The organism is Rhodococcus sp. 14-2470-1a (assembly GCF_002259425.1).
GTDB classification, from domain to species: Bacteria; Actinomycetota; Actinomycetes; order Mycobacteriales; family Mycobacteriaceae; genus Rhodococcoides; species Rhodococcoides fascians_E.
On the sequence record NZ_NPFZ01000010.1, the window covers coordinates 57,672 to 114,621 of the forward strand.

Genomic DNA, 56,950 nt, shown 5'->3' on the forward strand with positions numbered 1-56,950 from the left:
AATCGACCAGGCCGTCGGACTCGAGAACGTGACGCAGGTTCTCAAACTGAACGTCTGGATCGCCAGCGGACCGGACTTCACGGACCAACCGGCCGCTGCCGAATCCGCGTCGGGACTTCTGATCGACGTGTTGGGCCCTGCGGGTCGTCACGCTCGAACGACGTTGCCGACGCATGTGCTGCCGAAGAATGCTCTGGTCGAGCTGGAAGCCGTCGTCGCTGTAAGGCAGTAGCGTTCAGCTACCGACCGAGGCCAGGATCGGCGACGGTACGGCCACGAACAGTTCGGCGGTGGCGATGCGGCGAACCGCCCTACGCAGCGTGACCGAGTGCAGCAGTCCGGCCGAGTCCAGGGCGATATCGACGTCGAGAACCCCCGCGGCGGTGCCGATTCGGATGGAACCCGGCCATCCGATACGGGCATTGGTGGCGACCACCCCACCGGAGACGGTGGCTGCGGCGGCAACGGCGACAGCGGACGTCAGACCGATGGCCGGATGGGGCGCCATCATCGACAGCATGCGGACGGAGATGTCGTAGTCGGCCGCGTCGACGTCGACACCGGCGGTTGTGCGGTAGTCCCGCGGCGGTCCGACGACCCCCACCTTGGGGATCGCGTGGGTGATCGGCTCGTCGGGTGCACTGAGTCCCATGCGAAGCGCTGCTTGTCTGCGCAGTGCTACGAGAACCGGCAGATGCAGGGCGAGAACGTCGTTGGGTTCGGACGCGCCGAGTCCCAGGTCCGAGGCGTCGAAGAGAGCCGCCGGGGCGCCCGCTCGAACGAGGGTGCCCCGGTACTCCTTCCCGTCCAGTTCGATCCTGTCGACGGCTTCACCCGTCGGCAGAAGCGAGACTCGATCGGCAGCAAGATCGGTGAAGGTCAGCCCGACGGGGACGCCGAGTGCGGTGGTGCCGGGCACTGCGGCGTCGCCCTCGGTGGGGACTCGGCCGCCGGGTGTCGCGATGTCCGCGGCGAGAATGGCACCGGTGTTCTCGTTGCGCATCCGGACGACGGTGACCGTGTTGCCTACGGGAACCAGTCCCGCCTGCACCGCGTAGAGACCGATCGCGGTGGCGCAGTTGCCGCAGTTGCTTCCCCATTCGACGGTTCGATTCTCGACGGCGACCTGCGCGAACAGGTAGTCGACGTCGATGCCGGGGGTGGCCGAGCGTCGCACGATCGCTGCTTTGGACGTCGTCGAGCTTCCCCCGCCCACGCCGTCGAGTTGGCGGGGATCTCCCGACCCGAAGGCTGCGGTCAGGATCGCGTCCAGTCCCCCGGCGTCGGCGATGTAGGGGTCGATGTCCACGGCATTGAACAGCCAGCACTTGCTGGTGCCGCCGCGCATCCAGGTTCCTCGAAGAGTGAACATCCGGTGTGCCTTTCGATCATGTTCTGAAGCTTGATCCCAGCGTGCGTTCTCAGCGCGTCAAGGACAATTACGAAATATGTTCGTGAGGTTCAGGAGAACTTAACGCGATCAGAGCATCTCCGGCACGACGACGAGGATCAGCCAGCACAGCGCAGGTGCGATGGCGACGACGATGCCTGCATTGAGGAGAAGCTGGCGGTAGAAACGCGGTCTCTCGATGTTCTGAGCGTTGGCCAGCACCAGTGCGCCGTTGGTGGAGAACGGGGAGACGTCGACGACGGTCGCCGAGATCGCGAGGGCAGCCACCACTCCGACGACGGGCAGCGCTCCGGTCCCGAGCAGCGGCATCGCGAGCGGGATGATCGCGGCCAGCAGCGCCGTCGACGACGCGAATGCCGAGGTGACGCCGATGACGTAACAGAGAACGATCGCGACGACGATCGGTGCGCCGATCGTGATTGCCATCTCGGCCAGGTGATCGATGGTGCCGACCTCTTCGAGGATCGAGATGTAGGTGACCATGCCTGCGACCAGCAGGACCGTCGACCAGCTTATGTCCGCGATCGCCTCGCTCTGCTTCTTCAAGTCGGTGAAGGCCAGGACGGCGCCCGCGCCGATCGCGATGAAGCTGATCGGCAGATGCAGGACCAGGACGAGAACGAGAAGCGCGCCGATGAGGAACAACGTCAGCTTCTGCACTGCCGTGACGGGCTCGGGCGCGCCGAGCACTGCGGTGCCGCCTGGCCTGGCGAGAACCTGCGTGGCCTGACGACCACCGCCGGCCGGAACTCCCGCACCCCCGTCGCCGCCGGTCCGGGGAGTCATACGAGGTGAGCCGTCACGCGACCCGCTGGTGGGCTCGGGTTCGCTGGTGCCGGTGGCGGTGTACTCGAGACCGCGGACACGCGCCAACGTGGCGTAGCCGACGACGGTCAGGACCGAGAGCAGCAGGTTGATGCCGTAGCTGGCGAAGAAGAGGGTCCACGGGTTGATGGACAGCCCGTTGGATTCGACGATGTCGCGGACCAGCACACCCGACACGGAGATCGGTGAGAAGGCGCCTGCGTGAGCGCCGTTGATGGCCATGATGCCCATGACCAGAGGGCTCATCCTGGTGCGAGCGGCGAATCCCATCGCGGCGGGCGTGATCAACGCGACGGCCGCCGGGCTGAACGTCCCCAACGCGGTGAGTACCGATGCGGCGAAGAAGAACACCCACGGCACCACCGTCACTCGGCCGTGAACGGCCCGGATACAGCTGTTCACCAGTAGGTCGATAGTGCCGTTCTTCTTCGCCATTCCGAAGAAGTAGGTGACGCCGACGATGGTCAGGACGATCGAACTCGGGAAGGCCGTGAGGATCTCTTTGTCGTCGTATCCGAGCGCGAAGTACCCGACGGCGAACGCGCCGATGAAGCCGATGATTCCGATGTTGATCGGGAAGAAGGTTGCAATCACGAACATCGCGACCAGGGCGACGAGTGGCAGTAACTCGATGGAGGTCATGGGAGGTCTTTCGGTGGCTGGGTCGATCCTTGGTTACATTCAGCGCTTGAACGTTGTCCACGTCACATTATTGACCTGTGCCGTTCAGAACAATATCGTTCTGCTACCAACTCGTTTAGCTCAACTGAAAGCAGACCGGCTGTGCAGCACTCCTTCGACGTGGTGACCTTGTTCCTCCTGCTCGACATTGCCGAGGCGGGTTCGCTGACCGCAGGCGCCGAACGCGCGAACATGACCCCGTCCGCTGCGTCCCAACGCATCGCCAAGCTCGAACACAGCATCAAGCAGCCGGTCCTGACGCGGCTCCCCCGCGGCGTGCAGTTGACGGAAGCAGGAGAGATCCTCACGAGCAGGGCCAGACTGTTCCGCCGTGAGATGCGGGCGGCAAGCGGCGATCTCGAAGCAATCCGCGGATTGACGCGTGGATCGGTGAGACTCGGCTCGTTCCCCACCGTCAGCGCATCACTGCTCTCGGACGCACTGAAGGACTACCACGCACGATGGCCGGGGGTCGACGTCCGCGTCAGGTCGGCGGTACGCCCTCAGCTGCTGGACATGCTTCACTCCAGCGAAGTGGATCTGGCCCTGCTGTGGAGCTACGCATGGACGGAGGAAGCCGAGAGGTCGCTGTCGCTCGAATCGTTGATGGAGGACGAGACCCTCCTGCTCCGCCCGATCACCGACACTCACGCAGACAGGGAAGTTGCCCTGTCCGACCTCGAGAAGTCGAGGTGGATCATCCGAAGCAGCGACCACCCGGCCGCCGAAGTGTTGTTCCGCAGTTGCCGCGCAGCAGGATTCGAGCCGGAAGTGGTGTACGAGGCCCACGATTATCAGGAGATCGAAGCCATGGTCGCCGCCGGAGTCGGCATTGCAATGGTTCCCAGACTTGCAGTGGTACACCATCGCCCGGATGTACAGACCGTTCGCTTCCGCGCACAGGACAACGTTCCGACACGCGTCATCTACATCGCGTCGCTTGCCCGCCGCCAGTACACACCCGCGATGTACGCGATCTCCAGCGCCCTGCGGGGTGCCGCGGACCGCATCGCAGGAGCCCCTGCAACGGCGTGAGCCGGGCCGATCACGCCTGAAGCGACGCGTCACCACCACACCGTGAGGTAGCGTCGGGCAATGGGTGTCTCGGAGTTCGGTGCGAAGAAACTGACCATTGCGGCCTGCGCTCTGGTGCTGATTCCCATCACCGCCTGCACCACGTCACAGGACGACGCCTCCGCGCCCGAGCCCTGCACGTTGCCCGCGTCGGACTCGGTGACGACGGTGGACGCGGCGCCGTCGGCCGGCGGTGACATCGGTACCAATCCGGAGATTGCCACCGGGTATCGCTCCGGGATGGAACCGGTCGACACCACGGACTTCGCTGTGTCGACGGCCAATCCGATCTCCACCGACGCTGCGTGCGAGGTGCTGGCGGACGGCGGAACCGCCGCCGACGCATTGATCGCCGCGCAGACCGTCCTCGGTCTGGTGGAACCACAATCGTCGGGAATCGGCGGAGGCGCGTTCCTCCTCTACTACGACGCGGCGTCGGGCGACATACAGGCGTACGACGGACGTGAGGTCGCACCCGCGGCAGCCACCGGTGACTACCTGCGGTACATCGACGACGTGAACCGGACGGTGCCCCAGCCCGACGCACGGTCCAGCGGCAGATCGATCGGCGTGCCGGGCGTCATGCGTATGCTCGAGCAAGCCCACGCCGACCACGGAAAGCAGGACTGGGCGGAGCTCTTCGATCCGGCAGTCGCGCTCGCGGACAACGGCTTCGAGATCAGCCCGCGAATGGCACAGTCCATTGCCGATTCCGCGCCGAAGCTCGCGCTCGACCCGTCGTCGAAAGAGTACTTCCTGAATCCGGACGCGTCCCCGAAGGCCGAGGGAACGGTACTGACCAATCCCGGGATGTCGAAGACGTTGTCCGCCATCGCATCAGGCGGCGCCGACGCCTTCTACACCGGTGACATCGCACAAGCCATCGTCGACGCCACCGCGGACACCTCCGCCGGCCGCACACCGGGCCTGCTGACCACGGGGGACCTAGCCGCCTACGAGCCGAAGACCAGAACCGCCGTCTGCACCGAATACCGAGACCACGACATCTGCGGAATGCCCGGTCCGTCGTCCGGCGGGATAGCCGTCGCGTCGACGATGGGGATTCTGTCCAACTTCGATCTCGGCCAGTACGCGCCCACCGACATGGATGCCGACGGCGGTGTCCCGACGGCCGAGGGCGTACATCTGATCTCCGAAGCAGAACGGCTCGCCTACGCAGACCGCGACTTCTACGTCGCCGACCCCGATTTCGTACCGCTGCCCGGTGGTTCACCCGACGCCCTCCTCGACCCCGAATACCTCTCGGGGCGTGCGGCTCTCATCGATCCTGCGCGCAGTATGGGCAAGGCCGAGCACGGCGACTTCGGCCCCGTGCAGTTCGCGTCGTCCACCGAGCAGGAACACGGAACCAGCCACATCTCCGTCGTCGACAGCTACGGAAACGCCGCGTCGATGACGACGACCGTCGAGTCCGCGTTCGGCTCGTTCCACATGGTCGACGGCTTCCTGCTGAACAATCAGCTGACGGACTTCTCCGCCGAGCCCGTGGCACCCGACGGCACTCCGTTGGCCAACCGAGTGGAACCGGGCAAGCGCCCACGCAGTTCCATGGCGCCGACCCTCGTCTTCGACAAGACCGACGACGGCAGCCGGGGCGACCTCGCCTTGGTCGCAGGTTCGCCCGGCGGATCCGTCATCATTCAGTTCGTCGTCAAGACACTTGTCGGCGTTCTCGATTGGGGAATGAACCCCCAGCAGGCCGTCTCGATGGTGGACTTCGGTGCGGCGAACTCCCCTGCCACCAACTACGGCGGTGAACACCCGAACGTCACCGGCCCCGACGACCCCGTCGTACGCCAACTCGAGCAATGGGGACACCAGGTCTCCACGGCGGACCAATCCAGCGGCCTCAGCGCCCTCCAGCGCACCGACAACGGTTGGACCGGCGGCGCCGACCCTCGTCGAGAAGGCATCGTGCTGGGGAACTGATCGAGACACGACCGTTTCGGCCCAGATCGACGTCGGTCAGATCTATTGGTCGGCGAGACCCGTTGCTGTTGACAGGTATTCACGTGCGTCCCGAAATGTTTGCGTCACGCCGCGTCCCGCGACGGCGCGGTACCGACTGATCTGATCGTCGTCGAGAAGATCGAGCACCGTGCTGGAATCGGTGTGCATCCATCCGCCGTCGCGGACCAGTTCGTGGGCACGTTTGCCCTGCAGGGCAGAAATGCCCTCGACCCGGATTCCATTCGGGTCGGTCGACGCCGCGATGTAATAGGCCTTCTTGCCGGGGTAACCGGCCTTGACCTTCGCACGCAACCGCAGGACAGCGTCGACCGCGTCGTCGATGGCAGACGACTGCTCGTCGGAACCCGAATCGGCAGCAGCGACTCGCGCAATCTCCGCATCCAGTCCAGCAAGCAACGTGGCCAGGTATTCGAGATCACTCATCCCCTCATGATGCCCTACGACGAACGGACTATGTCTTTACAAACTGATCTAGCACGTTCTAGTGTTGGCTGACCACCACACCAGGAGACTGACATGCAGATCGGACTGATCACGGATTCGCTGAGCCATCTTCCGTTCGAGGAAGCGCTCGACATCGCCGCCGAGGCCGGTCTGTCGTCAGTGGAGATCGCTACCGGCAACTGGTCGACTGCGCCGCACGCGAACCTGTCCGAACTCGTGGAATCCGAAGCGGCCCGCGCGAAACTGACCGACGCAGTCCAAGCGCGACATCTCACGATCAGCGCGCTCAACGCGAACGGCAATCAACTCCACCCCGTCACGGGACCTGCCCATGACGACGTCGTCCGCCGCACCATCGAGGCCGCCGCGTTGCTCGGGGTGCCCACCGTAGTACTGATGTCCGGACTACCCGGTGGGCCCGGCGACTCGTCGGCCAACTGGATCACCACCTCCTGGCCCCCCGAGAACCTCGAGATTCTCGAGTACCAATGGAACGAGATCGCGCTTCCCTACTGGGATTCATTGGCACGCTTCGCGAAAGACCACGGCGTACGGCTTGCAGTCGAAATGTGCGGCTCACAACTCGTCTACAACGTCTCGACGATGAAACGACTCGCCGACGCAACCGACCCGACCGTCGTCGGGGCGAACCTCGATCCGTCGCACCTGATGTGGATGGGCGCAGACATCCCGTCGGTCATTCGCAGCCTGGGCAGCCGCATCTTTCATGTGCACGCCAAGGATGTACGAATCAACCGACACAATGCAGCACACAACGGTGTGCTCGACACCGTCGACGTCACCGATCCGCATGCGCGCGCATGGAATTACGTCACACTCGGACTCGGGCACCCCGAAGGCGCGACGTTCTGGTCGGACTTCGTCTACACACTGCGTTCCGTGGGGTACGACGCCACACTGAACATCGAGCACGAGGACGCGTTGGTCAACGCTGCCGAAGGTGTTCGGAAGGCCACTCGCCTACTGCAGCAAGTGATTCTCGAACACGCACCCGACTGGCAACCCGCACAGATCTGAGCGGCGCTGACTTACCGGTGGAGCGCGCGAGTTACCGAGAACGGGTCGGAGTCACTGCCCCACGACGGTAGCGTTGCTGTCGAGACGACTGCTCCGGACCGTATCTCGGCGACCAGATCTCGCCCGGCGATGGTCCCGGCGGCGTGTACGCCACGGAGCATCGACCCGAGAAGCACAGATCGCCGCCGCAGCCGCGCACTCCACCCCACGCGAGGGCCTGGCTTCATTCATCGCGCAGTGTCAGAACGTGGTGTCCGGCAGCGAATTCACCGCAGGCTGCCCATCGGGCAGCCGCAGTCTCTCGCGCCACCACTCCCGCGGTCGCAACATCGCTGGTCGAGCACGGCATCGAGCAATCCACCGCAGAATCCCTCGCGAACACGATCTTGGCAGCAATCGAAGGCGCCGTGATGGATGTGCGTGGCACAGCGCTCGACGATGTCGAGCAGCACCTGACCGTGCTGCTCGATCACCACCTCACCCAGGCAGACCCCCGCCGACAGCGGGCCTGATCAGCTTTTCAGTCGAGCGCCCACGTCATCGATACGACGGTTCCCACTGCGGAGTGGTCGAGATCGAGGTGGTCGCTGACGGCTGCGGCCAGATCGAGTCCGTGGCGGCGGTGGGGCGTGGGATCAGGAGGTTTCCAGATCCCGGCGTCGACGACGGTGATCGTGATGGTCGAGTCCTCGCGGACGGCAGTCAGCGTCATGATTCCGGGTTCGTCCGAGGTGGTGTACGCGTGCTCGACGACGTTGGCGAGGGCTTCGTAGGTGGCGAGCTCGATGGCGTCGACGAGGTCCTCGGTGACGTCGAACGATGCAGCCCAACGTCGTACGCGTCGACGCAGTATCGTCGCAGACGACGGGTCGGCGTGGCCATGGTGTGTCCACCGAGCGGGGTCGACGGCGCGGTGATCGGCGTTGCGTTCGGTCATCAGGTCGCGTCGCTGTCCTGGCCGCTCACGTGTGCGATCGCGGAAGCGAGATCAGGGAAGACCTGCATGAAGCGATCTATCCCGCTGAGCTCGATCGGACGCAGCACGACCGGCCGCGTCGCAACCAGCGCCATCACCGCCCCTTGCGGTAGATGCTCGGATGTCTTGACCAGGGTCGTGATGGCGCTGGAGGACAGGAAAGCAGCGTCGGTGAGGTCGACGACCAGACCACCCTCGGCCTCGGCAGCAGCGGCAAATGCGGCTGTGGCCAGATCCTGCACGACAGACATGTCCAGTTCGCCGTCCACAGTCAGCACCCGAGTCCGCCCCGTCGAGGTGAGTACAGCGCGAAACGGTGATGGATCCGCGTCGTCGGTCACCACGAGTGCACATTCTTCTGCGATGTCCACAGCATCATGACCATCTCAGTACCCGTCGTCCACGCGGTCAACCCTCGACACCCTCACGCGCCTACGCGTCCAACGCGCCCTGGCCCCCAGCGCGAACCCGCAGCATGTCCAGCACCATCGTGTCGTCAGGCATGTCGATCGGAGTTCTCTCGGAGAAGATGTTCGGCGCCGAGAGCGGTGAAGATTCTGCATGCGACGCGGTTCGCGCCGACCACCTGCATCTGCTGCCCGAATGCTTCCGAGGCATCGACGGCGTCGACGATCGACCTCGCCGCACCCGAGTACAGAAACGTCACAGCCGAGAGATCGACATCGACCTTCGATCCGGTGCGTATCGCTCGGTCGAGGACGGCGGCAATGTCGGTACGGGACTCCATCTCGAACTCCCCCGCCAGTCGCACCACCCTGCGGTCGGCGGATACGGCTTCCACATCGATGTCGTACCGGTCCGCCGCATCGGCAACCACGCTCGGCGGCGCGTGCGTATCGGTCCACGAGAAGGAGGAGTCGGGCATGGCGGTGGTCATCGTGTCCTCTCCCGGGTGCTCGCGCCGTGACGGACTCGTGACCGTCACTCCTGCGTCACCTCGTTGACTGTGCAATTAGTTTTCCAGTGTCCGATATCGAAGACTCGACCGGTCTATCTCGAATTGATAACTAGGGAATAACATCGCGATAACGGCTCTTCGGGGATCGATCGCGGTAGCTCCCCGGCCGAGACGGAGCGCGTCGGTCACGTCGGAGTATCGGTCACCGTTGTACTGACCTCGCTGACGGCGGCGACGAATTCGACGGCGATCGAACGAAGACGGCGATTGGTGTTCTGAGACCGAGTGGACAGGATGTCGAAAGCCTGGTCGGGTCCGATGCGATGCAGAGCCATCAGGATCCCTTTCGCCTGCTCTATCGGGGCCCGATGTTCCATAGCGGTACGCAGGCCGTCCACGGTGTCCTGGGCGGCGCCGATCCGCGCGAAGTCGCCGACGGCGGATCCGATCGCGGCGGTCAATGCCGCCAGCAGGGATCGATCGATATCGTCGAAAGCATGCGCGGTGCGGCTGTAGAGGTTGACGGCACCGAACGTCACCTGCGCCGACGAGATGGGTTCGGCGACAATCGAATGCACACCTGCAGCGCGGGCGGTCGGCCCGAAGTTCGGCCATCGCTGGTCGATCACGTCGCAGTCCGCGACCACTGTTTCCGGCGTGCGAGCAGCGGTCAGGCACGGCCCGGAATCGAGGTCGTACTGCTCGAGGTCGATAGCCATCGTCGAGTCGTCGGTCGAGCACGCAGTGAAGCTTCGGCCGTCGACGTCGATGGTGACACTGGCGTGGTCGACGTCCCCGATGTGCTCGCATGCTGCTGCGACGAGCCGGTCGAGGGTTTCGAGGACATGGTCGTCGTCGCGAATGGAGTCACCGATCGAAGCGACCACCGCCCCGAAGCGAGCGGCAGCCGCGCGGGTTGCGTCGTCGGCGGCAGCGAGGCTCTCGCCCTCCGCCGTATTGGCATCAGTGACCACAGAATCCTTCACCAACAGATTCGACCACACGATCATCCGGAACCGGAATCGAATGCGCCGCCGATGCTCGACTTACCGCAGGGGGGCCAGGTTTGGGTACGCGGCAGCCGTGGCATCCGAGCTGCCGGTACCCCGCTACACGGACGTACCGCGGCGCGGGGCGCTGTCAAGAAACCGGCAGCGCCCCGCGCCACCCCCACACAGGCACTTCCGCCTGATCTACGCCGCCCCGACAACCTCGAAGCGAGCGGTCGGTGGATACGCATCGTCCTCGAACGGGACTTCGATACGCTGCTCGACGAAATCTGCTGGCGCACACTCGTACGGGCCCTCGGGCCACATGACCGGATCGATCATTTCGACTGCGTCTCGATCGACCGTTGACCGTCGGAGGTGCCGGCGCTGATCTGGACCTTCCGCGGTCTGGCGCGCTCGGCCAGCGGGATCGTCACCGACAAGACCCCGTTGTCATAGGACGCGGAAATGCGCTCGGAGTCGACGCCGTCACCCAGCGCGAGCTGGCGACGATACGTGCCGGCGAAACGTTCCGAGGAAATCCACTGCACCCCATCGGTATCGGGTGCAGTGCGATGTGCTGTCAGCGTGAGGGTTCCGCGGTCGACATCGACATCGATCGAACCCGGATCCACCCCGGGAAGATCCGCCGACAGAACGTAGTGATCGTCGAGTTTGTACAGGTCCATCGGCATGAACCGTGGCGCACGATCGGAACCGCTCGACGTCCCCAGCATGGCCGAGGTAATGGAATCGAGGTCACGGAACGGATCGAAGCGAAGCACAGCAACCACCTCCATCAACTCCAGATGCACCCGCCCCTGTAGCGGGCTGCTCTTGACTGTGCGATACAGAAATTAGCACTCTCACCATCCGAGTGCCAAGATGGTTGTGCACAATTTTTCGAAAAATTTTCGAGGCAGTCGCCGTCTCACGAGGACGGCCGATGATGCTGCGCTAGAACCGCATCGGGCAACATGCGACACACGAAGGAGCACACGCAATGACGTTGACGGCCGACAGGAACAATCCCGAGGGAACCGCCGGCGGACCCGAGGATCGGCGGTGGTGGAACCGACGAGCATTCGACCGCCGCGAGAACACCGACTCAGCGCTGATGATCGGCGCACTGTCCATCGTGTGCTTCTGGACCCCAGGCTTCGGAGTCGCGCTCGGCATCCTCGCTCTCGGCGCCGCGCTCTGGGCCGACCGCAGCCCGATCCTCTCGGGGCCTCCCGCATCACGCACCGACGCTGCCCTCGCCTACGGCGCCGGCACCCTCGGCATCATCCTGGGAATCGGATTCCTGACAATGGTTCTCTGGTAGCCATCGGCCCGCCGAAATCGACACTGACCCCAGTGCACACAACCACCGGCAATCAGCGGAATCCTGCGGATACGCATCGATACCGTGCACTGGGGTCACCTGCAGAGGGGCCGACGCACCTCGCAACGACGAAGGCCCCGACCACGTGACGTGGTCGGGGCCTTCATGCGCGGAGCCCCCTAACGGGATTGAACCGTTGACCGCTCGCTTACAAGTATGTTGCGAGGCAACCAGATACGTCCGTATGGAACCACCACAGATACTCTGACCTGCGTCAATCGTCCAAGCAGCACCACCCGAATCCACCGTCGTAAGTCCCGACATGTGACACGCTCGTGACACCGAAGAGCAAGGCATCAGCGGTATGTTGAGTGTGCTTGTGCGCCAGACGTTCTATGCGTTCGATTCGAAGTATCCCGATTCACTCTCGACCTACTGCAGTGGGGTTAAATTGTGTGGCGTCAGTTCATGTTCGAGTGTGGTCTAGTCGACTGCGTGTCGATGCGGCGTGGCAATGAACCTCGGTTCCGAGCCTGGTGCCCGCTCTGAGTTCGACGACAATGCTGTGTTCGGCGAAATGTTCAGCGACTTGGTGACGCCGTGTGCCACGTACCCGTGTTGAGAAGATCGCGGTGGTCGGCGGATCGGGCATACCGGGCTTGATACGCGAACACCGGTGTCCGATCCGACCCGTTGCACTGCCGGTGCCGTCGTGGCCGGTGGTCGAGCTCAACAACCGGGTTTCGGCTGTTGAGCTGCAGCGCTGGCACATAGACACCTCGGCCTGCTGACCGAGAATCTCGAACTTACACCGGATCTGCTTGGGTCGATCCCTGGTCAGGCTATAGTGGTGTCCGGCGATGGATCTCCGCCGAGACCGCCCCGTAGGGGGTTGTCTGAACCGCCCCAACCCTGGGGCTGATGGCTCCTTTCCCTGAGTGGAAGGAGTCTGTCCATGAACGGCCATCACGACCCGAATCCGACCCTACCGGTCGATCCCGACACTGCGCCCCCAAGCCCGCTGCATGCGCGACCGTCCGCGATCGCCGCAGTCGGTGCCGGTGGATTGATTGGGGCACCACTGCGATACCAGCTCGGACTGTGGTTTCCGCCTGCCGCAGGTGGCTGGCCGGTGACGACCTTCGCCATCAACATCGTTGGCGCATTTCTACTCGGTTTACTGCTGGAGGGATTGGCTCGCCTGGGCCCGGACATTCGGCGGCGGCAACGAGTCCGGCTGTTGGTGGGCACCGGGATGCTCGGTTCGTTCACCACCTACAGCACACTGGCCGTCGATACCGATCTGTTTCTGCGCAGCCATCAGTGGTGGGCCGCCGGCAGCTACGCTGCCGGTACCGTGCTGGTGGCGATGGTGGCCACCACCGCCGGAATCGCGATCGCCGCTCGACTGCGGTCACGGTCCGCAGAGGCGATTCGATGACGACACTCTGGATCGCCTGCGGGGGCAGCGCCGGGTCGATCGTCCGTTTTGTGCTCGACGGGGCCATCAGGCACCACCGGGCGTCGGATTTTCCCTGGGCGACAGCGACCATCAACGTGACCGGATCGCTGCTCCTCGGGTTCGTCATCGGACTGATCCTTTTCCACGGACTACCCCAGGAACTTCAGCTGATCGTGGGCATCGGGTTCTGCGGCGGGTACACCACCTTCAGCACCGCCAGTTTCGAGACGGTGCGGCTGATCCAACGTCAGAAGTACATCGCTGGCGTGTTGAACGCGGTCGGCACCCTGCTGGTGACTGTCGTCGCCGGCGGTGCCGGTCTCGTCGCCGCTTCCGTATGAGGAGAAAACAATGACCGAGGACGATCCCAGCCACGCCTCCTGCGACGACCTAGGGGACTGGCGCGCTCCGTTACAGGTGGACGGCCCCGCCGCCTCGGTAGAACCGGAGTGCCACCTGGTCGTGGGGTTCGACCGGCACCCAGCAAGCCACGCTGCCTTGACCTACGCGATGGACCTTGCCGGTCGACTGAACGCGTTCCTGCATGTAGCGCACATCGTCGACACCGATGACCTGCCGATCGACCCGGACAGTGCCGACTGGGAGCAATGTATAGGCGATGTCGTCGAACAAGAACGCCGCGAGGCATGCGCGATGCTGGCCGCCATCCCCGGGAACTGGGCGTTCTACTCGAGGCGGGGCGACCCGGCTCGACTGTTGACCACGATCGCCGACGCCAACGACGCCCTGATGATCATCATCGGTACCACCCGCGGCGGGATGATGTCACTGGTGGAGAGGGCCGTCGGCGAATCTGTGTCCGCGACACTGGCCCGCCACGCCCACCGCCCGGTCCTCCTCGTCCCCGCTACCGATAGGCAGCATAGTGACGCAGCCCAAACACGCCGATGACCCATCCGCCGCGCCGGGTTCCCGCCGCGCGCTTCCAGAAAGAAATCCACCGAACCGCCGCGACCATCGATGGGGGGCGTGTCGGTTCGTTGTCCCGTTCGGGACGGTCAGCATGCTCGCGGACTTCGTCTACGAAGGTGCTCGCTCGATCACCGGCCCCCTCGCCTCGCGGGGGGGCTACCGCCGTCGTCGTCGGGGTGTGGTCACCGGATTCGACGCGGCCGCAGCGCTGATGGTGCGCTCGGTCTCCGGCCCGGTGGCATACACCGACCCGCCGCTTCTGGGCGTCGACGTATCCGGTTACGCGCACCCCGTCATCACCGTGCCCTTCTTCTGGATCGCCGGCGCACTGGCGCGTCTGCGTTCTCGTGATCGACGAACGGAGCGGCAAAGCCATCCGTTCCCCAGCCGAAAACCGATCTGCTCTACGACATTCGATTCCCGCGTCGATCACCGTCGTTGCCGCAATCCAGGTCATCGCAGTGGCCGCCCTACTCGCCACCGGTCGTCGCCGCACCTGGCACCCCACCGTCCATCCCACGCAACCCAACCACGGAAAGTCACGTATGTTTCCTGCTCGTCCGTGGATTCGGCCGTTTGCCGCCGCTCTGCTCGCATTTGCCGCACTGCTCGCCGTCGGCACTCTCGCCGCCACCACTGCCGTGACAGAGGCGGGTCTGCGGTTCCACGACCGTATCGCCCCTCATCGCGCCGACTGGGCCACTGCCCTCGCCGAATTTGTCACGGACTGCGCACAACCGGTCGTCGGAATCGTGGTGGCGATCGGTATCGCCGCATGGCTCACGTGGAGAAGCCGACGGGTCGACGCGGCATGGGCCCTGGCAGTGATGGCATCTACCCTCGTCGTGTCGACAATCGCGAAAGACAGCATCCGCGAACCCCGTCCCCCGCAACGGTTCTGGCTGATTCCCCCCGACACCGTGTGGTCGTTCCCGTCTGGACATACAGCGGTGGCTGCGGCCATGATCGGGCTTGTGGTCCTGCTCACCGCTCGGGCGCACGTAATTGTCCGGCGGTTGGCCCGCACCACATCAGTGCTGTTCGCGCTCGCCGTCGCTGCCTCCCGGCTGTACCTCGGCGTACATTTCCCGCTCGACGTCGCCGCGAGCATTCTTGCCGCCAGCACTGCGCTCCTCGCACTGTGGACCATGTGGTCGATCCCTCCGGTCCGACACTGGGTCAATGTCCGGCTCGGACCGACCCCTCAGGCAGCCTCACCCGACTGATCGCGGGTCCACTCCGACTCCGAGCACTACGTGAGACACCTACATCTGCAAATGGCCCTTGCTGCTTCTCATGGCCGTTCGGCAGCACAGGAAGCAAATCTTGTGCATAACAGACCACTGCCTGAATTTCTTTACCTTCGGACTGACCTGGTGCCACGAATCATCCTGCACTGCAGGGATTTGTAGGTCTCGATCAGTCCGCATCGCCGAAGAATTGGGTGACCACTTCCGCGCTGTACCCGGGGGTCTCACCGTCATCGTTGTCGCTGTCACGTCGTGGGTCACCGTGAAGGCGTAGAAGGGGCAGCATGCCAGCTCCGATGCGGTGGCTGCGGATAGGCGACCGATGAACGCCGTCCCCGGCGGGAAGGTGAATACAAGTCCGCCGTCGACCGTCTGCGGTTGGTAGCGCAGGTGAGGATCGTTGCCCACAACTCGATACCCTCAGGTTGGTCAGCCGTTGAGAGCGTGCACGCCGACGGGGCCTTCATCTCGCTGAAAGGCGTCAGGTCTAGACGGATGAGCGCCCGGACGTCCGGGCGCGGTCTCGCTGGGAACATGGCCCGACGTTAGCCCCAGCACCTGCGTGGAAGGTCAAGGATTTGACCTTCCACCCGACTCGAAGGTTTATCCTCGTGCGCATGTCCGCTCTGCGCATTTCACAGCTGTCATCGGCGACCGGCGTCCCGGCGACCACGCTACGGTTCTACGAAAGCGAGGGCCTGCTCCCGGCGGACCGTTCGGCGAACGGTTACCGCGTTTACGACGACCGCGCTCGGCAACGCTTGGCGTTCATCACCGCCGCCAAGAGCCTGAACCTGTCGCTGCCGGAGATCAAACTTCTCCTTCGTGTCTGGGAGAAAGACTCCTGCGCAGCAGTCAAAGCCGAACTCGGCCCCGCCATCGAGTCCCACATCGCGCACGCCAACGAATCGATCGCTCAATTGACCGCTCTGCGTGAGAGTTTGACCGACGCGCTGGCCCGGCTCGGGGACACACCCGACGCGCCGACGCCATGCAATCCGGACTGCACCTGGCTGATCTCAGCGAACACCGCGGTGGGCACCGCATGAACATATCGAGCACCACCTCGGTGGTGGCGTGGCTGGAGAAGTTCCAGATCCCGCTCTACCTGCTGGCCCTGCTCATCGGTGCCGTTGTCGGTTTGGGCGCGCCGTCGTCGGCGCACGCGTTCGAGATTGCTATCAATCCGGTACTGATCGTGTTGCTCTACGCTACGTTCCTCGCGGTTCCGTTCTCCGCCATCGGCGCATCGCTGCGCGACGGCAAATTCTTGCTCAGCGTCGTAGTACTGAATTTCGTGCTCGTTCCGCTCGTCGTATTCGCTCTGACCCGGTTCGTTGCTGCTGATCAGGCGGTACTCGTCGGTGTGCTGTTGGTGTTGTTGGCTCCCTGCATCGACTACGTCATCGTCTTCAGTGGGTTAGCCGGTGCAGCGTCGGAACGGCTCCTCGCGAGTGCGCCGCTGTTGATGTTGTTGCAGATCGCGTTCCTGCCGCTCTACCTGTGGTTGTTCGTCGGGTCCGAGCTGGTGGAGATCATCGACATTGCACCGTTCGTCGAAGCGTTCGTGCTGTTGATCGTTGTTCCTCTGGTGTTGGCGGCCCTGACGCAAGCACTTGCGCGTCGTCGGCGTATCGGCACCCAGATCATGGATGTGATGGCCGCGGCGATGGTGCCGGTCATGATGGCCACTCTTGCCGTCGTCGTGGCGTCGCAGATCGACGCAGTCCGCTCCGAAGGCTCCCAGCTGTTTGCCGCGGTGCCGATCTTCGTCGCGTTCCTGGTCATCATGGCGGTTGTCGGATGGGCGACGGCCAGAGTGACCCGCCAGGACGTCCCGGACGCTCGGGCCTTGATCTTCTCCGGCGCCACCCGAAATTCGTTGGTCGTACTGCCGCTGGCGCTCGCGCTGCCACCAGCACTGTCTCTTGCTGCCGTGGTCGTGGTGACGCAGACACTGGTGGAGCTGATCGGAATGGTCGCCTACGTCCGACTCATCCCCTGCCTAGTCCCAGCTCACGCTGCGAGAGCACCGGTGAGGTTCGAAACAACTCGCACGAACCAAGGCAATCCTGGGTGACGAGAACTGGATAAAAGCAGGTGGCGTCAGTGAGGGTGAACGAACCACGGGATCCAGTGCCGCGACCCCGTTCCACTTCCCGCGAGCGTTGAGCATCGAATGGGGACTTTCCCGGCAAACGCGCCTGTGGCCCCGTGCCCAGTACGACTGCAGTCTCTACGCTGGCACCGTGCCCCTGCCGACCCATGTGACCGACCTGATCAGCTACGAATTATTGCTGTCCGTCGCCGAGCTGGGAAGCATCGGACACGCAGGGAAGGCGCATGGCATGTCGCAGCCAGCGGCGAGCGCACGCCTGAAAGCACTCGAAAGCCGCATCGGGGTAGCACTCCTGCATCGCGGGCAGCGAGGTGCCACCCTCACCGCAACCGGCGAACTGGTCGCCGGCTGGGCCGAGCGCGTCATCGCCGAAGCCGCCGAGCTCGCCACGAGCATCGCAATGCTGCGCACCGACCGCCACAGCCACATTCGTATCGCCGCAAGCCTCACCATCGCCGAATACCTCATACCGCGATGGCTCATCACACTGCGCTCCCACGACACTTCCATCACACCGGCTCTCACCTCCGGAAACTCCGTCGACGTAGCCGCATCGGTGCTCGACGGCCGCGCCGACATCGGATTCGTCGAAAGCCCCGATCTGCCCAGCGGACTCCAATCGAAGGACGTTGCCCGCGACGAACTCGTCGTCGTCGTCGCCCCCGATCATCAATGGGTTCGACGAACGATCACGGCGAGCGAACTGGCCGCGACACCGCTGGTCACCCGCGAACCCGGGTCCGGCACACGTCTCGCGCTCGAACGTGCGCTCCGGACTGCGGGCCCACTCGCCGCGCCACTGCTCGAGGTGTCCTCCACCACTGCCATCAAAGCTGCCGTCATCGGCGGCCTCGCACCGGCCGTACTCAGCTCCCTCGCGGTATCCGCCGAGATCGCCGCCGGAACACTGGCCCGCGTTCACACAGAGGGGCTCGACCTGCGCCGGTTCCTGCGTGCCGTGTGGCCCGCGGGCCGTGAACTGCGAGGACCGTCGAGCGACCTGCTCGTCGTCGCCCTCAGATCCCCGCAGCCATAACCTGAGGTTGGGACCGGCCAGGTAATCGGTGTCTACCGGTGACGACTGTGTGCGAGGACGCTGGAAGTCATGACCTCGACAGCTCTGCACCGCTCCTCCATCACGTCTCGGCGCGGCGACGATACCGAGCGGCCGCGCAAGTGGCCGGTGCTCTCCGACCTCGACCACCCGAGCCAGATCTTCGAACACATCACCCCCAACTGGTTCGCCTCGGTCATGGGCACCGGTATCGTCGCCAACGCCGCCGCCACCCTGCCCGCCCACATCCCCGGACTGCACGTGTTCGCAACGATCGTGTGGATCGCAGCGTCGGTCGCCTTGATCACACTCTCCGGTGCCTTCGCAGTGCACTGGATCCGACACCGGCAGTATGCGCGTGAGCACGCCGCGCATCCGGTGATGGTGCAGTTCTACGGCGCACCCCCCATGGCGCTGCTGACCGTCGGTGCCGGGACGATGCTGCTGGGCACAGACGTCATCGGAGCGGCGCCCGCAACCGTGATTTTTGCCGTCCTGTGGACCGCTGGCACAGCCCTCGGGCTGATCACCAGCATTCTCGTGCCCTACCTGATGATCACCGCCCACGATCACCAGACCGCCGTCGCACTCCCGGCGTGGTTGATGCCCGTCGTACCGCCGATGGTGTCCGCCTCCACCGGTGCGCTGCTGCTCCCTCATATCGCGGATGGGCAGTGGCGCCTGGCCATGCTGTCCGGTTGCTACGCGATGTTCGGGCTGTCACTGATCATCGGAATGCTGACCATGACGCTCATCTACGGACGGCTCGTCCACGGCGGAATCCCGCCGGTCCAGGCAGCACCGACGGTGTGGATCACCCTCGGCATGATCGGTCAATCGATCACCGCCGCGAACCTGCTCGGCAACGATGCACCCTTGGTGTTCACCGGCGAGACCGCCTCCGTCGCAACCGGCCTGCACGTGTTCGGCATTCTGTACGGACTGACGATGGGCGGCTTCGGCATCTTGATGTTCATCCTCGCAACCGCCCTCACCATCCATGCCGCCCAGAAGGGACTGACATTCTCACTGACCTGGTGGTCGTTCACCTTCCCCATCGGCACCTGCGTCACCGGTGCCACTGCCCTCGGCGGTGCTCTGGGGTCGGCCGCGGTCGAGGCCCTTGCAATCGGACTGTATGCGGCGTTGCTCGCAGCCTGGGGCACAGTCGCCGCCCACACTCTCCGCGGCAGCGTGCAAGGAAAACTTTTTCAACCCAGCTGAACCGACCGCCGGGTAGTACCCACTCGGAACGCTGCTACCGAACGAACAGCGTCGATCCAATCGACCACTGACCCCGGAAAGGACTCACGATCACGATGAACACACCGAATGCAGACACACCGGCTTCCGATACCCCGAGACGGGGCAGCCGCGGACGCGTCTGGGCACGAGTCACCGAAAATTATCTGACCTGGCTGTTGCTGATGGCGGGAACAGCTGCTGCGGGGGCCTTTCTCACTGCCCTCGCCGGCGGGTTCGAGGGCTGGACCGTAGTCGCAGCGATCGTGACAGTGGTGCTGTTCGCGGGATGTTGGTTCTCATATCGAGACGGTGCACGCCGGGGTGCCGCCGAACCACACATTATCCAGTACCACCCCGACAGCCCGGACGAGGTGATCGACATCGACACCGACACCGGCGAACGCCAGCCCCACCAGGACTGACCGGTCGGAGGCAGCAGCAGCACGATCCGGCCTACCTCAGCACAGTGCGGGGTTCAGGTGCCTTCTCCAGGTGCGTTGCGACCGACAGTGCTGCGTTGATCAACCGCTGGCGAGCAGCCGCCGGTGCGTGTGCGTTGCGAGCCGAGGGGTGCGGTGCCGCTATCACCGGGAGGAGGCGGGTGGGAGCAGATGCAGTGATGACGCGCATGTAGCCATCGAGAGCCTTCGCACCAAGAACGAAAACCACCTCCAGTTTCGGCAGCAAGGCCATAAGCTCGCCGACATATGGGCCCGCCTCACCGAGAACGGATGCCGTCGGCGATACCGGATGACCGGCGTCGTCGAGCACTGCCCACGGCACGATATTCCACTTGACGCACTGCACCCGGTCGATACCCGCGTCGGCGAACACCGATTTCAGCACGGGGTTCGTTCGATCTGGATTGTCGAACGAACACATGTTGGTCCCGCCCGGATGTATCGTTTTCGGCCCCGGAGACTCCAACAGCACCAGACAGCGAGCCGCGTCGCCGCCGTCGTCGGGATCGAACAGTGGAATGGACCGTGCAGTGTCGATCCTCCATCGCAACACCGACGCATTGAGTGACCGGACCGGGGCATCGTGCGCTCGGGCGTGCTTTCCGGACCACACGTCATCATCTGTCATACGCCGCACTCACTGCTGACCACGCCACACGTACTGCTGGCCATGGGAAACGCACCGTGAGCCGTAGACGCCAGCTCTCGGTGGCTCGCCTCGACGACCACTGCTGAGCGTCTGACGACTCCGCTGCCTGAACACACCTGTCAGATAACCACGACAGGCCGTGTGGTGCCTATTGCACCCGTCTTCTCATCGACTTCTTTCAGCTGCGTACCCGCTCGACGGTCGAAATCGAAAAGCAACTATGCATCCCCCTGTCATGAGCCGCAGTCGTCCCCTCTCGCCTACACGACGAATTACCGGATGACCCAATTTCACTGATGGCGTTGCCGATCAGCGGTGTGTTCTCCGTGACATACCGATCGCCGGATCCCTTACCAGTCGACCGTGACCGCGCAAGACCGCGCGCGGGAGTGCGCGGTCGAGATCACGAGCGACCTCAGGTCCGGAACCGACCGCTATCAGATCGATATCCTCGCTGAGCCGACCATCGACCAAATGGCTTCGGGCCAACGCTGTTCCGCCGGTGAACGTAATCCGATCCGCGAAGTGCGCACTCAGATAGCCGAGCAGGTGCGAGATCAGGTGATCCCGTTCGACCTGTGCACGCGCGACACCGAATTGCGTTGCCACCGAGTCCAGCTCGTTGGGATTCACTACTTCTCCCCCAACCGAGCCTGCATCCGCAAGAGAGTCGTTCGCATCTTCTCAGCCCCAGCGACCTCGGCCAACACCTTCGGATCGCACCGTCGGTACAACTGCTCCACCGCCGGCCACACCTCGCCCTCGGCGTCACCGAGACCCGGACGCTTCACCAGATCCAACACCGCCTGCTCCGCAGAAGTCACCAGCACCGCGCCCAACTCGGTATCGATCCGCTCCGCATCCAAACGCGCCGCGTCACACACGACGAACCGAACCACCGCCTGCCGGTCCGACAACCTCCCTCACAATCCGGGCGCATCCACCTGCATCCACACGAATGCTCACTGGTGAGTTAGCAGCGAGTTGTGACATTCTGTGACACCGAACGCCGGATCGAGCCGCCGAACCGGCGAATCCCCAGGTCACAATTGCCACATAAACCCAGGTGGACGAACCGGGCTCGCAGCTGAAACGAGCGGCCACAAAAGGCCAAAAAGAGACGACCCCAACCGTTTTCGCTGGTCAGAGCCGTCTAGTGGAGCCTCCTAACGGGATTGAACCGTTGACCGCTCGCTTACAAGGCGAGTGCTCTACCGCTGAGCTAAGGAGGCGTTGTGCGGGGACAGCATATCCGTTCATCGAACGCACAGTCCAAACAGGTACCTTGTCGGTGGATCACCCCAGCTACAGAAAACGGACATGAGCTTTCTGCAAGACTTGACGACCTCGCTGAGTCGTCTGACCGGCGAGCGTCGCGCCACTATCGATACACCCACTGCAGCGCCGTCACCGCTGCAGCCGATCGACCTCACCGACGACGCAGTGGTGGCGGAGGTGCTCGACCTGGCGGTTCGGGTGGGTGAGGTTCTGTTGGCGTCGGGCACCGCTGCGATGGATACGACGACCCAGGTCCAGAATGTCGCGGCCACCTATGGTCTTGCGCGCTGTGATGTCGATGTCACGTACAACTCCATCACCATCAGCGCCCATCGTGGTCCGACGCGTCCACCGTCGACGACGATGCGCATCGTTCACTACCGTTCGATGGACTTCACGCGGCTCGCGGCTGTCGACCGGTTGATCCGCAGCATTCGGCTGAAGCTCATTCCGCCGTCGCAGGCACTGGACACGTTGGACGCGATCACCACTGCCCCGCACCCGTACAACCGGTGGACGGCGACGTTCGCGTGGGCGGGCATGGCCGCGTCCATCGGTGTGTTGCTCGGCGGCGGTGTACTGGTGGCCGTCGTGAGCTTTCTGACCACGATGGTGATCGACCGAATCGGCCGTGTCCTCAACCGGGTCGGTCTTCCGTTCTTCTTCCAGCAGGTCGTCGGCGGCTTCGTCGCGGCGACACCGGCGATCACGCTGTTCAACTTCCAGGATCAGCTGGGCGTCACGGTGTCGCCGTCGCTCGTCATCGCGGCCGGTGTGACGGTGTTGCTGTCGGGCCTGTCGTTGGTGGGCTCGGTTCAGGACGCCATCACGGGGGCGCCCATCACAGCGTCGGCCAGGTTCTTCGAGGTCCTGATGATGACGGGCGGCATCATCGCCGGCGTCGCCACGTCGTTGAAGCTGGCGGCGATCATCGGCAGCGATCTGCCGCTCATCAGCAACACCGCCCCGCCGGACATCCTCGAGGTCCCGACGAAGGTGTTGGCGGGTGCTGCGGCAGCGCTGTTCTACGCCCTGGCGTGCTACGCGGAGAAGCGTGCACTGACGGCTGCATTCCTCGGCGGTTTCGCCGGGGCGTTGGTGTCGCTGCTGGTGCAGACGGTCGACACGGGTCCGATCATCGCCTCGGCGTTCGCTGCCACGGTCGTCGGCTTCGCCGGTGGTCTGATGGCACGTCGCGCGCTGATTCCACCACTGATCGTCGCGGTCGCGGGCATCACGCCGCTGCTGCCCGGTCTGGCGCTGTACCGAGGCCTGTACGCGATACTCAACGACCAGCTGCTGCTCGGCATCAGTTCGCTGTTCGCCGCGTTCGGCATCGGCTGCGGAATCGCCGCAGGGGTCACACTCGGTGAGTGGGGCGCTCGTACTCTCCGCCGTCCGCGCATCCTCGCGCGCACCGAAGAGCTGCTTCGCCCGACTCTTCGCCGCAAAGAAGAACCGCGCCGTCCGACTGTTCGTCGGCGACGCGGTCCTGTCGAGCTGAAGAAAAAGAAGAAGGCCTAGGCCTCGGGAGTGCCCTCGGCGGACTGACGTGCTGCAGCGTCGGCCTCCATGGCCTCACGCAGGCTGCGGGGGCGCATGTCCGTCCAGTTCTTCTCCACGTACTCCAAGCACGCTGCGCGGCTGTCCTCGCCGAAGACGACGCGCCATCCCTGCGGGACATCGGAGAAGGTCGGCCACAGCGAGTGCTGGTCTTCGTCGTTCACCAGCACGAAGAAGCGTCCGTCTTCGTCATCGAATGGATTGGTACTCATCTCGCCTCACTCGTCGCATACGTAAATAGGCAGTCTTCATGGGTGAAGTGCCCCCTGACCCTAGCAACGCACACTAGCGCAGCGGGCAGTCAGCTCTTCAAGAACTCGAGAATGACGTCGTTGACGGCGTCGGGACGCTCCAGGTAGCCGTAGTGACCGACGTCGGGGATCTCGATGTACTGCGCGTCGGGAATGGCTTTCGCGAGCTCGGCTCCGAGGAACGCGGGAATCATCCGGTCGTGCTCGAACCCGACCGACAGGCAAGGCAGATCGATCTTGCCGTACGCCGAGGTGCGGTCGAAGGAATCGTCCATGCCGATCTGGGCGCGTACCCCGGGAGTGACGGGTGCGACGGAGAATTCCAGCAGATCCAGCCAGTCCCGAGCCGTCCTCGAATCCGCCAGCGTGGTCGGAGAGAGGTTCAGCGCAGCAGTGATGGCTGCCGCGTACTTGGGTGGCAGCTGCGTCTTGGCGTCGGCCAACGCGACCTCACCCTCGCCCAGAGTGCGCTGGAACTCGTCGAGGCGAGCATGACCGGCGAGGAACACAGCCTTGCGGAGGAGCTCCGGGCGTCGGAGAGCAAGCTCCTGGGCGACCCGAGCACCCATGGACGTACCGACGACGAACGCCTTCTCGTCGCCCTCGCGCACCAGCTCGATCAGCGCGGCGGTGTCCGCGACCAGGTCGTCGATGGTGATGCCCTGCACGGACTCGAACGAGGGCGCGATGCCGCGGTTGTCGAAGAAGCACACACGGTATCCCGCCTTGACCAGCGCTGGAACCTGATGCAGATCCCACACACGACCGGGACTGCCGGTGCCCATGATCAGCACGACCAGCGGCCCGGAACCCTTGACCTGGTAGTTCAGCGTTATCCCGTTCACCGTCGCGGTAGGCATGAAACTCCTCGTCTGTTGCCTTGTGCTCGCGCAGAGTTTACGGCCGACCGTGGACATGCGTCGAACGACGGGTTTCCAGCATCGGCGTTCGGGTAGTTCTCTCCCGCCCTATCGACACGACTGCACAGGAGGCACCATGACCGACGACAGTGCATCGCACGAGGCACGAAAAGGCCTGCTCGACGCCGTCAAAGGCAAGGCCAAGGAGGTCGTAGGCGCCGTGACGGGCAATGACTCGCTGACCACCGAGGGGCAGCTCCAGGCCGCACAGGCCCGTGAGAAGAAGGAAGCCAAGGCCACCGAACTGGCGGCGGAATCACAGGCAGCCGAGGCCGGCGAGGGTCTGGCCGAGGTCAAGAACAGTGCGGACGCCCAGCGAGATTCCGTCGAGGCCAGTGCTCAGGCGTCCGAGGACGAGGCTCGTCGCGCTCAGCAGGCTCAGAGAATCGCTGCCGAGAAGGACAAGGACCGCGCCGTGGCCGCCGAAAGCGCCGACGCGGAGGTCGACGCTCGGGCCGAGCAGATCGAAGCCGCAGCCGACGCCCGGTCGGAGGTTGCGGACGCCGACCAGGACGAGTTGGAAGCCGTTGCCCGGTACCGGCAGGAGGCCGCCGCCGCTGACGCGGCCCGGGACGCCGCCGATCGCATTCGTCGCAATGCGTAGACCAGCCGACATCAAGCATCAGGAGAACCGACAATGAGTGTGCTCGACATACCGCGTTCGATACTGCGTTTCCAGTACCGGATCGTTCGCATCCCGCTCGACCTGTTCGAGAGCAACGTCGTGCAGACGTGGAGTACCGAAGCCCCTGCGCGGCTCGCGTACGAGCGGGCCGTCGGGACCCTCGATCACAAGGTCGGCAAGATTCTCGGCGACGCCGACGTCCAGTCGCGCGGCCAGGACAAGGTCGATCACGCGGACCACATCGGTCTCGCGAAGAAGCTCGACGCGCAAGCCGACGCCGCGGAGACCGAGGCCAAGACCAAGCTCGAGACAGCTCGTCGCACTGCCGAGCAGGAACGTGACGCCGCAGCGAAATCTGCACGCGAGGCGGCCGAGAACGCACGGGCAGAAGCCGAGCAGCGCAAGGCCGAGGCCGAAGAAGAGGCCGACCGAAGGGCGGCGGCCCGCAAGAAGCAGGCCGACGACGCAGCGGCGGCGCGGGTGAAGGCCGCCGAGGATGCGGAGCGCAAGCAGAAGGAACAGATCGACAAGGTCGAGAAGGCAGCGTCAGCGCCTGTTGAGTCCGAGCTCGCCGACGCGGCGGAGCGTCAGGAAGAGGCCGAGGACAAGAAGGAGGAAGCAGCGCGGATCGAGAAGCTGTTCCTCGCTGAGAAGGAATCGGACTGATCACCCGGGCACGATAAATCGCTCGCTCGGCCGGCTCGATCGTCCCACGGTCAGGGCATGGGACCTCGTGTTGCAGTGGTGACCGGTGTCGGGCGGATCCGGTCGATCGGCTCCGCCCTCGCAGTCGGACTCGCCGAGGACGGGTGGGATCTGATCCTGAACTACTGGACTCCGTACGACGACCGGCTTGGATACGTCCGTGACGCCGACGACCCCGAGCGCGTGGCAGAGACCTGCCGCGCGCTCGGGGTCTCCGTGTCTCTGGCACCGGGTGATCTGAGCGATCCGTCGGTGCCCGCTCGGTTGTTCGACGCCGCTGCGCGTCCGGTGACGGGCTTGGTGATGTCGCACTGCGAATCGGAGGACAGCTCCGTCCTCACCACCGACGTGGACAGTTGGGACCGTCACTTCGCTGTGAACGCCAGGGCCACCTGGCTTCTGATCAAGGCGTTCGCGGAGCAGCTCGACGGATCCGGAGGCAGAATCGCGGCGTTGACGAGCGATCACACCGCGCACAATCTGCCCTACGGCGCGAGCAAGGGGGCGCTGGATCGCATCGTCACGGCGGCCGCTGTGGAACTGGCGGATCTGAACGTTCGTGCGAACGTGGTGAACCCGGGCCCCGTCGACACCGGCTGGATGACCGAGAACATACGAGAAGCCGCCATTGCTGCAACACCTGCCGGCCGACTCGGAACCGCGGAGGACACGAGCAACCTCGTGCGTTTTCTGTTCTCCGACGCCGGTTCCTGGATCAACGGGCAGGTGCTGTACAGCAATGGCGGCTTCCGAATTACGTGAGACGGACGCTAGATGGCGTCGTCGAGCCGGACCAGGTCGCGTCCGCGAGTTTCGGGCGCGAGGTACGCGGACACCAGCGTGATCGCCGAGTAGACCACCAGCATTGCGGCGATCGGCCACCAGCTTCCGGTCACTGCCGTCAGCGTTGCTGCCATCAGCGGTCCGATGGCCGTGGCCAGGATGCCGCCGATCTCCTTGGCAAGTGCAAGCTGGGTGAATCGTGTTCTGGCACCGAACAGTTCGGCCATCGTGACGCTCTCGAGCGAGAACAGGCCGAGCACACCGATGTTGAGTGCGAGAACGACCGAGATGATCAGGGTTGCGTTGTTGCCGCTGGTCACCAGGTAGATCAACGGGAACGCCAACACCATGGTCGCGGCGCTGAGAATCATGTACATCGGGCGGCGACCGAACTTGTCACCCAGGATGCCGATGACCGGAATGGTGATGAATCCGAGCAGCGAACCGTAGACGATCGCCGTGGTGGCGATGGACTTCTCCAGCAGCAGAGTCGACGCGATGTAGCCCACCAGGAACGTCTGGATCAGACCCGAGTTGCCGGCCTGCCCGAAGCGAAGCCCGAGTGCGACGAAGAACGCACGGCCCTTGCGCTGACGCAGTCCGGACTCGAGAACGCTTTCCTTGGTTTCGGCGTCGACCTGCTCGATCTCCGCACGCGAGAGGGCGACACCGTCGACCACGTCGGCGCGATCCTCGAACACCGGGCTTTCCTTGAGGTTGGAGCGCAACCACACCGCGAAGAGCATCAGGAAGAAGCTCGCGAGGAACGGGATACGCCAGCCCCAGCTGACCAGTTGGTCGTCGGTCAGTACGACGAGCAGGATCGCCCAGATTCCCGACGCCGCAAGCGTTCCCGAGTTGGTCCCCAGCGAGACCAACGAACCGATGAGACCGCGACGCTTGTCCGGCGCGTACTCCACGAGCATGACCGTGGCGCCCGCGATCTCCGCTCCGGCGCCGAATCCCTGGATCAGGCGTAGTGCGACGAGCAGGATCGGCGCGAGGATGCCGATGGTCTGGTACGTCGGCAGCGCGCCGATCAGCGTCGTGGACGCTCCCATCATCGCGATCGTGATGAAGAGGACCTTCTTACGACCGATCCGGTCGCCCATCCGGCCGAAGTAGATGGCACCGACGAGGCGGGCGACGTAGCCGACGCCGTAGGTGGCCATGGCTGCGATCAGGCCGATCGCCGGGCTGACGTCGGGGAAGAAGACCCGGTTGAAGACGATGGCCGCGGCCAGCGAGTACAGCTGGAAGTCCATGAACTCCATAGCTGTTCCCAGCCAGCCGGACACCGCGGCCTTGGTCAGGTCGCGGGTCGACCGCTTCGGCTTCTCGTCGGCCACGGCTGGGCTCGGCGCTTCGTTCGTGTCGTGAGACATCTTGTGCTCCGTTTGTTCAAGGCTGTCCGGTCGTCCATCGCGGTGTCAACGGAATCCGTTGCACCTACGCCCCTACTGAGACCTACGACCTGCAAGAGATGGTGAGTGGCCCGTGCCACACTGATATACAAGCACTGTTATACCAATGAGTCAACAGTGCTGTCGGACTGAGCTGCGCAGACCTGCCGCCGCACGCGCCAATTCGCTCACTGCAGCCCACTCCTTGGCCTGCACGAGGTTTCGAGGCGTCAACCAACTTCCGCCGACACACGCGACGTTCGGCAACCGGAGGAACTCGGTGGCGTTGCTCGACGAGATTCCGCCCGTCGGGCAGAACGTCAGATGCGGAAGCGGCCCGGAGAGGGCACCGAGAGCGGCCGCACCCCCGGAGGTCGACGCCGGGAAGAACTTCAGTTCGGTGTGACCCGCGTTCGAGACGTTCATCGCCTCGGTTGCCGTGGACACCCCCGGCAGCCACGGAATCGACCACCCGTGCGCAGCGTCGAGCAGGTCCGTCGGAGCGCCTGGTGACACCAGGAACCGCGCCCCGGCGTCGATCGATTTCTCCGCGTCCCGGCGAGTGAGCACCGTCCCGGCGCCGATGACGATCTCGGGCACCTCGGTCGCGATCGCTTCGATCGCAGCGAGCGCCGCCTCGGAGCGCAACGTCAACTCGATCACGTCGACGCCACCCTCGTGCAGGGCACGCGCCAACGGAACTGCGTCGGACGCATCGTCGACGACGACGACGGGAATGACCGGGCTGATGCCCATGACCTCACGTGTGTTCATGACAGTTCTCTTTCGATGTTCGCTACGAATTCGGTGGTGACTGCGGCAGAGCCGACGAGCAGATCGGCGGCTGCTGCAACCCGGCGACCGAACGGAGAATCCGGGCCGAGGTCGGCACCGAAGATCTGCTCGACGCTCAGCAGCGCCGCTACCGCGTCGTCCTGTGCGGCGGCCCGGGACAGGACGTCCGCCATCGGGTCGTCGAGCGCGCGTCCGGCGCGTAACTCGTCGATCACGTACGCGACCCAGGACGCCACCGCCACAGCGAGCCAGGTCGTCGACGATCCACGTCCCTGGGCGTCGCGCACGGTGCCCAGCAGCCTCGGACCGAGTTTCTGGGAACCGTCCATCGCGACCTGACGGGTGGTGTGCGGCAACGTCGGGTTGGCGAAGCGCGTGAGCACCTCGTTCGCGTACGCGTCCGAGTTCATGTCCGGATGCAACGTCGGAGCGACGTCGGACACGATCATTCTGTGCGCCAACGACTTCAGGACCGGGTCCGCCACGGCGTCGGCGATGGTCGAGTGGCCCGACCGCACCCCGAGGTACGCGAGGAGCGAGTGCGACGCGTTGAGCACGCGCAGCTTCATCGTCTCCCACGGCTCGACGTCGGTCACGAACTGCACTCCGACGAGATCCCACGCCGGCCGCTCGGCGGCGAAGTGGTCCTCGATCACCCACTGCCGGAACGGCTCGCACACGACGACGGCATCGTCGCGCAGGCCCGTCTCGTCCTCGAGCCGACGCCTGTCTTCGTCCGTCGTGGCCGGAACGATGCGGTCCACCATCGAGTTCGGGAATGACGCGGCGGAGTCGATCCAGCTCTGCAGTGCGGTCGCATCATCCCTCTGCGCAACGTAATCCCGGACGATCCCCGCGAGGAGAACCCCGTTGTGCGGTAGATTGTCGCAGCTCAGGACCGTCACGGGAGCATCGAGCTTCGCTCTCGACGCAAGCCCGGCGACCAGCTGACCCACCACCGTTCCGGGAGATCGACCGGTCAGGTCGGCCACGATCTCCGGGTCGTCCAGCCGGAGCCGTCCGGTCGCCGGGTCGAGCCGGTATCCCTTCTCCGTCACCGTCAGGGAGACGATCCGCACGCGCGGGTCGGCAATGGCGTCGACGACGGCATCCGCGTCGTCAACGGCGCTGATCACCTCGGTGATCGACCCGACGACGGAGGCGCGGTCGATTCCCGGCCCCTTCTCCACCAGCGTGAACAGCCCGTCCTGAGGGCGCAGCTGCTCGGCGACGGCAGCGCTTCGCTGCGTCACCCCGGTGATGCCCCACGACGAATCGCCGGTGAGCAGAGCTGCCTCATGGGTGAACGCCGCCTGGTGGGCACGGTGAAACGCCCCGAGCCCGAGGTGGACGATTCCACGGGACACGGGCCTCGGTACGTCGGGAGCCGTCGCCGACGAGAGCCTGCTCATACGGCGAGCCGATCGCGGTGCGCACGGACCTCGTCGAGGGACGCGATCAGGCCGGTGCCGCCTCGGCCTCCGACACTGAGCGACGCCGCACTCGCAGCGAGCGCTGTGGCGTCGAGCAGGCTGTCCCCCAACGCTATCCGCGCCGTGAGGGTGCCGGCGAACACGTCGCCCGCCCCGGTCTGATCGACGACGGCCGGTGCCGGAACGGACGGCTGAAAGCGGACGTCGTCGCCGGTCACCACGGTGATGCCCTCGGACCCCTGCGTCACGGCGACAGCTTTCGCGCCCCACTCCATCAACCTGGAGGCTGCGGCCTGCGGGTCGGTGATGCCCAGAAGGTCGTCGATCTCACCGGGAGCCGACGGCACGACGACGGAGCAGTGCGGCGCGATCTCGCGGAGGAAGTTCACGGACTCGGCGGCCGTGGTGAGCCGGGGCCGGAAGTTGGGGTCGTAGACGAACGTCGACGCGTTCTTCGCGGCGAACGCCAGTGCGCGACGTGCGGAATCGGACAGTGCCGCCGTGATTCCGCTGCCCAGCACCGCCCCTGCAGCGGCGAGGACGTCGGCCGGGACGTCGGAGACGTCCAGTCCCGACCCCACGGAACCGGTGCGTGCGTAGGAGAACTGACGCTGCCCCAACGGATCGATGTGCAGGAAGTACGCGCCCTGTTGGCCGTCGACACGCCTGACGTAGGTGTCGTCGATGCCGAGGGACCGGATCCGTGCACACACCGCGTCCCCCAGTTCGTCGTTGGATACCCGGGCGACCAGGGCGACGGACGCGCCTGCGGCCGCCGCTGCTGCGCCTGCGTTCACCACGTCGCCGGAGACACCGAGAACACTGGACGTACCGTGCGCGAACGGCTGCGTCGTCGATATCTCGACGAGTGGCTCGCCGAGGAGGACGACGTCGAAAGCTGTGTTGCTGTTCATTGTTCGTCTCACCAATCGTGCATGCTGCCGTCGAGGCGGCGGTTGACGGGAAGATAGCGGGGGTTGTACGGGTACTTCGCGGCGGCGGCCTCGTCGACGTCGACGCCGATGCCCGGCTTGTTGCCCGGATGCATGAAGCCGTTCTCGAACGTGTAGTCGGTCTGGAAGACGTCGGACGTCGGGTCGACGTGGCCCATGTACTCCTGGACGCCGAAGTTCGGGATGGACAGGTCCACGTGCAGGGCCGCGGCGAGCGACACCGGTGAAAGATCGCCTGCACCATGCGAACCGGACTTGACTCCGTACAGATCGGCGAGCGAGAAGATGCGACGCAGGTGCGTGATTCCGCCTGCGTGCGACACCGAGGTGCGGATGTAGTCGATCCACCGGTTGGTGATGAGGTCCTGGCAGTCCCAGATGGAATTGAAGATCTCGCCGACGGCGATCGGAGTGGTGGTGTGCTGACGGATCGTCGCGAACGCGCTCTGATCCTCGGCAGGCGTCGGATCCTCGATCCAGAACATCCGCATGTCCTCGAGGTCGCGGCCGAGACGACCCGCTTCGATGGGCGTCAGGCGGTGATGGACGTCGTGCAGCAGGTGGAACCCGAAACCGTGACGCTCACGGACGGCACCGAGCATCTCCGGGGCGAACTTCAGGTACGGCGCGGTGTCCCACGAATCCTCCTGCGGCGCAGCGTCGGACGCCGGCTCGTAGAAGCCGTTCTTCGGGATGCCGTAGGTCTTGTCCAGACCGGGGATGGCCGACTGCGCACGGACGGCCTTGTATCCCTCGTCGAGATGCCGTGCGACGTCGTCGAGCATCTCGTCGACGCTGGTGCCGCTGGCGTGCCCGTAGACCATGACGCCGTCGCGTGCGGCGCCGCCGAGGAGCTGATAGACCGGCATGTCGGCGGCTTTGCCCTTGATGTCCCACAGCGCGACGTCGACCGCCGCGATGGCCGTCATCGTCACCGGGCCGCGTCGCCAGTACGCGCCCTTGTACAGGTACTGCCAGGTGTCCTCGATGCGCTGGGCATCGCGACCGATCAGCAAGGGGCACAGATGATCACGCAGGTACGACGCCACGGCGAGTTCCCGGCCGTTGAGGGTGGCGTCACCCCATCCGACGATGCCCTCGTCGGTGGTGATCTTCAGCGTGACGTAGTTGCGCCCGGGCGCAGTGACGATGACGGTTGCGTCGATGATCTTCATCGGTTGTCCTCGGAGTTCTGTGAAGCGGTGTCGATGACGATCTTGAGTTGAGTGGGGTCGGACAGTGCAGCGTCGAGCGCTGCGGCCGACTCTTCGAGCGGGAATCTGGACGTGACCAGAACGTTCAGGTTTACGCGGCCCTGAGCGGCAAGGGAAATCGCGTGGGTGAACGCGTCGGGTCCGTAGCGGAAGCAACCCCGGATGTCGAGCTCCCACCGTTGCACCAGGCCGATCGGGAATTCGGCGTCGCCGCGTCCTGGAACGCCGACCAGGGCGAGAACGCCGGCTGGGCCGAGGGATCTGGCGGCGTCGGCGATCGCGGCGGGGTGGCCGGAACAGTCGAAGGCGACGTCGGCGAAACCTGTGTCCAACGACGTTTCTCCGGAGAGCAGCGCGACGTCGGCGCCGAGCCGGAGCGCGACGTCCAAGCGCGCCTGCGAGACGTCGGTGATCGCGACGTGCTGGGCGCCGAGCGCAATCACGGTCTGCAGCACCAGGAGCCCGATAGGCCCTGCGCCGGTGATCACGACGGTCTTGCCCAGCACCGATCCGGCCCGGGCTGCCGCCCACGCGGCCACGGCCAACGGTTCGATCAGTGCCGCGACGTCGTCGGTGACGGTGTCCGGGAGTGTGTGCGCGAAGGCGTCCGGCATCACGACCGACCCGCGGAGCAATCCGTTGTTCGGCGGGGAGCCGAAGCAGACGACGCTGGGATCGACGTTGTAACGGCCACGCAGTGCGTGCTGGGCGTGCGGTCCCGGCACGGCAGGCTCGATCGCGACGCGCTGACCGAGGCGATGGGACGGGACCCCGTCTCCGACCTCGACGATGCGGCCGAAGCCTTCGTGCCCGAGCACCGTGGGTCGGGTGAGGACGTTGGTGCCGTTCTTGCCATCGGCGTAGTAGTGGAGGTCGGATCCGCACAGACTGACACCGGCGATCTCGACGCGCACCTGACCTGGGCCGACCTCGGCGCGGTCGACGTATTCGATTCTCAGATCGCGGCGTGCGTGCAGGATCGCAGCACGATCTCGGCCCTGGGTGTTCATCGGTGCCTCGCAGTTCCTCAGTCTTGAATACCAGAACTGCCATACTAGTGCGTCAGTGACGTGCGTCAACTTTCCTGTCCGTGCCGCGCATAGCTCACGTATCCGACCGGCCATTACTGTTGACGCGGTGAGCACCCGAAAAGTCACCGCGCGCGAAGCCGCCTACAAGGAGCTGCGGCACCGAATCGTGTCGTTGAAGCTGCCTCCGGGCAGCCCCCTGTCGGAGAACGAGCTGGCCGAACACCTGTCGGTGAGCCGTACTCCCGTGCGCGAATCACTGATTCTCCTCGCCGAGGAAGGCCTGGTGCAGGTCTTTCCTCAACTCGGCACGTTCGTGTCGCGGGTGGACACCGAGAAGGTCGCCGACGCGCAGTTCGTCCGGGAGGCCATCGAGATCGCGTCGTTGAAGGACGCGGTCGCCGGACGATCCGACGCGGACATCGCCGCCCTGCGTGACAACCTGGCTCAGCAGAGCGAACCAGGCCTGAGCATGGACGACTTCTTCGAACTCGACGAGAAATTCCACCAGGCGCTTCTTGCCGCCGGTGGGCACTCGGCAGCATGGCGGTCCGTCGAGTCCGCGAAGGCGCACCTCGACCGTGCCCGGCGCCTCGGCCTACGGGACACCCGCCCCATTCCTGAGCTCATCGCCCAGCACACCGCCATCGCCGACGCTGTCGAGCAGGCAGATTTCGCTGCCGCGGAGCGCGCGATGCGTGATCACCTGCGCGCAGTGTTCGACGACGTCGAGCGGATCAAGGAAGCAAGTCCACACCTGTTCTCGGACAGTAACGAACGGCCCACCCGACGAGTCATCGCGAGCTGGTGACGCCGGCCCACGTCGCGCGGTAGGCCCTGGGCGAGACTCCGATGTCGGCCATCAGCTGCTGCCGCAGGGACGTGGCGGTACCGAAACCGGCCTCGGCCGCGACACGGTCGATGGTGTGATCGGTGTTCTCGAGCAGTTCCTTGGCGCGCTGCACACGTTGCTGTGCAATCCATTTGGCCGGAGATACACCCACTTCCGCGGTGAATCGACGCGTGAACGTACGGACGCTCATGGACACCGACGACGCCAACGCCTCGTTGGACAACGGCTCGTGCAGCCTCTCCAGCGCCCACTCCTGTGCCGCAGCAATCGAACTGGCCGTGGAGCGGCGAACGGGCGGCGCGACGTACTGAGCCTGACCGCCGCTCCGATGCGGCGGAACCACCGTTCCCCGCGCAACCCGGTTCGCGACAGCCGAGCCGAAATCGCACCGAATCATGTACAGGCACAGATCGATACCCGACGCTTCCCCCGCCGCCGTCAGAACGTCGCCGTCGTGGGTGTACAGGACATTCGGTTCGAGCCGGACCTGGGGATACAACGCCCGGAACTGCTCCGCCGACGCCCAGTGCGTCGTTGCGCGTCGGCCGTCCAGCAGACCCGCAGCGGCCAGAACGAACGCACCCGTGCAGATCGACGCGATCCGAGTCCCGGGCCGAATCCACTGGAACAGTGCGGTGTCCGACACGGGATCGTCGCCGTAGTCCAGATCCGAGGCAGGAACGATCACCGTGTCGGCGTCGGCAACAGCCTCCAACCCTCGCTCCACCACGATGTTCACGTCCGAATCAGTGCGCACCGGACCGGGCGTCGCGGTACACGTCACCACCGAGTACAGCGGCTCACCGTCCTCCGACCTCGCCTGGCCGAACAACCGATGAACCGAGCCGAATTCCATCCCCAGCAGTCCGTCACGGACACAAACGACGATCCTGTGCATGGCCGAATTCTTTTACATGTTGTCCCGTAGGCCACTGGTTCGGCCGATCCGCTGGTGACAGGCTCAGGACATGAACATTCTTTGGGTTTCCGCGCATCCCGACCCTCGCTCGACGGATCATTGCGTGACTCGGCACTCGAGTTCCTCGCCGGGGCCGGCCACAACACCCTGGAGTCCGACCTGTACCGCATGGGGTGGAATCCGGTGGTCACTGCGGAGGACTACGCACACGATTCGGCACACCGACTGCACGTGGCCACTGCGTCGTCGACCGCTCTCGCAGGCGGGACGATAGCCGCCGACATCGCCGCCGAACAGGACAAGGTGCGCCGAGCCGATGCCGTCGTACTGCAGTTTCCGCTGTGGTGGTTCTCGATGCCCGCCATCATGAAAGGCTGGGTGGATCGCGTGTTCGTCGAGGGCTTCGGATACGGAATTCGCAAGGCGGAAGGTGGAACTCGGCGCTACGGCGACGGTCTGATGGCGGGCACCCGAGCACTGGTCGTCACCAGTATGGGCGGTAGTGAACACACGGTGTCGGCGCGCGGTATCAACGGCTCACTGGACGAGCTGCTGTTCCCCATCCAGCACGGATTCTTCTGGTACACAGGCATGGCCGTGCTCCCACCGGTGCTGATTCCCAGCGCCGACCGAATGACCGAAGACGGCTACGCCGCGGCCGAGGCGCACCTGCAGGCCCGGCTGGGCACACTGTTCTCCGACGAACCGATCCCCTACCGCCACCAAAGCAATGGCCAGTACGACCGGAACTTCGTACTCCGATCCCCTTATGCCGTGGGCGAAGAGGGCCTGCGCGTCCACACTGCACCACCCTCCCACGCCGCCCAGAGCTCTGCGTAACGGCCACCGGCGGCGACGAGTTCGTCGTGGCCGCCCTCCTCGAGGATCCGCCCGTGTTCCAGCACGACCACACGATCGGCGGCGGCGGCCTGCGTCAGGCGGTGCGCCACGACGAGCGTGCTGCGGCCACGGGTCGCTGCCTGCGCCGCGGCCTCGAGATCGCGCGCACCGGAACTGCCTGCCTCGGCGGTCGCCTCGTCCAGGACTGCGACGGCAGGATCGGCCAACACGAGCCTCGCCAACGCAAGCTGCTGCGACTGCGCCGCTGTCAGCTCGTGGCCACCCTCTCCGACCTGGGTGTCGACGCCGTCAGCGAGCGCGTCGACCCACGCGCCTGCCCCGACGGTCGTCAGCGCCGCGTGGATCTCGTCGCGGGTGGCATCGGGAGCAGCCAGCAGCAGATCCTCGGCGAGAGTGCCGGAGAAGACGTGAACCTCCTGGCTGACGATCGCGACGTGGCGACGCAGACCGTCGGCGCCGAGGTCGTCCAGGCTCGCACCTCCGATGCGCACCTGCCCGTCCGTCGCGTCGATGGACCCGGCCGCGATGGCTGCGATGGTCGACTTGCCTGCGCCCGTGGAACCCACCAGCGCAACGGTTTCCCCAGCACGGACCGTGAGGTCGATGCCGTGCAGCACCTCGTTCCCACCGTCGTACGAGTGACGCAGCCCGGTGACCTCGAGGGTGGCGTCGGCGGGCACCACGCCGGTGCCGCGTGACCGCTGATCCGGGATGTCCATGACGCCGACGAGTCGGGCGAGAGACGCTCCCGCCGACTGCACGTCGTCGAACGAGAACATCAGCATGCCGATGGGATTGAACAGCCGATGGAACAGCAACGCCGCGGCGGTGACCTGACCGACGGTGACGTGGCCGTCCTGGACGAACAGGAAGCCCGCCGCGAGGATGACCGAGAGGCCGACGCATTCGGCGCGATTGCTGCGCGAACCGAATCGCGTGAAGAGGCGAAACACCGTGATGCCGATGTCCCGTGCCTTGCCCGACGCCTTGTCGATCTCGCCCAGGTGCGATTCCTCGAGTCCGTAGGCCCGAACGGTGCGAGCGCCCTGCATGCTGGAGATCAAGGCCTGCGACCGTTCGCCCATGGCGACGCGTTCGGCGGCGTACAGCGGCGCGGACCTGGGTAGGTACCAGCGCAGCGCGAGCACGTACATCGGAATGGCGACCATTCCTGCGAGTCCGAGTCGCCAGTCGAGGCTGAGCATGGCCACGACACTGAGGGTCACCAGCAGCAGAGCGGACACGATGTTGGGGATCACTTCGCCGATGGACTTCGCCATGACGGCCACGTCGTCGCCGACACGAGAGAGCAGGTCTCCCTTGCCGACTCGCTCCAGAGTTCCGACGGGAAGGTGCAGTGCGCGACCGAGCACGCGTTCCCGCAGCGACGCCAGGATGCCCTCGCCGAGCTTGCTGATCAGGTACGAACTCCACGCGGTGAACACGCCACCGACCACGGCGGCGACGGTGATGATCGCGACGACGGAGACGATGGTCGACGTCGGTGCACCGTCGGTGACCCGGTCGACCAGCACGCCGAACACGTAGACCGGCACGAGCGACATCGCCGCTGCGACAGCGGAGATCAGCAACGTGACAGCCCCGAGTCCGCGTCGCCCGTTCAGATCGCCGCGCAGGAACGCCCACGATCGTCGGCCCGTCGCGATGGGCAGCAGTTCGGGTGTCGTGGTCATCGCAGCACCGTGTCCTTGTAGCGGTCGTCGTGGGCGGCGAGTTGGTGGTGGGTTCCCTCGGCGACGACCCGTCCGTCGTCGACGACGATCACCCGGTGAGTGACCGCGAGCAGCGCGGGACTCGTCGTGATCAGCACCGTGGTCTGGGCCTGGTCACCGTCGTGGCGCAGTTCCTTGATGCCGGCGGCGATGGCATGTTCGGTGACTGCGTCGACGGCGGTCGTCGGGTCGTGCAACACCAGCACCGGAGCGGATACCGACAGTGCGCGGGCCAGCGCGACGCGCTGACGCTGACCACCGGACAACGAGGCACCCCGGTCGGTCACGGCGTGATCGAGTCCGGTCTCGTGCAGCGCCACCACGTCCTCGACAGCCGAGGCCGCCAGGACCGGCGCCAGCTCGTCGTCGGCGCGTGCGGCTCCGGCGGTGATGTTGGACCGCACCGTCCCGGCGAACAGGTCCGTGTTGTGCGGCTCCACCAGCACCGTGCGGCGAACCTCCGTCAGACCGAGCGTGTCGACGACGGCACCGCCGATGGTGACGTCGCCGACGTAGTCGTCGGACGCGACCTGACCGGACAGCACGGCAGCCAGCGCCTCCCCGTCCTGCGCGCGCAGAGCGACGACTCCCAGCAGCTCACCCGGAGCGACCGACATCTCCAGACCGTCCAACGACCGATATCCGACGCCGTGGACACCCAGATTCGTCGACGACGGTGCGTCCGAGCCACCCTCGGGAAGTACGTGGTCGGCGCCGAGAACGAGGGCGAGCCGGTCCGCGGAACCACGCACCATCGCCGCGACGCCCGGCAGCCGCGACATCGTCGTCAACGGCTCGATCAGAAATTGCGACAACCCGACGACGGTGATCAACTCGCCCACCGAGATTCGGCCCTGCAGCGCGAAGAACCCGGCGGTACCGGCGATGCCGACCGACAGAAGCGCGGTGACCGTCGTCGAGAATCCGAGGTAGACGCTGTTGGCCTTCGCCATCTTCATCGTCGCGCCCAGTGCCGTACGGCTCGACGCGTGGAACCGCGCCGCTGCAGCGTTCTCGGCGCCGATGCCGCGCAGCGGTCGAACGCCACTGACCAGATCGGTGGCCATCCCGGAGACACGAGCGACCTCGGCCTGCTGCGTCGTCGCGGTCCGCGTGAGCAGCGGCGCTGCGCGCTGAAGCAGATACATGATGACGGGAGTGCCCACCAGCACGGCGATTCCCAACGGAATGTCCACGATCAGCAACGCCACCGCGCACACGACCGTCGCGGCGATGGCAGCCACCGTCCGCGCGATGACGTCGAGAATCCAGGACGTCTTCTCCGCGTCGGATGTGGACACCGTCAGCAGTTCACCGGACACCAGATCGGTGCGAACACCGCGCGGATCGAGTACCCGACCAGCGACCTCGACGCGCATCATGTGCGCCTCACGTTCGATCGCGACGACGATGATCCGCGCCCCGAACCGGTACGCGAACGACAGCACCACGAACAACCCGGCCAGGCCGAACAGTGAGACGATCATCGCCCGGCCGTCACCGGTGTCGATCGCGCGGCCGACGATCAAGCCGATCGCGACGGGCACCATGGTCTCGCAGAACTGATGCACGCAGAAGAACAGTGACGAAATGATCATCCGGGCCCGTTGACGTACGACGGTTCGCCGAAGAATCGCACTGCCTGTCACAGGAGTGGAGCCCGCGGAACTTGTGGATGAAGACGCCATCATGCCGCCCGGGTAGAAAAACGCATTGCCTGATGCTATTTCATTCCGGGGGTCCGTCGGGACGCTCGCTCGCGGCGCAAAGTGGCGAGAGAGCACCGCATTCTCATAGAGTCGGGGCGCACCATATTCGAGCAGCCACAGAAGATGGAGAACACCATGGCCGCCAAGACCACCACCGACACCGACATCGCCGACGAGGACCTGGAGCCGTTGGCCGACGAGACCGCCAGCCAGGCGCAGCGCGTCGTCGCCGCCTATGCGACGGACGCCGACGAGTGCCGCATGCTTTTGTCGATGTTGGGTATCGATCCCACAGCGAAGGTCGACTGACCTACCCCGTTTCGAGAAGATTGGACAGTAGTGGCTGACGCCTCGCAGGGCTCGGATTTTGTGGTCGTAGCCAACAGGCTGCCCGTCGATATGGAGAAACTCCCCGACGGCAGCACGCGATGGAAGCGCAGCCCCGGCGGACTCGTCACGGCTCTCGAACCGATTCTGCGCGCCAACAAGGGCGCGTGGGTCGGATGGCCTGGAGTCCCCGACGTCGACGTCGAGCCGTTCGTCGAGGACGAGCTCGAACTGTGCCCGGTCGCCTTGACCGAGCAAGAAGTCGCCGACTACTACGAAGGCTTCTCCAACGCCACCCTGTGGCCGCTCTACCACGATGTCATCGTCAAGCCGGTGTACGACCGCTCCTGGTGGAACGCGTACGTCGAGATCAATCGCCGCTTCGCCGAGACCACGTCCGCGGCGGCTGCCCAGGGCGCGACCGTCTGGATTCAGGACTACCAACTCCAGCTCGTTCCGAAGATGCTGCGGATGCTGCGTCCGGACCTCACGATCGGCTTCTTCCTGCACATCCCGTTCCCACCGGTCGAGTTGTTCATGCAGATGCCGTGGCGCACGGAGATCGTCGAAGGCCTCCTCGGGGCCGACCTCATCGGATTCCACCTCGCGGGCGGCGCCCAGAACTTCCTCTACCTCGCCCGACGCCTCGCCGGCCAGGTCACCTCACGTGGCACCGTCGGCGTTCGGTCGCGGCTCGGTTCGGTGCAGGTCGGGTTCCGCACCGTCCGCGTCGGCGCGTTCCCGATCTCGATCGACTCCGGGGACCTCGACGAGAAGTCCCGCTCGAAGGCCGTCCGTGATCGCGCGAAGCAGATCCGCAAGGAACTGGGCAACCCGAAGCGGATCATGCTCGGCGTCGACCGACTCGACTACACCAAGGGCATCGACGTCCGGCTCAACGCATTCCGCGAACTGCTCGAAGAGCATCGCATCGACCCGGTGGACAACGTCATCATCCAGCTCGCCACCCCGAGCCGTGAACGCGTCGAGAGCTACAAGGCGATGCGCGGCGAAATCGAACAACAGGTCGGCCGTATCAACGGCGAGTACGGCCAGGTGGGCCACCCGGTACTGCACTACCTGCACCGTCCGATCCCCCGCGACGATCTCATCGCGTACTTCGTGGCCGCGGACGTCATGCTCGTCACTCCGCTGCGCGACGGCATGAACCTCGTCGCCAAGGAGTACGTCGCCAGCCGCAGCGATCTGGGTGGCGCCCTGGTTCTCAGCGAATTCACCGGTGCCGCAGCCGAACTGCGTCAGGCGTACCTGTGCAACCCGCACGACCTCGACAGCGTCAAGGACGCCATCGTCTCCGCGCTGGAACAGCCGGCGGAAGAAGGTCGACGCCACATGCGGGCGATGCGGCGCCAGGTCCTCGCGCACGACGTCGACCGCTGGGCGCGGGCCTTCCTCAACGCACTGTCGAACCCGCAGCAGGAGGGCACGCTCCCCACCCGGTCGCAGTAGAACACGTTTCTGTTTCCCGTGACCGGCGGGAGCACGCCTGACCTCGGTTCATGGCCGAATCAACGAGAACACGTTCCAACCGGTGCTAGCGTGCGTATCCATGACCCATACGCTCACCTGGCACGACGACATCAGCCGCCAAGCCCGCGTTCTGTCCTGCGCGATGCGCCTGACGTTGAAGCCGACGTTCTCGCTGTGGCCGTTGACCGACGGTGGCATCAAGGCCATCGGTCAGCTCGACCGTGCCGTCGACAGGTTGCCCAAACCCAAGCGTGTGACCATCGAACAGGTTCGATTGGGCGGCGTCCCGTGCGAGAAGACGACGCACCCCAAGACCGCGACCGGATCACTCGACGGCGCGTCCGTGCTCTACTTCCACGGCGGCGGATTCGTGTTCTGCGGACTCGCCACGCACCGAAGTGCGTGCGCGACGATTGCAGCTCGCGCAGGGGTCCCCGTCTACTCCGTCGAGTACCGACAGATCCCCTACGGCGGCATCGGAACATCGATCGCCGACGCCATGGCGTCCTACCGCGCCGCGCTGGAAACCGTCGCCGACCCCAGCAAGATCATCGTCGCCGGCGACTCGGCGGGTGGATACCTGGCGATGAAAGTCGCCGAACTGGCCGTACTCGACGGTCTCACCCCGCCCGCGGCGGTCCTCGGGTTCTCTCCACTGCTGAACCTCGACCTGAAGAGCCATCCGAAGGAGTTCATGAAGAAGGACGCCTACCTTCCGATGAAGCAGGTCATCGCGTTGGAGGATCGATGGCTGAACGGGCCCGACGCCATCGCCGGCTCACCGTCCCCGATCGACGTCGACCCGGCGATCTTCCCACCGGTGTTCCTGTCCACCGCGCAGTACGAGTTGATGCGTCCCGACGTCGAAGCGATGACGGCCTCGCTCGCGGCAGCAGGCAGAACCGTCGAGACGCACGTCTGGAAGGGCCAGGTTCATGCGTTCCCAGTGATGGCGGGCGCCCTGCCCGAGGCACGCGTCCTCCTCGATCTCGCCGTCGCGTTCGCCGCTCGCGTGCTGGCCGACCCGTCTCCGCAGTGAGCACCGTTTAATCGATGGCGTAGCCCAGTTCTGCCCTGATAATTTCCATCCACCCGAGCATTCGAGGCGAGACGAGAGGAGGAGAAACCATGGTCATCCGGCGTACGGCCGTGCCCACGGCCTCCTCCTCCCCCATCATCGGCTGACCCGGGCACCGGGTCGGCCCTTCGAAAGGCTCACCCGTGTCCTCACCGACCACACTGTCCCACTTGGGTTTCGACACCTACTGGCACCATCGATTCCACGAGAACAGCTCACCCGGAGAACCCGGGCGCGTCACCGCGGTCTACCGCGGGTCCAGCGACATCGCCACCGAACACGGAACGCTGCGCGCCCACACCGGACACCTCGACGTGTGCACCGGCGACTGGGTACGCATCCACACCCAGCCGACGGGAGGGGCCGTACTCACGACAGTCCTACCCCGCCGCACAGCCATCGTCCGAGCATCGGCAGGCACGACGTCCCACGCTCAGACCCTCGCCGCCAACGTCGACACCGTCGTCGTGACCGTCGCCGCCGACACCGAACTCGATCTCGGCCGCGTCGAACGATACGTCGCCCTCGCATGGGACAGCGGCGCAACACCACTGGTCGTACTCACCAAGTGCGACACCGGCGATTCCAACCGAGTCACCGACCTGAAGGCGTCGTCACCCGGCGTGACCGTACTCGCGATCAGCTCCCGCACCGGTGATGGAATAGAGTGCCTCACCGAGCATCTCGGTGGAACCATCGCCTTGATCGGACCGTCCGGATCCGGAAAGTCGACGTTGGCGAACACGCTCGTCGGCCAGGAAGTCCTGAGCACAGGCGATGTACGCGAAGCCGACGGCAAAGGGCGTCACGTGACGGTTCGACGCGAACTCGTGCCGCTTCCCACCGTCGGAATGACGGTGATCGACACTCCCGGACTTCGCTCCGTCGGCCTCGTCGCGTCGGAAGAGGGCCTACAGCAGACCTTCTCGGACATCGAGGACGCGTCGGCGCGATGCAGATTTCGCGATTGCACTCATAGCAGCGAACCCGGATGCGCAGTACAGGAGAGTATCGACCCCCGGCGGATCGCCAACTACCGCCGCCTGGAACGCGAGAATCACTGGGCCACAACGCGACACGACGCCCGCACGAAAGGGCAGAGACTCGCCGAGGCCAAACAGCTCGCCAAGCTCCAGCGGCGCATGTACAAGTCACGTGGCCGATGACGCATTCATCACGCCCCTCGTTCAATCCGCCATATTGATGAGCAAAGGTAATGTTTCGCGCATCCGCCGAGGCCATTACTCGCAGTTAACTCGCGGGCAATACGCCGCCCATAGATTCTTGTCAGCTCAAAAGAGCAGCGCCGCAAGGCAAATCACAGAAAAGAGGAATCACATGGGACTCGTAGCCGGCCTGATTGCAGTCGTCGGAGATACTCTTCACCTGCTGCTCGGCGGACTGTAGAACGACCCACTTCCCGCCAGTGACCTAAGCGGGTAAGCCACGAGGACGCGGCCGTCGGGGACGCGTCTCTCTTGTTTCGCCGACCTTCAGTCGAAGAGGGTCGGCGAGTCCGGCTCGTCCACGACGGGCTTCGCAGCCTCCGAGGGTGACGCTTTGCGAACCACGGACAGCGTGGTCGTGCGGACCGACAGTCGATGACCGGCATGATGCTCGAGAAGTGCCAGACCCTGACGGATTTCCAGCACCTTCCACGGTCCGGCGTGCCCGGTCGCCTGAACCAGGTCGCCCACTGCGATCTCGGAAGCCACTGCTCGTCTCCTCTGGTAGTCACATGCTGTCGGACCGACGTCCGGCCCAGCCTAGCTGCCGGGCCGATGAGCGTGTCATCGAGCATGACTTCACCCCGTCCAATCCCGTCGATCCGACCGGTCGACCGCCCTCGGCGGACAAAACGGACTCGACCTCGACAAAACACCCATGTATCAGCGAATTCACCCGAATACTTTGATACGCAATACTTTTCGATTCGACTCCACACCTCGTCACCGATAATCTCCCAGTGTGTCGACTCCCACGCTCCCCGCCGAAACCTTGTCGGTCGTGATCCCGGCCCACAACGAAGAGGCCTACATCGGCCCCTGCCTCGACGCATTGGTCGCGCAGGGTGACGACATCCACGAGATCATCGTCGTGGACAACAACTCCACCGACCGCACCGCCGCTGTCGTCGAGGCCTACGCCGACGCCCACCCCAAGATCACGCTCCTGCCGGAGCGCGCACCCGGCGTCGCGCACGCACGCAATGCCGGATTTCGCGCGGCCCGCGGCGACGTCCTGGGCCGCGTCGACGCCGACACCCGCGTCACACCGGGATGGGCCCGGGCCGTTCTGAACTACCTGTCTGCGGACGGAGCACACGTCGGCGGTGTCACCGGACTCAATCAGCCGTACGATTCGCCGGTCCGTGGCCTCAAAGCGTGGTGGTTCGGTCGGCACCTGAGGCAGGGCGCGATCGGAGGCGGTCGCCTGGTCACCAACCTGCACGGCGCCAACATGGCAATCCGCAAGTCCGCGTGGCACCGCGTCGAACCGATGGTCAGCACCGACGCCGAACTTCACGAAGATCTCGATCTGGCCCTGTGCCTGACCGCCGTGGACGTCAAGCTGGCTCAGCTGTCCGACATGAATGTCGACGTGTCGCCCCGCCGCGCCCTCACTCCGCCGTCGAAATTCGGTGAGTACATCGAATGCGGTATCAGGACGTTCGAGCGGCACGGGGTCATGACTCCCGAGCGACGCAAGGCACTCCGGTTGCACTGGTGGTGGCACATTCTCGTGTTCGCCGTGTATCGGCCGTACGACCCGGCCAAGGGTCGGTACTCCGTGCGTCGCTTGTTCTCGCCCGCGCCGCCGCGGGTGTTGCCGGTCGGCACGAACACCGCGCCGCACGTCGGCTGACGTACGGCGTCACCGCACGATGGCGCTCTCCGGGGTCCCGTTGTCGATCAACGCCGCGATCGTGGCCGCTTCCATCCCGGGTGAACCGCAGACCAGTACCTGGGAGTCGAGGAACGGCTGCTGAACACTCATGACGTCGGCCAGACTGCCCTCCCAGCAGTGCTCGGGGCCGAACATCTCTGCGACACCCGTGATCTCGGCTCCGATGGCGTCGTGCCAGCGGTCGGGAGCCCACGGATCCGTCAACTGGTCCACGACGGGAACGACGGTCAGCCACGGCAATTCGGACGCCAGTATCCACAGCAGGTCGGCCGCGTAGAGGTCACGTGGTGACCGTCCACCGACGTACAGCGTCACGTTCGGCGGTGTCTCCCGCCGAGTCAGATCCAGAATCAGCGCACGCAGCGGTGCGAGCCCGGTGCCCCCTGCAATCATCACGACGTCGCGTCCGGAGTAATCGACCTTCAGACTGCCCGCGGGATTGCAGAACCTCCACACGTCACCCGGCCTCGTCTCGTTGACGATCGATCCACTGACCCACCCAGCCGGCACGGCCCGGACATGGAATTCCAACTTTCCATCGAGCGACGGCGGCAACGCCGACGAGTACCGACGACTCAGCCGCGCATTCTGCGGAACAGTGACGTCGAGCGACTGACCTGCCTCGAAAGGTATTGCGTCACCTTCGAGTCGAACCACGGCCAGGTCATTGCGCAAGCGGTGGTACTGCACCACCTCGGCATTCCACGTCTGCATGTGTCCAGAATATGCGGCAAGGCTGCAACAAGGACCGGTCACCAAGGGTCGTGGCGGACGAGGGAGAGATCGACTCCTGCGCCCTGCAAGCGGAATTTGGTGGTGTTGATCATCGAGGGTGAGCCGACGATCTGAATGTCGCGCCCGTCCCATGATCCGAACTCCGCGACGACCTTCCCGACCTGCCCGACGATCGGCGACGAGCCGCCGAGTTGGTTCCGGTACTGCGGTCCGTCGTACCACCACGGATCGGTCTCTTCCTCGACGATCCCGACGACGGACAGCCACGGATTGATCGCTGCGATCTGCTGGAGAGTCTGCAGATCGTAGAGGTCGCACGGGTAGTGGCCGCTGTAGAAGACGTGGACGGACGGGTTGTCGGCCTTGGTGGCCATCTCCATGAGCTGCGCGCGCAACGGCGCGATTCCCGTGCCCGATGCGATGAGGAGACGATCACGACCGGGCGCGGTGTGCCTCGTCATGCTGCCGAGCGGCGCTCCGATGGTCCATCGGTCCCCGACGGAGGTGCTCCCCACGAGCGCCGGGCTGACCCACCCGCCCGTGACGCGCCGGATGTGGAATTCGATCTCGCCCGCTGCGTTCGCGGGAATCGCCGGCGACAGGTACCGCCACATGCGCGGACGGCTCGGAATCGACACACTGACGTACTGTCCGGCACTGTAATCCAGAGGCTCGTCGAGCATGAGCCGCACGATCGACACGTCGTCGAGAACACGCAGATGCTCGACGACGGTGCCCTGCCACACCGGCGGTCCGTCGTCGGCCTCCGCCGCTTCCATCATCGTGCCCGCCATCACCGCGATGACCTCGTGCCAGGCGGCGTCGACCTCGTCGGTCCAGATCTCGTTGCCCGCGAACTGCTCCAGGGCCGTGATCAGAGCATCTCCGACGGCCGCGTAGTGCGCGTCGACGATCCCGTACTTGCGGTGATCGCGGCCGAGCTGAGCCAGGAACGGCAGCAGGCGGTCGAGGTCTTCGAGCTGATCGATGGCATAGGCGATCGCCGTCACCAACTTGTCCCGCTGGGACTCCATCGACGCGGGGAAGAAATCCCGCACCTCGGGATTGCGAGCGAACAGAATGGCATAGAACGAACGCGTCAGCTTCTCCGGACCACCGTCGACGGCCGCGACCGCTTTGAACGTGGTTCTCACAAGCGAAATCGCCCGAGCATCCATCTCTCGAAGGCCCCCTCACCGCGTAGAAGTCGGCGTCCGACGTCTACCCGGACGTGCGCCAAGGCAGCCGGCACTAGTTTCTCGACCGCCGTGATTTCCAGGCAGTCTAACCCAGTGACTCGGACATGACCCACCGAGCGGATTCACTCGACCTTCTTTGACTGCGTTAACCGGGAAATAGCTTGCCATGTTCGGCAATAACCAACCCAGAGGTCGAAATCGCTTGAGTCGCATCGATTTCCAGGCCTTTTCACCGACAGTTCGAGGACCTAGGATTCGGTTGCGTCGAATCGAGAACATTCAGCGGGACCGATCGAAACGGGGTAGGCAAAACGTGACTGTCGCTGTCGGGGCGGACGTGAAGGAACCAGCGAACGGCCGAAAAGTCGGGCCACGTATCGACGATCCCGGCCTGAGCGCGCGCCTCACCGAGTGCCGCGAGTTCTTCGACCAACCGGAACTGCAACACCTACCCGCGTCTCGGGCGACGCAGGCGCTCGCCGAGCTCCGCGCCACGGGCACCTACGTCCAATCCGCCGAGGAGATCCTCGTCGGCGCCAAACTGGCGTGGCGAAACCACGCACGGTGCGTCGGACGGAAACACTGGCGCACCCTGAAGCTGATCGACGCACGGCACGCCACCACGGCACAGGGCATCGCCGACGCCTGCTTCGAGCACCTCCGCGTGGCCACCAACGGCGGCGCACTGCAATCCATCGTCACCGTCGGCCCGCCGCCCCTGCCCGACGGCCGCGAATACCGGATCATCAGCCCCCAACTCATCCGCTACGCCGGCTACCGCGCCGACGACGGCACGATCACCGGCGACCCCGCGCACCTCGAACTCACCGCCCTGGCCCAGCGGCTCGGATGGCGCGGCGAGGGCACCGCATTCGACGTACTGCCACTGATGATCTCCACGCCCGACGAGCCGATCCGCTGGTTCGACGTCCCCCGCGACCTCGTACTCGAAGTCGACCTCGTCCACCCCAACTACCGCTGGTTCGCAGGGCTCGGGCTCAAATGGCACGCCGTACCCGCCGTCTCCAACATGGACCTCGAGATCGGCGGCGTCCGCTACCCCTGCGCACCGTTCAACGGCTGGTACGTCAACACCGAAGTCGGCGCACGCAACTTCAGCGACACCGACCGCTACGACATGCTCCCCACCATCGCCAAGAAACTGCGCCTCGACATGAGCTCGGAACGGACACTGTGGCGAGACCGCGCACTGGTGGAACTCAACCGAGCCGTCATCCACAGCTTTCGCGAAACCGGCGCTTACATGGTGGATCACCACACCGTCGCCAAGCAGTTCGTCGACCACGTCGACCGCGAAGCCCGAGCCGGCCGCGCCTGCCCGACGGACTGGTCGTGGATCAACCCGCCCATGTCGTCCGGCATCACCCCGACCTTCCACCGGCTCTACGATCCACCCGACATGGACATCCGACCCAACTTCGTCTCCCGCGGGGCGTCGGGTTGCCCGTTCGGGTGAATGCCAGACCGAGTGACCGAACGACTCATTCGGTCACCAACCGGGGGTGAACGCGTGGGTTCCAGCCCAAGCACCTGGTGCAGCACGCGCGCCCACTGAAACCCGCGCAGCCGGGGCCGAGTGCCGAGGCAGCCGGGGCCCGGGCACGAAAAAGCTCGCCGACGCACAGGCGTCGGCGAGCGTGGGTCGGTTGTCAGCGCTGGTTGCGCGGTTTCCAGACGACGAGAGCGTTCCGCTGAACCGGTACGAGGTCGCGGCGGTAGCTCGCGTGGACGTTCGCGAGTTCCTGGGCGAGCTCGGACACTCGCGCCTGCAGAGCTTCGACTTGGTTGGTCAGCTCGATGATGCGCTTGATGCCGGCGAGGTTGACGCCTTCGTCCTGCGACAACCTCTGCACCTCGCGGAGCAACGCGACGTCGCGGGGCGAGTACCGACGCCCACCGCCGGTGGTCCGGTGCGGGGTGACCAGACCCAGGCGGTCGTAGGTGCGCAGCGTCTGGGCGTGCATTCCCGCAAGCTGTGCAGCTACGGAGATGACGAAGACCTGAGCGTCGGGGTCACCGGGAGTGGAGCCTGCGGAACGACCAGAATTACCGGGAGTGGAGCCTGCGGAACGACCAGAATTACCGGGAGTGGAGCCTGCGGAACGACCAGAATTACCTTGGCCCGAACCCCCGCCAGTAGGAACAGTCATTACGCACCTGCCCACCCGGCCCGCGGGTCGAATCCGCTGGCCTTCTCGGCTTCCAGATAAGCGTTCAATGCTTCGGTGGCCGGGTCGTCGAGCTTCTGCGGTACAGCGACCTTGACCGTGACCATGAGGTCACCGGGAGTACCTGTCTTCTTCGGAACACCTCGTCCGCGGACGCGCAGCACCCGACCGTCGACAGTTCCCGGCGGCACCTTCACGCCGACGCGGCCGTCGAGCGTGGGAACCGACAGCGTGGTTCCGAGTACCAACTCGCCGTAGCTGACCGGGACGGTGACCGTCAGATTGTCGCCGTCGCGTCCGAACACCTTGTCCGCTCGCACGCGCACCGTGACGAACAGGTCACCCGACGGAGCTCCGCGGAGTCCTGCTTCACCTTGGCCGGCGAGACGGATCTTCTGACCGTCGGACACGCCCGGTGGCACGCGCACGGTGATCGTGCGGGTGCGGTTCTGCACGCCCGTTCCGCGGCAGTCGGCGCACGGGTCGTCGATGATCGAACCGGTCCCGCGGCAGTCGTCGCACGGCTCGCTGAACCCGAACGCTCCCTGGTTGCGGTTGATCACGCCCGCGCCGTTGCACTTGGGGCACACCCGCGGACTGGTCCCGGGCTTGGCACCGCTGCCGTGGCACGTGGTGCAGGACGACGGACTGGTCAGACGCAGCGGAACCGTCACACCCTGCGTGGCTTCACGGAAACCGAGAGTGGTCTCGGTCTCGACGTCGCTTCCGCGTCGCGGACGACTGCTCGCGGTGCGCTGCTGAGTGCCGCCGCGGTTGAACAGGCCACCGAACAGGTCGCCGATACCGCCGTCGCCACCACCTTGACCGAAGATGTCGCCGACGTCGAACGTTTGCCCGCCGCCGCCGAATCCGCCTGCACCAGGACTGAATCCGCCGCCGCCCTGGCGACCGAAGCCGCCCGACGCGAACAGCCGCCTGGCCTCGTCGTACTCCTTGCGTTTCGCCGGGTCCGTCAGGACCGCATTGGCCTCGCTGACGGCCTTGAACTTCTCCTCGGCTTTGGCGTTGCCGGGGTTGGCGTCGGGGTGATTGTCCCGCGCCAACTTGCGGTACGCCTTCTTGATCTCTTCTGCAGATGCGCTGGAGGAAACGCCCAGCTCCTTGTAGAAGTCCTTCTCGATCCACTCCCGCTGGCTCACCGGGCGTTTCCTCCTTCCGCGCTATCTCTTTTTACTGCTCGTCGGATGCAGGCGCATCCGAGTGCTGTCCAGCATCGTCGACGACGCCGACCATTGCTGTCCGCAGAACCCGCTCGCCGAGCTTGTAGCCCGGACGCATCAGGGTCCCGACGACGGGATTGCTTCCGTCGCCCTCGTGCGAGACGGCCTCGTGGACCGCCGGGTCGAACGCGTCACCCTCGGCGCCGAACGTGGTCAGACCGATGTTGGCGAACACCCCCGCCAACTTGTCCGCCACTGACTTCAGCGGCCCGGTCTCGAGATCGCCGTGCTGACGCGCACGCTCGAGATCGTCGAGGACGGGAAGAAGCTGGGACACGACGGACGCCTTGGCGTTCTCCGCTCCCGTCTGCTTCTCCCGATCGGTTCGACGCCGATAGTTGGCGTACTCCGCCGACACCCGCTGCAGATCCGCAGTGAGTTCGGAGACCTGCGTGTCACGCGGGTCGACGACCACCTCTGCTTCGATGCCCTCGTCGTCCACCGAGTCGGGTTGGGGCGCAGTGCCGGTGCCCGCGAGGGGCTCCGGTACTGCGTCACCTTCCCGAGGCTCACCGGTCTGCGGATCGATCTTTCGCTTGTCCACGAAAGTGACCGGTTCCTGCTCGGTGTGCTGCAGATCGTGATCGCTGTCGCGGGGGCTCACTTCTTCTCCGCGTCGTCGGCCGGCTCGTCGACAACTTCTGCGTCGACGACACCGTCGTCAGCAGCCTGAGCTCCCCCTTCTGCGCCGCCCTGTTCCTTGGCCTGAGCCTCGTAGATGGCGGTGCCGAGAGCCTGCGACTCGGTCGACAGCTTCTCCACGGCGGTCTTCACTGCCGAGATGTCGCTGCCTGCGAGAGCCGACTTGGCCTCTTCGATGGCTGTCTCGACGCGTCCCTTGAGCTCGGCGTCGACCTTGTCCTCGTTGTCCTTGACGAACTTCTCCGTCTGGTGGACGAGCGACTCGGCCTGGTTGCGGACCTCGGCCTCTTCGCGACGAGCCTTGTCCTCGTCGGCGTGAGCTTCCGCGTCGGCGACCATGCGGTCGATCTCTTCCTTGGACAGACCGGAGCCGTCCTGGATCTTGATCGTGTTTTCCTTGCCGGTGCCCTTGTCCTTGGCCGTGACGTGCACGATGCCGTTGGCGTCGATGTCGAAGGTGACCTCGATCTGCGGGACGCCGCGAGGAGCCGGGGGCAGCTCGGTCAACTCGAACGAGCCGAGGAGCTTGTTGTGCGAGGCGATCTCGCGCTCACCCTGGAAGACCTGGATCTGCACCGAAGGCTGATTGTCGTCAGCGGTGGTGAAGGTCTCGGACCGCTTCGTCGGGATGGTGGTGTTGCGCTCGATGAGCTTGGTCATCACGCCACCCTTGGTCTCGATGCCGAGGGACAGCGGCGTGACGTCGAGGAGCAGAACGTCCTTGACCTCACCCTTGAGCACACCGGCCTGCAGTGCAGCACCGACGGCCACGACCTCGTCCGGGTTGACGCCCTTGTTGGGCTCGCGTCCACCGGAGAGCTCCTTGACCAGCTCGGAGACGGCAGGCATACGCGTCGAACCACCGACGAGCACGACGTGGTCGATGTCCTTGACGGCGATGCCGGAGTCCTTGACCACTGCCTGGAACGGCGCACGGGTGCGGTCGAGCAGGTCGGAGGTGATCTTCTGGAACTCGGAGCGGCTGAGCTGCTCGTCGAGGAACAGCGGGTTCTTGTCGCCGTCGACCGTGATGTACGGGAGGTTGATCGAGGTGCTCTGTCCGGAGGACAGTTCGATCTTCGCCTTCTCCGCAGCCTCACGCAGACGCTGCAGGGCCATCTTGTCCTTGGTCAGGTCGATGCCGTTCTGAGCCTTGAACTTGTCCACGAGCCAGGTCACGATGCGCTCGTCCCAGTCGTCGCCACCGAGGTGGTTGTCACCGGACGTTGCACGGACCTCGACGACGCCGTCGCCGATTTCCAGCAGGGAGACGTCGAACGTGCCGCCACCGAGGTCGAAGACCAGAATGGTCTGCTCGCTGTCGCCCTTGTCCAGGCCGTATGCCAGCGCAGCCGCGGTGGGCTCGTTGACGATGCGCAGAACGTTGAGGCCTGCGATCTGGCCGGCTTCCTTGGTTGCCTGGCGCTGCGCGTCCTCGAAGTACGCCGGAACGGTGATGACCGCGTCGGTGATTTCCTCGCCCAGGTAAGCCTCGGCGTCGCGCTTCAGCTTCTGCAGCGTGCGCGCGGAGATCTCCTGCGAGGTGTACTTCTTGTCGTCGATCGAGACGGTCCAGTCCGTGCCGATGTGGCGCTTGACGGAACGAATCGTGCGGTCGACGTTGGTAACCGCCTGGTTCTTCGCGGGCTGGCCGACGAGCACTTCACCGTTCTTGGCGAAAGCGACGATCGACGGGGTGGTGCGTGATCCCTCGGAGTTGGCGACCACAACCGGCTCGCCGCCCTCGAGGACGGACACGACCGAGTTGGTGGTCCCGAGGTCGATACCGACCGCACGAGCCATAGTGTTTCCTCCTGTTTGTTGCTTGATTGGTTCCTAGCTGAGCGAACTGCACTCAAGTCTGCAAGACGTTTTCGACTTCTGTCAAACCGGACTTGAGCCCCATCCACTCAAGGCTACGAAAGCTCCAACGGAGGCGGTTGCAGATTTGTTCCCGGCCGGGCGCTCCGCGCTCTTACATGAGGGTGGCGGGACAGCACTACGCCGCGACGGCAGATGCTCGTCGCGGCGTAGTTCGTCGTGCGTAGTCGGTGCGCCCTCCGGTGTGCGGGCTGGAAACAGAGCTTCTACTCGCCGTCCTCGACGGGTTCGGCCGGGGAGCAATCCAGGGTCAGGAACTCGACCTTGACGTTGTCCACGTAGTTGGCGTCGAGCTGAGGCGAGAAGGCCACGGCTCCGGCGGGACGGGAGACCCACGCCGCGTCCCCACTGGGAACGGTGATGGTGGCGTCTTCGCCCTTGACGATCTTGTCCTCGGTGACGGCACCGGCGGGGGCCGGGATAGCTCCGTAGTTCACCGAGACGTTCGCGGCGTCGCTCTCGCCGACGTTCTTCACCGTCACCTCGAGTGCGACGACCTTGCCGTCCTCGGGCTTGTCGGCGGTCTTGTCGACGCACGTGGTGCCGAGCGTGACGACCAGGTCGGTCGATTCCGCGACCGAGGACCCGAATTCCGGGGCCGTCGGCTCGGGCTCGGCCGACGCGACGGGCGCCAGGGCGACCGCACCGACGGCGGCGGCGAACACGGCCGTCGAGGCCAAGACTGTGGTGCGGGCAAAGCGACGCATGTGTGACTCCTGTGACTGAAGTGGCTGTTGTTGCGTTCAACTATTACCTATTACAAGCAGACTTTCCATACCAGGCAGTCTCGATACGGACACGGTCCGATACACCGGTTGTCTCGGCTTACACGCATGTAATTCGGTTTCGACCCCCAATTTTCAGGGCATGCGGGGAACTCTGCAGAAGCAGCGCCGGGTACGTAGGGTTTGGAAGAAAGCGAGGCTACGGAGGCACATGGATCCCGAAGTGCAGCACGAACCGAGCGAGATCACCTACGACGAGAAGTTCTATCCCGCCAGACCCAAGCCGCTGCGCCCCTCCGTACGTCGAGCGAACCGAAACGGTTCCACGCCCCAGGACGGCGAGCCCTCGGCCGACAATGCCGAATACGTCGAGTGGCTCACCGAGCAATCGATGCTGCGCGACGCCAAGCTCATCGCCGAGCAGCTCTCCGGCAAAGGCAGCATGTGGCAGAACCCGTATGCGGACCCCAATCCGCGCGGTGCCGTCGAGCGCGCACCCGTCTGGTTCACCGCGTACCCGATCTCCGTGATCAACGCTCCGCGCACCAGCTTTCTCAACACCCTCGGCGACGAGGCCCTGTGGCAGGCGTTCTCCGACATCGGGATCACCGCAGTCCACACCGGACCGGTCAAGGTCGCGGGTGGTATTCACGGATGGCGACCGACACCGTCGGTCGACGGCCACTTCGACCGCATCGGCATGCAGATCGACCCGGCGTTCGGCTCCGAGGACGAGTTCCGACGCCTGTGCGTCGTCGCGGCCGCGTACGACGGGATCGTCATCGACGACATCGTGCCCGGCCACACCGGCAAGGGCGCGGATTTCCGGCTCGCCGAGATGGCCGTCGCGGACTATCCGGGCATCTACCACATGGTCGAGATCGAGCCGCAGGACTGGCACCTGCTCCCCCGCGTACGCGCAGGGGCGGATTCGCAGAACATCGATGCCGAGGCAGAGGCCAATCTCGCGCGCGCCGGCTACATCATCGGCCAGTTGCAGCGGGTGATCTTCTACGAGTTGGGCGTCAAGGAAACCAACTGGAGCGCAACGGCTCCCGTCGTCGGTGTCGACGGCGTCGAGCGACGCTGGGTGTATCTGCACTACTTCAAGGCGGGACAACCGTCGATCAACTGGCTGGACCCCTCGTTCGCGGGGATGCGCCTGGTGATCGGCGATGCGTGCCATTCGATCGCCGATCTCGGTGCGGGTGCACTTCGGTTGGACGCCAACGGATTCCTGGGCGTCGAACGCCGCGCCGAGGGTCCAGGCTGGTCCGAGGGGCATCCCCTGTCCGAGGCCGCGAATCACCTGATCGCCAGCGTGGTGCGCAAGATGGGAGGGTTCACCTTCCAGGAGCTGAATCTGACGATCGACGACATCAAAGCCATGGGCACCAACGGCGCCGATCTGTCGTACGACTTCATCAACCGGCCCGCCTACCACCACGCTCTGGTCATGGGAAACACCGAGTTCCTGCGCCTGACAATGACGTTGGCGCGCGATCACGGCGTCGACCCGGCATCGCTGGTGCACGCACTGCAGAATCACGACGAGCTGACCTTCGAGCTCATCCACTTCGCCACACTGCATGCCGAGGACGAGTTCGAGTACTGCGGTGAAGTGGTGAAGGGGTCCGACCTCGGTGATCAGATTCGCGCGGAACTGACCGATCGCCTGACCGGCCGCTGGGCGCCGTACAACCGCACGTTCACCACCAACGGAATCGCCTGCACCACAGCCAGTGTCATCACTGCCTCGCTCGGCATCCGTGATCTCGATCGCATGGACGAGTCCGACATCGAGACGGTGAAGACGGCGCATTTGATGCTCGCGATGTACAACGCGCTGCAGCCGGGCGTGTTCGCGCTGTCCGGCTGGGATCTGCTGGGCATCCTGCCCATCGACGCCGACGACGTGGCCGACCTCATCCGTGAGGGCGACACGCGGTGGATCAACCGTGGCGCGCACGACCTGATGGACAGCTACCCGGATGCGGTGCGCTCCGAGTCCGGTATTCCCCGAGGCCGCAGCCTCTACGGTTCGCTACCCGAGCAGCTGCAGGACCCGTCGTCCTTCGCCCGCAGGCTCGCGCGAATCATCGAGTTGCGCAACAGGTACGGAATCGCCACCGCCCAGCAGCTGGACGTGCCGACGGTGTCGCACAAGGGCCTGCTGGTGTTGGTCCACGAGCTGGGTCAGGGCACCATCCAGGCAACCGTCATCAACTTCACGTCCGACGAGGTGGCCGCGACAATTCAGTCGAAGCATCTCACCGCGGGTGCCGGGGTGTACGACATGTTCGACGATTCGGACATCGGCGTCGTCGACGAGTTGAACAGTTTCCCGTTGACACTGGGTCCGTACCAAGGAATCCCGGTGATCCTGCGCTAGTGCAGAAGCTCCGGTACGTCGACGGATAGGATCTTCACCCGTGACCGAACCGGAGAACACCCGCCGAGAACTTCGCCCGCAGCCGGAGCGCCCCGAGTTCGCCGTCGAGCCGCTCCGGCCGCGCCAGGACTCGAGGGGATCGAGCGTTGCCTTCCGGATGGCCCTCGGTGCTTGGGCCGCCGTGACCGTCGTCGCGCTGGCACTGGCAGCCGTCGTTGCTCTGAACTACGACGCGGTGCGCTCTGCGCTCGAAACCTCGGTGTCGGAC

At 65.1% G+C, this 56,950-nt stretch carries 59 protein-coding genes, 1 tRNA gene and 1 riboswitch (2 of these 61 only partly in view); of the genes, 29 read left to right on the plus strand and 31 right to left on the minus strand.

All coding sequences use genetic code 11. The features are described from left to right. On the plus strand, positions 1-232 hold the final stretch of the coding sequence (locus tag CH292_RS04965; RefSeq protein WP_019663765.1) for a RidA family protein. Its footprint begins 245 nt before the window's first position; the window shows 232 of its 477 coding nt (coding positions 246-477); the start codon falls outside the window, past its left edge; the stop codon is at positions 230-232. A 3-nt stretch (positions 233-235) separates the two neighbouring features. Here CH292_RS04965 and CH292_RS04970 read toward each other — a convergent pair whose 3' ends face one another. Both CH292_RS04970 and CH292_RS04975 read right to left on the minus strand, forming a co-directional pair. Beyond that, positions 236-1,372 (minus strand): PrpF domain-containing protein, encoded by a 1,137-nt coding sequence (locus CH292_RS04970; protein WP_019663766.1) that lies wholly within the window; start codon positions 1,370-1,372, stop codon positions 236-238. Positions 1,373-1,480: 108 nt separating this feature from the next. Continuing rightward, positions 1,481-2,878 (minus strand): SLC13 family permease, encoded by a 1,398-nt coding sequence (locus CH292_RS04975; RefSeq protein ID WP_094654123.1) that lies wholly within the window; start codon positions 2,876-2,878, stop codon positions 1,481-1,483. A 141-nt stretch (positions 2,879-3,019) separates the two neighbouring features. On the opposite strand from CH292_RS04975, the gene CH292_RS04980 reads away from it, so the two are divergent. Then, positions 3,020-3,952 (plus strand): LysR family transcriptional regulator, encoded by a 933-nt coding sequence (locus CH292_RS04980; RefSeq protein ID WP_019663768.1) that lies wholly within the window; start codon positions 3,020-3,022, stop codon positions 3,950-3,952. Between the two features lie 60 nt (positions 3,953-4,012). Further along, positions 4,013-5,941 carry a gamma-glutamyltransferase gene (gene ggt / locus CH292_RS04985; protein ID WP_094654124.1) on the plus strand — a complete coding sequence of 643 codons (1,929 nt, stop codon included), beginning with the start codon at positions 4,013-4,015 and terminating at the stop codon, positions 5,939-5,941. A gap of 42 nt (positions 5,942-5,983) precedes the next feature. On the opposite strand, the gene CH292_RS04990 is transcribed toward ggt, so the two are convergent. Next, a complete protein-coding gene (locus CH292_RS04990; protein ID WP_020111923.1) occupies positions 5,984-6,406 on the minus strand; it encodes a hypothetical protein in 423 nt (140 codons plus the stop codon). A 93-nt stretch (positions 6,407-6,499) separates the two neighbouring features. Here CH292_RS04990 and CH292_RS04995 point away from each other — a divergent pair, with 93 nt between their 5' ends. Together CH292_RS04995 and CH292_RS29610 are read left to right on the plus strand one after the other, a co-directional pair. Further along, positions 6,500-7,465, plus strand: coding sequence for a sugar phosphate isomerase/epimerase (locus CH292_RS04995; RefSeq protein ID WP_094654125.1), 966 nt, complete (start codon positions 6,500-6,502; stop codon positions 7,463-7,465). A 143-nt stretch (positions 7,466-7,608) separates the two neighbouring features. Further along, positions 7,609-7,977: a hypothetical protein gene (locus CH292_RS29610; protein WP_020111926.1), complete on the plus strand. Its 369-nt coding sequence runs from the start codon at positions 7,609-7,611 to the stop codon at positions 7,975-7,977. 8 nt (positions 7,978-7,985) lie between these two features. Here CH292_RS29610 and CH292_RS05005 read toward each other — a convergent pair whose 3' ends face one another. From CH292_RS05005 to CH292_RS05025, 5 genes are all read right to left on the minus strand, one after another. Then, positions 7,986-8,402 (minus strand): ATP-binding protein, encoded by a 417-nt coding sequence (locus CH292_RS05005; RefSeq protein WP_094654127.1) that lies wholly within the window; start codon positions 8,400-8,402, stop codon positions 7,986-7,988. Next, positions 8,402-8,812 (minus strand): STAS domain-containing protein, encoded by a 411-nt coding sequence (locus CH292_RS05010; RefSeq protein WP_094654128.1) that lies wholly within the window; start codon positions 8,810-8,812, stop codon positions 8,402-8,404. The genes CH292_RS05005 and CH292_RS05010 overlap by 1 nt, the downstream gene beginning before the upstream one ends. 125 nt (positions 8,813-8,937) lie before the next feature. Continuing rightward, positions 8,938-9,387, minus strand: a complete 450-nt coding sequence (locus CH292_RS05015; protein WP_094628322.1) for an STAS domain-containing protein — start codon at positions 9,385-9,387, stop codon at positions 8,938-8,940. A 158-nt stretch (positions 9,388-9,545) separates the two neighbouring features. Further along, positions 9,546-10,346 (minus strand): ANTAR domain-containing response regulator, encoded by an 801-nt coding sequence (locus CH292_RS05020; RefSeq protein WP_256977922.1) that lies wholly within the window; start codon positions 10,344-10,346, stop codon positions 9,546-9,548. 341 nt (positions 10,347-10,687) lie between these two features. Beyond that, the gene (locus tag CH292_RS05025) at positions 10,688-11,134 is read right to left on the minus strand and encodes an Hsp20/alpha crystallin family protein (protein ID WP_179277908.1); all 447 of its coding nucleotides are present in this window, start codon (positions 11,132-11,134) and stop codon (positions 10,688-10,690) included. A 218-nt stretch (positions 11,135-11,352) separates the two neighbouring features. Here CH292_RS05025 and CH292_RS05030 point away from each other — a divergent pair, with 218 nt between their 5' ends. From CH292_RS05030 to CH292_RS05080, 10 genes are all read left to right on the plus strand, one after another. Beyond that, positions 11,353-11,676 carry a hypothetical protein gene (locus CH292_RS05030; RefSeq protein ID WP_256977923.1) on the plus strand — a complete coding sequence of 108 codons (324 nt, stop codon included), beginning with the start codon at positions 11,353-11,355 and terminating at the stop codon, positions 11,674-11,676. An 847-nt stretch (positions 11,677-12,523) separates the two neighbouring features. After that, a riboswitch (Fluoride riboswitch) is annotated at positions 12,524-12,614 on the plus strand. Positions 12,615-12,631: 17 nt separating this feature from the next. Next, the gene (locus CH292_RS05035) at positions 12,632-13,117 is read left to right on the plus strand and encodes a CrcB family protein (RefSeq protein WP_094654131.1); all 486 of its coding nucleotides are present in this window, start codon (positions 12,632-12,634) and stop codon (positions 13,115-13,117) included. Beyond that, on the plus strand, positions 13,114-13,479 hold the full coding sequence (gene crcB / locus CH292_RS05040) for a fluoride efflux transporter CrcB (RefSeq protein WP_094654132.1): 366 nt from the start codon (positions 13,114-13,116) through the stop codon (positions 13,477-13,479). The genes CH292_RS05035 and crcB overlap by 4 nt, the downstream gene beginning before the upstream one ends. A gap of 10 nt (positions 13,480-13,489) precedes the next feature. Next, complete coding sequence (locus CH292_RS05045; protein WP_094654133.1) at positions 13,490-14,050, plus strand: universal stress protein; 561 nt, start codon at positions 13,490-13,492, stop codon at positions 14,048-14,050. Between the two features lie 368 nt (positions 14,051-14,418). Further along, positions 14,419-15,297 (plus strand): phosphatase PAP2 family protein, encoded by an 879-nt coding sequence (locus CH292_RS05050; RefSeq protein WP_094654134.1) that lies wholly within the window; start codon positions 14,419-14,421, stop codon positions 15,295-15,297. 641 nt (positions 15,298-15,938) lie between these two features. Then, positions 15,939-16,370, plus strand: a complete 432-nt coding sequence (locus CH292_RS05060) for a MerR family transcriptional regulator (protein ID WP_027494242.1) — start codon at positions 15,939-15,941, stop codon at positions 16,368-16,370. Beyond that, positions 16,367-17,401 (plus strand): arsenic resistance protein, encoded by a 1,035-nt coding sequence (locus tag CH292_RS05065; RefSeq protein WP_256977925.1) that lies wholly within the window; start codon positions 16,367-16,369, stop codon positions 17,399-17,401. The genes CH292_RS05060 and CH292_RS05065 overlap by 4 nt, the downstream gene beginning before the upstream one ends. A gap of 169 nt (positions 17,402-17,570) precedes the next feature. Continuing rightward, positions 17,571-18,476 carry a LysR family transcriptional regulator gene (locus CH292_RS05070; protein WP_256977926.1) on the plus strand — a complete coding sequence of 302 codons (906 nt, stop codon included), beginning with the start codon at positions 17,571-17,573 and terminating at the stop codon, positions 18,474-18,476. Positions 18,477-18,545: 69 nt separating this feature from the next. Next, entirely contained in the window at positions 18,546-19,718 is a 1,173-nt protein-coding gene (locus tag CH292_RS05075) for a TDT family transporter (protein WP_094654136.1), read from the plus strand. A gap of 95 nt (positions 19,719-19,813) precedes the next feature. Beyond that, on the plus strand, positions 19,814-20,161 hold the full coding sequence (locus CH292_RS05080; protein ID WP_094628416.1) for a hypothetical protein: 348 nt from the start codon (positions 19,814-19,816) through the stop codon (positions 20,159-20,161). Between the two features lie 31 nt (positions 20,162-20,192). Here CH292_RS05080 and CH292_RS05085 read toward each other — a convergent pair whose 3' ends face one another. The 4 genes from CH292_RS05085 to CH292_RS05100 all read right to left on the minus strand — a co-directional run bounded on the left by CH292_RS05085 (position 20,193) and on the right by CH292_RS05100 (position 22,081). After that, the gene (locus tag CH292_RS05085; RefSeq protein WP_094628417.1) at positions 20,193-20,828 is read right to left on the minus strand and encodes a uracil-DNA glycosylase; all 636 of its coding nucleotides are present in this window, start codon (positions 20,826-20,828) and stop codon (positions 20,193-20,195) included. Between the two features lie 330 nt (positions 20,829-21,158). Beyond that, entirely contained in the window at positions 21,159-21,482 is a 324-nt protein-coding gene (locus CH292_RS05090; RefSeq protein WP_306437478.1) for a nucleotidyl transferase AbiEii/AbiGii toxin family protein, read from the minus strand. Beyond that, positions 21,482-21,766 carry a type IV toxin-antitoxin system AbiEi family antitoxin gene (locus CH292_RS05095; RefSeq protein WP_179275363.1) on the minus strand — a complete coding sequence of 95 codons (285 nt, stop codon included), beginning with the start codon at positions 21,764-21,766 and terminating at the stop codon, positions 21,482-21,484. Before CH292_RS05095 ends, CH292_RS05090 begins: the two co-directional genes overlap by 1 nt. A 240-nt stretch (positions 21,767-22,006) precedes the next feature. Next, positions 22,007-22,081: transfer RNA gene (locus CH292_RS05100), tRNA-Thr, on the minus strand. A gap of 88 nt (positions 22,082-22,169) precedes the next feature. On the opposite strand from CH292_RS05100, the gene CH292_RS05105 reads away from it, so the two are divergent. Further along, entirely contained in the window at positions 22,170-23,651 is a 1,482-nt protein-coding gene (locus CH292_RS05105; RefSeq protein ID WP_019663792.1) for a threonine/serine exporter ThrE family protein, read from the plus strand. Here the strand turns inward: CH292_RS05105 and CH292_RS05110 are convergent. Both CH292_RS05110 and CH292_RS05115 read right to left on the minus strand, forming a co-directional pair. Next, entirely contained in the window at positions 23,648-23,902 is a 255-nt protein-coding gene (locus CH292_RS05110; protein WP_019663793.1) for an MbtH family protein, read from the minus strand. The genes CH292_RS05105 and CH292_RS05110 overlap by 4 nt on opposite strands. A gap of 89 nt (positions 23,903-23,991) precedes the next feature. Further along, positions 23,992-24,801, minus strand: coding sequence for an alpha/beta fold hydrolase (locus CH292_RS05115; protein WP_020110789.1), 810 nt, complete (start codon positions 24,799-24,801; stop codon positions 23,992-23,994). Positions 24,802-24,937: 136 nt separating this feature from the next. Between CH292_RS05115 and CH292_RS05120 the strand changes: the two genes are divergently transcribed. Genes CH292_RS05120 through CH292_RS05130 form a run of 3 tightly spaced genes read left to right on the plus strand, consistent with a single transcriptional unit; the run spans position 24,938 to position 26,953 of the window. After that, positions 24,938-25,465 carry a hypothetical protein gene (locus CH292_RS05120; RefSeq protein ID WP_020110788.1) on the plus strand — a complete coding sequence of 176 codons (528 nt, stop codon included), beginning with the start codon at positions 24,938-24,940 and terminating at the stop codon, positions 25,463-25,465. Between the two features lie 33 nt (positions 25,466-25,498). Beyond that, positions 25,499-26,152, plus strand: coding sequence for a hypothetical protein (locus tag CH292_RS05125; RefSeq protein ID WP_094654137.1), 654 nt, complete (start codon positions 25,499-25,501; stop codon positions 26,150-26,152). Between the two features lie 57 nt (positions 26,153-26,209). After that, positions 26,210-26,953, plus strand: coding sequence for an SDR family oxidoreductase (locus tag CH292_RS05130; RefSeq protein ID WP_020110786.1), 744 nt, complete (start codon positions 26,210-26,212; stop codon positions 26,951-26,953). Between the two features lie 8 nt (positions 26,954-26,961). On the opposite strand, the gene CH292_RS05135 is transcribed toward CH292_RS05130, so the two are convergent. The 6 genes from CH292_RS05135 to CH292_RS05160 form a co-directional block, all read right to left on the minus strand. Beyond that, positions 26,962-28,359, minus strand: a complete 1,398-nt coding sequence (locus tag CH292_RS05135; RefSeq protein ID WP_019663798.1) for an MFS transporter — start codon at positions 28,357-28,359, stop codon at positions 26,962-26,964. Between the two features lie 150 nt (positions 28,360-28,509). Next, a complete protein-coding gene (locus CH292_RS05140; protein ID WP_094654138.1) occupies positions 28,510-29,151 on the minus strand; it encodes a bifunctional 4-hydroxy-2-oxoglutarate aldolase/2-dehydro-3-deoxy-phosphogluconate aldolase in 642 nt (213 codons plus the stop codon). Continuing rightward, positions 29,148-30,584 carry a mannitol dehydrogenase family protein gene (locus tag CH292_RS05145; RefSeq protein WP_094654139.1) on the minus strand — a complete coding sequence of 479 codons (1,437 nt, stop codon included), beginning with the start codon at positions 30,582-30,584 and terminating at the stop codon, positions 29,148-29,150. The genes CH292_RS05140 and CH292_RS05145 overlap by 4 nt, the downstream gene beginning before the upstream one ends. Beyond that, positions 30,581-31,519: a PfkB family carbohydrate kinase gene (locus tag CH292_RS05150; RefSeq protein ID WP_094654140.1), complete on the minus strand. Its 939-nt coding sequence runs from the start codon at positions 31,517-31,519 to the stop codon at positions 30,581-30,583. Before CH292_RS05150 ends, CH292_RS05145 begins: the two co-directional genes overlap by 4 nt. Before the next feature lie 8 nt (positions 31,520-31,527). Beyond that, positions 31,528-32,733, minus strand: coding sequence for a D-mannonate dehydratase ManD (gene manD / locus CH292_RS05155; protein ID WP_019663802.1), 1,206 nt, complete (start codon positions 32,731-32,733; stop codon positions 31,528-31,530). Further along, positions 32,730-33,782 (minus strand): zinc-binding dehydrogenase, encoded by a 1,053-nt coding sequence (locus tag CH292_RS05160; protein ID WP_094654141.1) that lies wholly within the window; start codon positions 33,780-33,782, stop codon positions 32,730-32,732. Before CH292_RS05160 ends, manD begins: the two co-directional genes overlap by 4 nt. Positions 33,783-33,909: 127 nt before the next feature. Here CH292_RS05160 and CH292_RS05165 point away from each other — a divergent pair, with 127 nt between their 5' ends. Then, positions 33,910-34,611, plus strand: a complete 702-nt coding sequence (locus CH292_RS05165; protein ID WP_037107088.1) for a GntR family transcriptional regulator — start codon at positions 33,910-33,912, stop codon at positions 34,609-34,611. Here CH292_RS05165 and CH292_RS05170 read toward each other — a convergent pair. After that, on the minus strand, positions 34,595-35,551 hold the full coding sequence (locus tag CH292_RS05170; protein WP_179277909.1) for a GlxA family transcriptional regulator: 957 nt from the start codon (positions 35,549-35,551) through the stop codon (positions 34,595-34,597). The two genes, CH292_RS05165 and CH292_RS05170, sit on opposite strands and share 17 nt — an antisense overlap. A 120-nt stretch (positions 35,552-35,671) precedes the next feature. Here CH292_RS05170 and CH292_RS05175 point away from each other — a divergent pair, with 120 nt between their 5' ends. Further along, positions 35,672-36,412: an NAD(P)H-dependent oxidoreductase gene (locus CH292_RS05175; RefSeq protein ID WP_256977927.1), complete on the plus strand. Its 741-nt coding sequence runs from the start codon at positions 35,672-35,674 to the stop codon at positions 36,410-36,412. Here the strand turns inward: CH292_RS05175 and CH292_RS05180 are convergent. Together CH292_RS05180 and CH292_RS05185 are read right to left on the minus strand one after the other, a co-directional pair. Continuing rightward, positions 36,340-38,127 (minus strand): ABC transporter ATP-binding protein, encoded by a 1,788-nt coding sequence (locus tag CH292_RS05180; RefSeq protein ID WP_094654142.1) that lies wholly within the window; start codon positions 38,125-38,127, stop codon positions 36,340-36,342. The two genes, CH292_RS05175 and CH292_RS05180, sit on opposite strands and share 73 nt — an antisense overlap. Further along, on the minus strand, positions 38,124-39,854 hold the full coding sequence (locus CH292_RS05185; RefSeq protein WP_373454669.1) for an ABC transporter ATP-binding protein: 1,731 nt from the start codon (positions 39,852-39,854) through the stop codon (positions 38,124-38,126). Before CH292_RS05185 ends, CH292_RS05180 begins: the two co-directional genes overlap by 4 nt. A 156-nt stretch (positions 39,855-40,010) precedes the next feature. Here CH292_RS05185 and CH292_RS05190 point away from each other — a divergent pair, with 156 nt between their 5' ends. The 4 genes from CH292_RS05190 to rsgA all read left to right on the plus strand — a co-directional run bounded on the left by CH292_RS05190 (position 40,011) and on the right by rsgA (position 43,937). Further along, a complete protein-coding gene (locus tag CH292_RS05190; RefSeq protein ID WP_167336916.1) occupies positions 40,011-40,184 on the plus strand; it encodes a hypothetical protein in 174 nt (57 codons plus the stop codon). Between the two features lie 30 nt (positions 40,185-40,214). Further along, the gene (locus CH292_RS05195) at positions 40,215-41,672 is read left to right on the plus strand and encodes a trehalose-6-phosphate synthase (RefSeq protein WP_094654143.1); all 1,458 of its coding nucleotides are present in this window, start codon (positions 40,215-40,217) and stop codon (positions 41,670-41,672) included. Positions 41,673-41,772: 100 nt separating this feature from the next. Continuing rightward, the gene (locus CH292_RS05200; protein WP_019663811.1) at positions 41,773-42,732 is read left to right on the plus strand and encodes an alpha/beta hydrolase; all 960 of its coding nucleotides are present in this window, start codon (positions 41,773-41,775) and stop codon (positions 42,730-42,732) included. Between the two features lie 209 nt (positions 42,733-42,941). Beyond that, a complete protein-coding gene (gene rsgA, locus CH292_RS05210; RefSeq protein WP_256977928.1) occupies positions 42,942-43,937 on the plus strand; it encodes a ribosome small subunit-dependent GTPase A in 996 nt (331 codons plus the stop codon). Positions 43,938-44,264: 327 nt separating this feature from the next. Here rsgA and CH292_RS05215 read toward each other — a convergent pair whose 3' ends face one another. Beyond that, positions 44,265-44,486, minus strand: a complete 222-nt coding sequence (locus CH292_RS05215; protein WP_019663814.1) for a hypothetical protein — start codon at positions 44,484-44,486, stop codon at positions 44,265-44,267. Between the two features lie 253 nt (positions 44,487-44,739). Here CH292_RS05215 and CH292_RS05220 point away from each other — a divergent pair, with 253 nt between their 5' ends. Then, positions 44,740-45,636 carry a glycosyltransferase family 2 protein gene (locus tag CH292_RS05220; RefSeq protein ID WP_094654146.1) on the plus strand — a complete coding sequence of 299 codons (897 nt, stop codon included), beginning with the start codon at positions 44,740-44,742 and terminating at the stop codon, positions 45,634-45,636. A gap of 9 nt (positions 45,637-45,645) precedes the next feature. Here the strand turns inward: CH292_RS05220 and CH292_RS05225 are convergent, their stop codons facing one another. Both CH292_RS05225 and CH292_RS05230 read right to left on the minus strand, forming a co-directional pair. Next, complete coding sequence (locus tag CH292_RS05225; RefSeq protein ID WP_094654147.1) at positions 45,646-46,392, minus strand: FAD-binding oxidoreductase; 747 nt, start codon at positions 46,390-46,392, stop codon at positions 45,646-45,648. A gap of 38 nt (positions 46,393-46,430) precedes the next feature. Continuing rightward, on the minus strand, positions 46,431-47,591 hold the full coding sequence (locus CH292_RS05230) for a globin domain-containing protein (RefSeq protein ID WP_179277910.1): 1,161 nt from the start codon (positions 47,589-47,591) through the stop codon (positions 46,431-46,433). Positions 47,592-47,949: 358 nt separating this feature from the next. Here CH292_RS05230 and CH292_RS05235 point away from each other — a divergent pair, with 358 nt between their 5' ends. Beyond that, positions 47,950-49,089, plus strand: a complete 1,140-nt coding sequence (locus CH292_RS05235; protein WP_371828343.1) for a nitric oxide synthase oxygenase — start codon at positions 47,950-47,952, stop codon at positions 49,087-49,089. 193 nt (positions 49,090-49,282) lie between these two features. On the opposite strand, the gene CH292_RS05240 is transcribed toward CH292_RS05235, so the two are convergent. The 5 genes from CH292_RS05240 to CH292_RS05260 form a co-directional block, all read right to left on the minus strand. Then, positions 49,283-49,783, minus strand: coding sequence for a heat shock protein transcriptional repressor HspR (locus CH292_RS05240; RefSeq protein ID WP_306436872.1), 501 nt, complete (start codon positions 49,781-49,783; stop codon positions 49,283-49,285). Further along, positions 49,783-50,961, minus strand: a complete 1,179-nt coding sequence (gene dnaJ, locus CH292_RS05245) for a molecular chaperone DnaJ (protein ID WP_019663819.1) — start codon at positions 50,959-50,961, stop codon at positions 49,783-49,785. The genes CH292_RS05240 and dnaJ overlap by 1 nt, the downstream gene beginning before the upstream one ends. Before the next feature lie 31 nt (positions 50,962-50,992). Beyond that, on the minus strand, positions 50,993-51,646 hold the full coding sequence (gene grpE / locus CH292_RS05250) for a nucleotide exchange factor GrpE (RefSeq protein WP_020110770.1): 654 nt from the start codon (positions 51,644-51,646) through the stop codon (positions 50,993-50,995). Continuing rightward, positions 51,643-53,487 carry a molecular chaperone DnaK gene (dnaK, locus tag CH292_RS05255; RefSeq protein WP_019663821.1) on the minus strand — a complete coding sequence of 615 codons (1,845 nt, stop codon included), beginning with the start codon at positions 53,485-53,487 and terminating at the stop codon, positions 51,643-51,645. The genes grpE and dnaK overlap by 4 nt, the downstream gene beginning before the upstream one ends. Before the next feature lie 284 nt (positions 53,488-53,771). Further along, positions 53,772-54,272 (minus strand): Pro-kumamolisin, activation domain family protein, encoded by a 501-nt coding sequence (locus CH292_RS05260; protein ID WP_256977929.1) that lies wholly within the window; start codon positions 54,270-54,272, stop codon positions 53,772-53,774. 229 nt (positions 54,273-54,501) lie between these two features. Between CH292_RS05260 and treS the strand changes: the two genes are divergently transcribed. Both treS and CH292_RS05270 read left to right on the plus strand, forming a co-directional pair. Beyond that, positions 54,502-56,682, plus strand: a complete 2,181-nt coding sequence (treS, locus tag CH292_RS05265) for a maltose alpha-D-glucosyltransferase (RefSeq protein WP_094654149.1) — start codon at positions 54,502-54,504, stop codon at positions 56,680-56,682. 40 nt (positions 56,683-56,722) lie between these two features. After that, positions 56,723-56,950, plus strand: the beginning of a protein-coding gene (locus tag CH292_RS05270; protein WP_094654150.1) for a hypothetical protein. Its footprint extends 363 nt past the window's final position; the window shows 228 of its 591 coding nt (coding positions 1-228); it begins with the start codon at positions 56,723-56,725; the stop codon falls past the right edge of the window.

Bases quoted from the DNA above. Each gene is read 5' to 3' on its own strand.
- crcB (WP_094654132.1), top strand. From the start codon at position 13,114: ATGACGACACTCTGGATCGCCTGCGGGGGCAGCGCCGGGTCGATCGTC.
- CH292_RS05005 (WP_094654127.1), bottom strand. From the start codon at position 8,402: ATGACCGAACGCAACGCCGATCACCGCGCCGTCGACCCCGCTCGGTGG.
- CH292_RS05145 (WP_094654139.1), bottom strand. From the start codon at position 30,584: ATGAGCAGGCTCTCGTCGGCGACGGCTCCCGACGTACCGAGGCCCGTG.
- CH292_RS05085 (WP_094628417.1), bottom strand. From the start codon at position 20,828: ATGACAGATGATGACGTGTGGTCCGGAAAGCACGCCCGAGCGCACGAT.
- CH292_RS05225 (WP_094654147.1), bottom strand. From the start codon at position 46,392: ATGCAGACGTGGAATGCCGAGGTGGTGCAGTACCACCGCTTGCGCAAT.
- CH292_RS05160 (WP_094654141.1), bottom strand. From the start codon at position 33,782: ATGAACACCCAGGGCCGAGATCGTGCTGCGATCCTGCACGCACGCCGC.
- CH292_RS05035 (WP_094654131.1), top strand. From the start codon at position 12,632: ATGAACGGCCATCACGACCCGAATCCGACCCTACCGGTCGATCCCGAC.
- manD (WP_019663802.1), bottom strand. From the start codon at position 32,733: ATGAAGATCATCGACGCAACCGTCATCGTCACTGCGCCCGGGCGCAAC.
- CH292_RS05170 (WP_179277909.1), bottom strand. From the start codon at position 35,551: ATGCACAGGATCGTCGTTTGTGTCCGTGACGGACTGCTGGGGATGGAA.
- CH292_RS04995 (WP_094654125.1), top strand. From the start codon at position 6,500: ATGCAGATCGGACTGATCACGGATTCGCTGAGCCATCTTCCGTTCGAG.
- CH292_RS05230 (WP_179277910.1), bottom strand. From the start codon at position 47,591: ATGGATGCTCGGGCGATTTCGCTTGTGAGAACCACGTTCAAAGCGGTC.
- CH292_RS04970 (WP_019663766.1), bottom strand. From the start codon at position 1,372: ATGTTCACTCTTCGAGGAACCTGGATGCGCGGCGGCACCAGCAAGTGC.
- CH292_RS05200 (WP_019663811.1), top strand. From the start codon at position 41,773: ATGACCCATACGCTCACCTGGCACGACGACATCAGCCGCCAAGCCCGC.
- dnaK (WP_019663821.1), bottom strand. From the start codon at position 53,487: ATGGCTCGTGCGGTCGGTATCGACCTCGGGACCACCAACTCGGTCGTG.
- CH292_RS05045 (WP_094654133.1), top strand. From the start codon at position 13,490: ATGACCGAGGACGATCCCAGCCACGCCTCCTGCGACGACCTAGGGGAC.
- CH292_RS05115 (WP_020110789.1), bottom strand. From the start codon at position 24,801: ATGCCTACCGCGACGGTGAACGGGATAACGCTGAACTACCAGGTCAAG.
- CH292_RS05125 (WP_094654137.1), top strand. From the start codon at position 25,499: ATGAGTGTGCTCGACATACCGCGTTCGATACTGCGTTTCCAGTACCGG.
- CH292_RS05190 (WP_167336916.1), top strand. From the start codon at position 40,011: ATGGCCGCCAAGACCACCACCGACACCGACATCGCCGACGAGGACCTG.
- CH292_RS05260 (WP_256977929.1), bottom strand. From the start codon at position 54,272: ATGCGTCGCTTTGCCCGCACCACAGTCTTGGCCTCGACGGCCGTGTTC.
- ggt (WP_094654124.1), top strand. From the start codon at position 4,013: ATGGGTGTCTCGGAGTTCGGTGCGAAGAAACTGACCATTGCGGCCTGC.
- CH292_RS04975 (WP_094654123.1), bottom strand. From the start codon at position 2,878: ATGACCTCCATCGAGTTACTGCCACTCGTCGCCCTGGTCGCGATGTTC.
- CH292_RS05120 (WP_020110788.1), top strand. From the start codon at position 24,938: ATGACCGACGACAGTGCATCGCACGAGGCACGAAAAGGCCTGCTCGAC.
- CH292_RS05180 (WP_094654142.1), bottom strand. From the start codon at position 38,127: ATGACCACGACACCCGAACTGCTGCCCATCGCGACGGGCCGACGATCG.
- CH292_RS05075 (WP_094654136.1), top strand. From the start codon at position 18,546: ATGACCTCGACAGCTCTGCACCGCTCCTCCATCACGTCTCGGCGCGGC.
- CH292_RS05080 (WP_094628416.1), top strand. From the start codon at position 19,814: ATGAACACACCGAATGCAGACACACCGGCTTCCGATACCCCGAGACGG.
- CH292_RS05060 (WP_027494242.1), top strand. From the start codon at position 15,939: ATGTCCGCTCTGCGCATTTCACAGCTGTCATCGGCGACCGGCGTCCCG.
- CH292_RS05030 (WP_256977923.1), top strand. From the start codon at position 11,353: ATGACGTTGACGGCCGACAGGAACAATCCCGAGGGAACCGCCGGCGGA.
- CH292_RS05135 (WP_019663798.1), bottom strand. From the start codon at position 28,359: ATGTCTCACGACACGAACGAAGCGCCGAGCCCAGCCGTGGCCGACGAG.
- CH292_RS05240 (WP_306436872.1), bottom strand. From the start codon at position 49,783: ATGACTGTTCCTACTGGCGGGGGTTCGGGCCAAGGTAATTCTGGTCGT.
- CH292_RS05105 (WP_019663792.1), top strand. From the start codon at position 22,170: ATGAGCTTTCTGCAAGACTTGACGACCTCGCTGAGTCGTCTGACCGGC.
- CH292_RS05150 (WP_094654140.1), bottom strand. From the start codon at position 31,519: ATGAACAGCAACACAGCTTTCGACGTCGTCCTCCTCGGCGAGCCACTC.
- CH292_RS04990 (WP_020111923.1), bottom strand. From the start codon at position 6,406: ATGAGTGATCTCGAATACCTGGCCACGTTGCTTGCTGGACTGGATGCG.
- CH292_RS05130 (WP_020110786.1), top strand. From the start codon at position 26,210: ATGGGACCTCGTGTTGCAGTGGTGACCGGTGTCGGGCGGATCCGGTCG.
- treS (WP_094654149.1), top strand. From the start codon at position 54,502: ATGGATCCCGAAGTGCAGCACGAACCGAGCGAGATCACCTACGACGAG.
- CH292_RS05185 (WP_373454669.1), bottom strand. From the start codon at position 39,854: ATGGCGTCTTCATCCACAAGTTCCGCGGGCTCCACTCCTGTGACAGGC.
- CH292_RS05065 (WP_256977925.1), top strand. From the start codon at position 16,367: ATGAACATATCGAGCACCACCTCGGTGGTGGCGTGGCTGGAGAAGTTC.
- CH292_RS05110 (WP_019663793.1), bottom strand. From the start codon at position 23,902: ATGAGTACCAATCCATTCGATGACGAAGACGGACGCTTCTTCGTGCTG.
- CH292_RS05140 (WP_094654138.1), bottom strand. From the start codon at position 29,151: ATGAACACACGTGAGGTCATGGGCATCAGCCCGGTCATTCCCGTCGTC.